The 57,671-nt window shown below is 36.8% G+C and carries 51 protein-coding genes, 3 tRNA genes, 3 pseudogenes and 1 other annotated feature (1 of these 58 running past the window's edge); of the genes and pseudogenes, 29 read left to right on the forward strand and 28 right to left on the reverse strand.

Going from position 1 to position 57,671, the window contains the following annotated elements; all coding sequences use genetic code 11:
* Positions 1-550 precede the first annotated feature (550 nt).
* Positions 551-1,800, forward strand: a pseudogene (locus O3670_RS06740) (ISL3 family transposase).
* 14 nt (positions 1,801-1,814) lie between these two features.
* On the opposite strand, the gene O3670_RS06745 reads toward O3670_RS06740, so the two are convergent.
* Positions 1,815-2,087 (reverse strand): hypothetical protein, encoded by a 273-nt coding sequence (locus O3670_RS06745; protein WP_371595921.1) that lies wholly within the window; start codon positions 2,085-2,087, stop codon positions 1,815-1,817.
* 1,084 nt (positions 2,088-3,171) lie between these two features.
* Here O3670_RS06745 and O3670_RS06750 point away from each other — a divergent pair.
* The 11 genes and pseudogenes from O3670_RS06750 to O3670_RS06800 all read left to right on the forward strand — a co-directional run bounded on the left by O3670_RS06750 (position 3,172) and on the right by O3670_RS06800 (position 13,354).
* Entirely contained in the window at positions 3,172-3,327 is a 156-nt protein-coding gene (locus tag O3670_RS06750; protein ID WP_014635174.1) for a hypothetical protein, read from the forward strand.
* Entirely contained in the window at positions 3,275-3,883 is a 609-nt protein-coding gene (locus O3670_RS06755) for a DeoR/GlpR family DNA-binding transcription regulator (RefSeq protein WP_037620461.1), read from the forward strand. The genes O3670_RS06750 and O3670_RS06755 overlap by 53 nt, the downstream gene beginning before the upstream one ends.
* A 29-nt stretch (positions 3,884-3,912) precedes the next feature.
* Positions 3,913-4,146 (forward strand): annotated as a pseudogene (locus tag O3670_RS06760) (PfkB family carbohydrate kinase); the annotation flags it as partial.
* Between the two features lie 21 nt (positions 4,147-4,167).
* Positions 4,168-5,205, forward strand: a complete 1,038-nt coding sequence (locus tag O3670_RS06765; RefSeq protein ID WP_371595922.1) for a sensor domain-containing diguanylate cyclase — start codon at positions 4,168-4,170, stop codon at positions 5,203-5,205.
* Between the two features lie 102 nt (positions 5,206-5,307).
* The gene (locus tag O3670_RS06770; protein WP_084915202.1) at positions 5,308-6,372 is read left to right on the forward strand and encodes a bifunctional glycosyltransferase family 2/GtrA family protein; all 1,065 of its coding nucleotides are present in this window, start codon (positions 5,308-5,310) and stop codon (positions 6,370-6,372) included.
* On the forward strand, positions 6,362-8,587 hold the full coding sequence (locus O3670_RS06775) for a glycosyltransferase family 2 protein (RefSeq protein WP_084915200.1): 2,226 nt from the start codon (positions 6,362-6,364) through the stop codon (positions 8,585-8,587). Before O3670_RS06770 ends, O3670_RS06775 begins: the two co-directional genes overlap by 11 nt.
* Positions 8,584-10,524: a hypothetical protein gene (locus O3670_RS06780; protein WP_021144738.1), complete on the forward strand. Its 1,941-nt coding sequence runs from the start codon at positions 8,584-8,586 to the stop codon at positions 10,522-10,524. The genes O3670_RS06775 and O3670_RS06780 overlap by 4 nt, the downstream gene beginning before the upstream one ends.
* A gap of 631 nt (positions 10,525-11,155) precedes the next feature.
* The gene (locus O3670_RS06785) at positions 11,156-11,776 is read left to right on the forward strand and encodes a hypothetical protein (protein WP_014635180.1); all 621 of its coding nucleotides are present in this window, start codon (positions 11,156-11,158) and stop codon (positions 11,774-11,776) included.
* Between the two features lie 32 nt (positions 11,777-11,808).
* The gene (locus O3670_RS06790) at positions 11,809-12,087 is read left to right on the forward strand and encodes a hypothetical protein (RefSeq protein ID WP_014635181.1); all 279 of its coding nucleotides are present in this window, start codon (positions 11,809-11,811) and stop codon (positions 12,085-12,087) included.
* A gap of 36 nt (positions 12,088-12,123) precedes the next feature.
* The gene (locus O3670_RS06795; RefSeq protein ID WP_371595923.1) at positions 12,124-12,879 is read left to right on the forward strand and encodes a hypothetical protein; all 756 of its coding nucleotides are present in this window, start codon (positions 12,124-12,126) and stop codon (positions 12,877-12,879) included.
* Positions 12,854-13,354 carry a hypothetical protein gene (locus O3670_RS06800; protein WP_014635183.1) on the forward strand — a complete coding sequence of 167 codons (501 nt, stop codon included), beginning with the start codon at positions 12,854-12,856 and terminating at the stop codon, positions 13,352-13,354. The genes O3670_RS06795 and O3670_RS06800 overlap by 26 nt, the downstream gene beginning before the upstream one ends.
* 235 nt (positions 13,355-13,589) lie before the next feature.
* Here O3670_RS06800 and O3670_RS06805 read toward each other — a convergent pair whose 3' ends face one another.
* Positions 13,590-14,198 (reverse strand): NUDIX hydrolase, encoded by a 609-nt coding sequence (locus O3670_RS06805; RefSeq protein ID WP_014635184.1) that lies wholly within the window; start codon positions 14,196-14,198, stop codon positions 13,590-13,592.
* 162 nt (positions 14,199-14,360) lie between these two features.
* On the opposite strand from O3670_RS06805, the gene O3670_RS06810 reads away from it, so the two are divergent.
* The 3 genes from O3670_RS06810 to O3670_RS06820 are packed head-to-tail and all read left to right on the forward strand — an operon-like array spanning position 14,361 to position 16,100.
* On the forward strand, positions 14,361-14,687 hold the full coding sequence (locus O3670_RS06810) for a PadR family transcriptional regulator (RefSeq protein ID WP_022496158.1): 327 nt from the start codon (positions 14,361-14,363) through the stop codon (positions 14,685-14,687).
* Positions 14,674-15,258: a DUF1700 domain-containing protein gene (locus tag O3670_RS06815; RefSeq protein ID WP_014635185.1), complete on the forward strand. Its 585-nt coding sequence runs from the start codon at positions 14,674-14,676 to the stop codon at positions 15,256-15,258. The genes O3670_RS06810 and O3670_RS06815 overlap by 14 nt, the downstream gene beginning before the upstream one ends.
* Positions 15,255-16,100 (forward strand): DUF4097 family beta strand repeat-containing protein, encoded by an 846-nt coding sequence (locus O3670_RS06820; RefSeq protein ID WP_080568076.1) that lies wholly within the window; start codon positions 15,255-15,257, stop codon positions 16,098-16,100. The genes O3670_RS06815 and O3670_RS06820 overlap by 4 nt, the downstream gene beginning before the upstream one ends.
* Before the next feature lie 37 nt (positions 16,101-16,137).
* On the opposite strand, the gene O3670_RS06825 is transcribed toward O3670_RS06820, so the two are convergent.
* Positions 16,138-18,507 (reverse strand): YhgE/Pip family protein, encoded by a 2,370-nt coding sequence (locus O3670_RS06825; RefSeq protein WP_371595924.1) that lies wholly within the window; start codon positions 18,505-18,507, stop codon positions 16,138-16,140.
* Positions 18,508-18,635: 128 nt separating this feature from the next.
* On the opposite strand from O3670_RS06825, the gene O3670_RS06830 reads away from it, so the two are divergent.
* Positions 18,636-19,175: a TetR/AcrR family transcriptional regulator gene (locus O3670_RS06830; protein WP_048790837.1), complete on the forward strand. Its 540-nt coding sequence runs from the start codon at positions 18,636-18,638 to the stop codon at positions 19,173-19,175.
* Between the two features lie 76 nt (positions 19,176-19,251).
* Here the strand turns inward: O3670_RS06830 and O3670_RS06835 are convergent, their stop codons facing one another.
* Positions 19,252-19,614, reverse strand: a complete 363-nt coding sequence (locus tag O3670_RS06835; RefSeq protein ID WP_021144746.1) for a DUF1304 domain-containing protein — start codon at positions 19,612-19,614, stop codon at positions 19,252-19,254.
* Positions 19,615-19,729: 115 nt separating this feature from the next.
* Between O3670_RS06835 and O3670_RS06840 the strand changes: the two genes are divergently transcribed.
* Positions 19,730-19,918 (forward strand): hypothetical protein, encoded by a 189-nt coding sequence (locus tag O3670_RS06840; RefSeq protein WP_002885644.1) that lies wholly within the window; start codon positions 19,730-19,732, stop codon positions 19,916-19,918.
* A 214-nt stretch (positions 19,919-20,132) separates the two neighbouring features.
* Here the strand turns inward: O3670_RS06840 and rpsD are convergent, their stop codons facing one another.
* The 18 genes and pseudogenes from rpsD to yfmF all read right to left on the reverse strand — a co-directional run bounded on the left by rpsD (position 20,133) and on the right by yfmF (position 39,184).
* Complete coding sequence (rpsD, locus tag O3670_RS06845) at positions 20,133-20,744, reverse strand: 30S ribosomal protein S4 (RefSeq protein ID WP_002885833.1); 612 nt, start codon at positions 20,742-20,744, stop codon at positions 20,133-20,135.
* A 198-nt stretch (positions 20,745-20,942) separates the two neighbouring features.
* Positions 20,943-21,245 carry a Veg family protein gene (locus O3670_RS06850; protein ID WP_002885699.1) on the reverse strand — a complete coding sequence of 101 codons (303 nt, stop codon included), beginning with the start codon at positions 21,243-21,245 and terminating at the stop codon, positions 20,943-20,945.
* Positions 21,246-21,274: 29 nt separating this feature from the next.
* Positions 21,275-22,636: a replicative DNA helicase gene (gene dnaB, locus O3670_RS06855; RefSeq protein ID WP_002892156.1), complete on the reverse strand. Its 1,362-nt coding sequence runs from the start codon at positions 22,634-22,636 to the stop codon at positions 21,275-21,277.
* A 43-nt stretch (positions 22,637-22,679) separates the two neighbouring features.
* Positions 22,680-23,138, reverse strand: a complete 459-nt coding sequence (gene rplI / locus O3670_RS06860) for a 50S ribosomal protein L9 (protein ID WP_002885729.1) — start codon at positions 23,136-23,138, stop codon at positions 22,680-22,682.
* A gap of 1 nt (position 23,139) precedes the next feature.
* Positions 23,140-25,104: a GGDEF domain-containing protein gene (locus O3670_RS06865; protein WP_371595925.1), complete on the reverse strand. Its 1,965-nt coding sequence runs from the start codon at positions 25,102-25,104 to the stop codon at positions 23,140-23,142.
* Between the two features lie 73 nt (positions 25,105-25,177).
* On the reverse strand, positions 25,178-27,079 hold the full coding sequence (mnmG, locus tag O3670_RS06870; RefSeq protein ID WP_371595926.1) for a tRNA uridine-5-carboxymethylaminomethyl(34) synthesis enzyme MnmG: 1,902 nt from the start codon (positions 27,077-27,079) through the stop codon (positions 25,178-25,180).
* 181 nt (positions 27,080-27,260) lie between these two features.
* Positions 27,261-27,872, reverse strand: coding sequence for a MarC family protein (locus O3670_RS06875; protein WP_021144748.1), 612 nt, complete (start codon positions 27,870-27,872; stop codon positions 27,261-27,263).
* A 19-nt stretch (positions 27,873-27,891) separates the two neighbouring features.
* Positions 27,892-29,013, reverse strand: a complete 1,122-nt coding sequence (mnmA, locus tag O3670_RS06880) for a tRNA 2-thiouridine(34) synthase MnmA (RefSeq protein WP_021144749.1) — start codon at positions 29,011-29,013, stop codon at positions 27,892-27,894.
* A gap of 144 nt (positions 29,014-29,157) precedes the next feature.
* Entirely contained in the window at positions 29,158-30,867 is a 1,710-nt protein-coding gene (locus tag O3670_RS06885) for a putative glycosyltransferase family protein (RefSeq protein WP_038676920.1), read from the reverse strand.
* Positions 30,868-30,974: 107 nt separating this feature from the next.
* Complete coding sequence (locus O3670_RS06890) at positions 30,975-31,670, reverse strand: transglycosylase SLT domain-containing protein (protein WP_371595927.1); 696 nt, start codon at positions 31,668-31,670, stop codon at positions 30,975-30,977.
* Between the two features lie 183 nt (positions 31,671-31,853).
* A complete protein-coding gene (gene apf / locus O3670_RS06895; RefSeq protein ID WP_002885621.1) occupies positions 31,854-32,435 on the reverse strand; it encodes an aggregation-promoting factor in 582 nt (193 codons plus the stop codon).
* A 300-nt stretch (positions 32,436-32,735) separates the two neighbouring features.
* Entirely contained in the window at positions 32,736-33,530 is a 795-nt protein-coding gene (locus tag O3670_RS06900; protein WP_270282337.1) for an energy-coupling factor transporter transmembrane component T family protein, read from the reverse strand.
* Positions 33,523-34,365, reverse strand: a complete 843-nt coding sequence (locus O3670_RS06905) for an energy-coupling factor transporter ATPase (protein ID WP_048676461.1) — start codon at positions 34,363-34,365, stop codon at positions 33,523-33,525. The genes O3670_RS06900 and O3670_RS06905 overlap by 8 nt, the downstream gene beginning before the upstream one ends.
* Positions 34,341-35,171, reverse strand: a complete 831-nt coding sequence (locus O3670_RS06910) for an energy-coupling factor ABC transporter ATP-binding protein (RefSeq protein ID WP_038676925.1) — start codon at positions 35,169-35,171, stop codon at positions 34,341-34,343. Before O3670_RS06910 ends, O3670_RS06905 begins: the two co-directional genes overlap by 25 nt.
* A 12-nt stretch (positions 35,172-35,183) precedes the next feature.
* Entirely contained in the window at positions 35,184-35,726 is a 543-nt protein-coding gene (gene pgsA, locus O3670_RS06915) for a CDP-diacylglycerol--glycerol-3-phosphate 3-phosphatidyltransferase (protein ID WP_002885640.1), read from the reverse strand.
* 12 nt (positions 35,727-35,738) lie between these two features.
* Positions 35,739-36,596, reverse strand: a pseudogene (locus tag O3670_RS06920) (helix-turn-helix domain-containing protein).
* Positions 36,597-36,654: 58 nt separating this feature from the next.
* Positions 36,655-37,932: an EF-P 5-aminopentanol modification-associated protein YfmH gene (gene yfmH / locus O3670_RS06925; protein ID WP_014635199.1), complete on the reverse strand. Its 1,278-nt coding sequence runs from the start codon at positions 37,930-37,932 to the stop codon at positions 36,655-36,657.
* A 1-nt stretch (position 37,933) separates the two neighbouring features.
* Complete coding sequence (gene yfmF / locus O3670_RS06930) at positions 37,934-39,184, reverse strand: EF-P 5-aminopentanol modification-associated protein YfmF (RefSeq protein ID WP_014635200.1); 1,251 nt, start codon at positions 39,182-39,184, stop codon at positions 37,934-37,936.
* A 77-nt stretch (positions 39,185-39,261) separates the two neighbouring features.
* On the opposite strand from yfmF, the gene yaaA reads away from it, so the two are divergent.
* Positions 39,262-39,639 (forward strand): S4 domain-containing protein YaaA, encoded by a 378-nt coding sequence (gene yaaA, locus O3670_RS06935; RefSeq protein WP_038676929.1) that lies wholly within the window; start codon positions 39,262-39,264, stop codon positions 39,637-39,639.
* 2 nt (positions 39,640-39,641) lie between these two features.
* A complete protein-coding gene (recF, locus tag O3670_RS06940; RefSeq protein ID WP_270282341.1) occupies positions 39,642-40,742 on the forward strand; it encodes a DNA replication/repair protein RecF in 1,101 nt (366 codons plus the stop codon).
* 181 nt (positions 40,743-40,923) lie between these two features.
* Here the strand turns inward: recF and guaB are convergent, their stop codons facing one another.
* Both guaB and trpS read right to left on the reverse strand, forming a co-directional pair.
* The gene (guaB, locus tag O3670_RS06945; RefSeq protein WP_013991341.1) at positions 40,924-42,405 is read right to left on the reverse strand and encodes an IMP dehydrogenase; all 1,482 of its coding nucleotides are present in this window, start codon (positions 42,403-42,405) and stop codon (positions 40,924-40,926) included.
* A gap of 178 nt (positions 42,406-42,583) precedes the next feature.
* On the reverse strand, positions 42,584-43,606 hold the full coding sequence (gene trpS, locus O3670_RS06950; RefSeq protein WP_002883969.1) for a tryptophan--tRNA ligase: 1,023 nt from the start codon (positions 43,604-43,606) through the stop codon (positions 42,584-42,586).
* A gap of 44 nt (positions 43,607-43,650) precedes the next feature.
* Positions 43,651-43,890: a binding site (T-box leader), on the reverse strand.
* 144 nt (positions 43,891-44,034) lie between these two features.
* Between trpS and O3670_RS06955 the strand changes: the two genes are divergently transcribed.
* The 3 genes from O3670_RS06955 (at position 44,035) to O3670_RS06965 (ending at position 49,240) form a co-directional block, all read left to right on the forward strand.
* A complete protein-coding gene (locus O3670_RS06955) occupies positions 44,035-44,907 on the forward strand; it encodes a YitT family protein (RefSeq protein ID WP_002883963.1) in 873 nt (290 codons plus the stop codon).
* Positions 44,908-44,973: 66 nt separating this feature from the next.
* Complete coding sequence (locus tag O3670_RS06960) at positions 44,974-46,596, forward strand: ABC-F family ATP-binding cassette domain-containing protein (protein ID WP_371595928.1); 1,623 nt, start codon at positions 44,974-44,976, stop codon at positions 46,594-46,596.
* 49 nt (positions 46,597-46,645) lie between these two features.
* Positions 46,646-49,240 (forward strand): YfhO family protein, encoded by a 2,595-nt coding sequence (locus O3670_RS06965; protein ID WP_371595929.1) that lies wholly within the window; start codon positions 46,646-46,648, stop codon positions 49,238-49,240.
* Between the two features lie 97 nt (positions 49,241-49,337).
* On the opposite strand, the gene O3670_RS06970 is transcribed toward O3670_RS06965, so the two are convergent.
* Both O3670_RS06970 and O3670_RS06975 read right to left on the reverse strand, forming a co-directional pair.
* A tRNA-Asn gene (locus tag O3670_RS06970) sits at positions 49,338-49,411 on the reverse strand.
* Positions 49,412-49,433: 22 nt separating this feature from the next.
* Positions 49,434-49,505: transfer RNA gene (locus O3670_RS06975), tRNA-Glu, on the reverse strand.
* A 186-nt stretch (positions 49,506-49,691) separates the two neighbouring features.
* Between O3670_RS06975 and O3670_RS06980 the strand changes: the two genes are divergently transcribed.
* Positions 49,692-49,765 (forward strand) — tRNA-Arg (locus O3670_RS06980).
* 24 nt (positions 49,766-49,789) lie between these two features.
* Here O3670_RS06980 and O3670_RS06985 read toward each other — a convergent pair.
* Entirely contained in the window at positions 49,790-50,473 is a 684-nt protein-coding gene (locus tag O3670_RS06985) for a YoaK family protein (RefSeq protein ID WP_270334866.1), read from the reverse strand.
* A 15-nt stretch (positions 50,474-50,488) separates the two neighbouring features.
* Positions 50,489-50,968 carry a 23S rRNA (pseudouridine(1915)-N(3))-methyltransferase RlmH gene (rlmH, locus tag O3670_RS06990; RefSeq protein ID WP_014632473.1) on the reverse strand — a complete coding sequence of 160 codons (480 nt, stop codon included), beginning with the start codon at positions 50,966-50,968 and terminating at the stop codon, positions 50,489-50,491.
* A 205-nt stretch (positions 50,969-51,173) separates the two neighbouring features.
* Between rlmH and O3670_RS06995 the strand changes: the two genes are divergently transcribed.
* The 6 genes from O3670_RS06995 to ychF all read left to right on the forward strand — a co-directional run.
* On the forward strand, positions 51,174-52,409 hold the full coding sequence (locus tag O3670_RS06995) for a S1C family serine protease (RefSeq protein ID WP_002883958.1): 1,236 nt from the start codon (positions 51,174-51,176) through the stop codon (positions 52,407-52,409).
* A gap of 66 nt (positions 52,410-52,475) precedes the next feature.
* Positions 52,476-53,243 carry a ParB/RepB/Spo0J family partition protein gene (locus tag O3670_RS07000; protein ID WP_270334870.1) on the forward strand — a complete coding sequence of 256 codons (768 nt, stop codon included), beginning with the start codon at positions 52,476-52,478 and terminating at the stop codon, positions 53,241-53,243.
* A gap of 238 nt (positions 53,244-53,481) precedes the next feature.
* Positions 53,482-54,846, forward strand: coding sequence for a chromosomal replication initiator protein DnaA (gene dnaA, locus O3670_RS07005; RefSeq protein ID WP_048676427.1), 1,365 nt, complete (start codon positions 53,482-53,484; stop codon positions 54,844-54,846).
* Positions 54,847-55,000: 154 nt separating this feature from the next.
* The gene (gene dnaN, locus O3670_RS07010; RefSeq protein ID WP_371595930.1) at positions 55,001-56,137 is read left to right on the forward strand and encodes a DNA polymerase III subunit beta; all 1,137 of its coding nucleotides are present in this window, start codon (positions 55,001-55,003) and stop codon (positions 56,135-56,137) included.
* Positions 56,138-56,188: 51 nt separating this feature from the next.
* Complete coding sequence (locus tag O3670_RS07015) at positions 56,189-56,380, forward strand: DUF951 domain-containing protein (RefSeq protein WP_037599384.1); 192 nt, start codon at positions 56,189-56,191, stop codon at positions 56,378-56,380.
* A gap of 209 nt (positions 56,381-56,589) precedes the next feature.
* Positions 56,590-57,671: the 5' portion of a redox-regulated ATPase YchF gene (gene ychF, locus O3670_RS07020; protein ID WP_073686056.1), read on the forward strand. Its footprint extends 34 nt past the window's final position; the window shows 1,082 of its 1,116 coding nt (coding positions 1-1,082); its start codon is at positions 56,590-56,592; its stop codon lies beyond the right edge, outside the window.

The raw sequence follows: 57,671 nt of genomic DNA on the forward strand, positions 1-57,671 counted from the left end.
TCAAGCGTTTTTTCTTTTTGTCAAAAGTAATATAATGCACTGTATTTCAATTTAAACTCTACCTTTTTCTCTACCTTTTTCTTAATTGATTTCTGTTCATAATGAGCCAAGTCAACTTAATCTTGATTAAATAATAGCAATATATCTTATCTAATACTTTTCCTGTAATTAATATACTCGGTTAATGTCATAATTGACAAATTTCCAGATTTATCTTCAACAATATATAAATCATTTAGACCTTCATTACTATTATTATCGAGAATACTTTTTGCTTCGATAATTTTTTCTATCGACTCTTGGAGTTCATATTCAGAAATATCGCATGGCACTTCTAAATATATTGTTCCTTTACCGGTATTAGATTTAATGGTCAGTTTAGCAGTTTTTTCATTTTGTTTAGCATCAAGTATAACTACATTCTTTTTTGGCTCTATAATTTCTGTAGTGGGTAAAACCCCTGTAGAGATTATAGAGCTTTTTCAATGTACACAAAAAGCCCCATAAGAACTATAATGAAAAGCGACCAAACCATCATTAGGAAGAACTCATGAGACTTATTAAGAATACCACAGAATTAATCGGAATTAAAGACCAAAATATCAAGATTTCACTTATTTTTGAAACTAACACTCATATCGAGATTCAAGCAAAACTTGATTACCCTGCACCATCATGTCCTCATTGCCATGGAAAGATGATCAAGTACGACTTTCAAAAGCCTTCTAAAATCCCTCTTCTCGAGCAAGCGGGAACTTCAACACTACTACGTCTGAAGAAACGTCGCTTCCAGTGTAAAAATTGTAGGAGAGTCACGGTAGCTAAGACATCAATCGTTGAGAAAAACTGCCAAATCTCCAATCTAGTCCGGCAAAAAGTTGCACAGCTCCTTACTGAAAAGGTGTCACTAACAGATATTGCCAGAAGACTTCGTGTGTCGACATCCACTGTCTATCGTAAGCTTGACCAGTTTACTTTCAAGGAGTATTATGACAAGCTCCCAGCTGTTATGTCTTGGGATGAGTTTGGGTTCAAGAAAGGTGAACTCTCTTTTGTGGCGCAAAACTATGAGACCAACAAACTCATAACCATCCTTGATAATCGCCGTCAAACCACTATTCGAAACCACTTTTTGAAGTACCCATTGAAAGTCCGACAACAGGTACAGTTTATCACGATGGATATGTCTGGAGCTTATATTCCACTGGCTCGCAAACTCTTCACTAACGCCAAAATTGTTCTTGATCGATTTCACATTATCCAGTACCTTGGACGTGCCTTTTTAAAGACAAGAATTGCGATTATGAACCAGTTCGATAAGAAGTCTCTACCCTATCGAGCCTTGAAAAATCACTGGCAACTCTTTCAAAAGGACAGCCGTAAGTTATCTTGTAAATCATTTCACTCAAAGACCTTTGGTCAAACCTTAAGTCCACATGAAGTCGTTAGGAAGACACTAGACTTTTCAGAAGAACTCGCTAATTATTATAACCTCTATCAGCTTTTGCTTTTTCACTTTCAGGAGAAGATGGGGGATGAGTTTTTTGAACTCATAGATGAGAATATAAGCAAGGTCAATCATTACTTCAAAACTGTCTTTAGGACCTTATTTAGACACAAACCATACATCAAAAACGCACTAGAAACACATTACTCAAATGCAAAATTGGAGGGGATCAATAAGCTTATCAAAGACATCAAACGTCTGGGCTTCGGTTTTAGAAACTTTATTAACTTTAGGAAGCGTGTTTTCATCACTCTGAACATACAAAAAGAGAAAACCTATCAGGTTCTCTCTAGATGTTAGCTTTTCGTCACCCACTACAGTTGACAAAGAGCCTCTTTTTTTTCATCTTAGAAATAATCTTAATAATATCTTTCAAAATATCTACACATAGAGCTATTTCAAGATCATTCAAAAAATCATTATTAATCAACATTTCAATAAAAGAATTGAACGAAGCTTGAATCTGATCCCCCTTAAGGAAAGCAATCTCAATGTCATCACTTTTAAATTGTTTTTGAATATCTAACTGTTCGTCAACTGTAAAAAGATCTGGAGCTTTAATTAGTATTCCCTTTGCCATAAATATCCCTCCTTGAATTAATTAATTAGGACTAATGTCTAATTATCAATATTAATACTCTATTCTTTTAGTAATAGCGCTCTAAAATCTGTAGTTTTGTTTAAACTATAGAAGCTAGAGTGCTTTTTATATTATTTTAAAAAAACAAAAGTACAGATTTTACTGTACATCAGAATTTTAATAAGAATTCTGATTTTTTTATGCAAATCCATTTAAAAGCCAAAGGGTGTTTAATTATTATTTATTAAAATATAGATAAATATCATTTGATTAGTATTTGTTAAGTAGGAGTGCTTAATTCAAACGACCTCATTATAATGCTTATCACATACATTAAAATAATAAAAAATTGAAAGAAGGTTGAAAAATAAAAATAACATGCTATAATTATAGCGTCTATATGAATAGGGAACATGGGTAGTAGTAACTCGAAGCCAACCTGTTTGTAATATTTTGACTCTTTTGGGGAGAGTTGAATGATTACTTGTTGGTACTTGGTGCTATGTGATATGGTATTGGGATAGGGTTATCATACCGATGTTTTGATTTGTAAGATGGGGATAGAGCGTAAGTAAAGGGGACGCTCTTTAAAATGGGGAGAAGTTTTTATGAAATATATGTAAATTAGCAATACTGCTGGATTCAAAAACACTTTTATTAGCAAAGCGTTTTTTCTCCTGCAGTTTTTTTATTTATTAAATAGTGTATTTTTAAATTCGGGGGAGAAGACTAGAAAATCTCAAAACAATTGATATCCTTGGATGATATGACTTAGTTTTCTTGTCTTACTTCTTGAATTTTATACGTAATGATAGTCTTTTTATTGAGACCTTTTTCTTTATCTACTTTACATCATTTGCAAAACAAGACCAATAGCGAGGGCATTCCCTTTAATGCTTTTGGAGAAAGGATAACTCATTTTCCTTTTTATTGGGGATAATAAAGTGATAATGTAGAGTCTTATTTGTCAATATTATATTGATTTCGTATAGGTCATAGGGGGGATCTTATGGGAAAATTAAATATTATGGTTGTCTTTGGGACAAGACCAGAGGCAATTAAGATGGCGCCGTTAATTCTTTAGTTGAAAAAACATCAAGAAACCATTAATACTATTACAGTAGTCACAGCTCAACACCGTCAAATGCTTGACCAGGTTTTGGAGACTTTTGAAATAGTTCCTGATTATGATTTGGATATCATGGGAAAAAAATCAATCACTTCAGGAAATTACTTCTAAAATTTTGGCTAATTTTGATCCAGTTGTTAAGAAAGAACAACCTGATTTGGTTTTAGTTCATGGTGATACTACAACAACTTTTGCTGCTGGATTGGTTGCATTTTACAATAAAGTAAGTATTGGTCACGTTGAGGCTGGGCTTAGAACTTATGACAAATATTCACCATATCCAGAGGAAATGAATCGTCAGGTGACGGTTGTGACTAATTCTATCCATCATGCTGTTAAGCTGGTAGATCTCGGTATTAGTACTAGGATTATTGGTGGTAAGGTTAAACATTCAACAGATGCCTCTATTGGAAGTACAGCTCTGGAACAAATCAGACAACTGAATTTTGATTGTGCTTTCATTGGTGCTAATGGAGTTGATGCCAATTATTTCACAATGCCAGATATGGAAGAGGCGGTCATTAAACGAACAGTGATAGCTAATGCGCAAAAAGCCTATGTTCTAGCTGATGCTTCTAAACTTGGTCAGGTTACCTATGCTAAGGTAGCCGAGGTTGAGAAAGTAACCATAATCACAAATGCTTCGGAAGAAGGGCTCCTTAAATAATTAAAAGAGAAAACGAGGGTTATTGAAGTATGATTTATACTGTGACGCTAAACCCATCAATCGACTTCATTGTTCGTATCGACAAGGTAGAGATTGGTGAAGTTAACCGTATAGAGAGTGATGATAAATTCGCTGGCGGTAAGGGTATTAATGTCAGCCGTATTCTACAACGTTTAGGAATTGACAATACTGCTACGGGCTTCATCGGTGGTTTTACAGGACGTTTTGTTACAGACAGTTTGGATGCTGAAGGTATTAAAACTACTTAGAATGGTGAAGCTGTAATGGTATTAGGAAAAGTAAGTGATTTTTTAATCAAGCATCAAAGATTGTTAACGTACTTAAGTATTTTTGCTGCGTTAATGTTATTAATGCGCTTAGTGTATGATGATGTTTTGATTGACCATGATAATCCCATCGTTTTAGCAATCTTTATAGGATTACTAGTTCTTTGGACCCTAGCATCTTACCTTAATCGAAGACAGCATATGCTATCCCACTTTATCTTACAGAGTTCGAAACTTATTAACGTCTATGCTGTAGACTTAGATTATCGTTTTATTGCGGTTAATAAGAATGATATTCGGCTCATGGAAGAAATCTTTTATTTCACTCCCAAAATTGGTGACTTTCCAATGAATTATCTTAATAGTGAAAATGCTGCGCGTTTAAAAGCAAATGTTGATCGTGCGAAAAAGGGTGAAACATTTATATTTATGGATACTATTAAGACAGGCGACAAAACGCTTTACTGGCAAAATATGTATTCTCCCATTTATAACAATCGCCAAAAAGTGATTGGTGTTTTTTGTTTTGTTCTTGATGTTACAGAGCAGAGACTTCATGAACTTGAAATACAGAGGATGGCATACGAAGATGTTTTAACACGGGTTCATAATCGACGATATATTGAGCTTGCTTTTGAGGAATGTCTGACACGTAAAGAAGAACAAATTACGGTTATTATATCTGATTTGGATAAATTCAAGGAAGCAAATGATACCTTTGGACATGCTACGGGAGATAAGATTCTAATTGAATTTGGTGATATTTTAACGAAGATAATGCCTGAAAGTGCTGTAATAGCAAGGTTAGGTGGAGATGAATTTGCGGTTTTACTCCCTGGAGTTTCTGAAAATCAAGCTGAATTTTTAATAAAACTTGTTCAAGCAGAAATGACTCTCAAAGATATGGGGATTACAGCATCTTTAGGTGCTTATACGGACTCTTATCAATCACATAAAAACTTCGTTGATTTTTTTGCAATAGCTGATAAGAAAATGTACGAAAATAAAAGTCAGAAAGGAAAATCAAATGTTTGACATTATTCTAGTCGATAACGGTAGTGGAGCTGATTTTGCACCGTTATTTGCAATAGCTGATAAGAAAATGTACGAAAATAAAAGTCAGAAAGGAGAACGTCGATGATGTTTCAAGATGTTGTTATTGTCATTCCTGCCTATGAACCTGATGACCGTTTGTTGGAACTTTTGAAAAATATTCGGGATAAGGAAAATCAAATGTTTGACATTATTCTAGTCGATGACGGTAGTGGAGCTGATTTTGCACCGTTATTTGCAATAGCGCAGAGTGACTATGCATGTCATTTGCAAAGACATGATGATAATAAAGGAAAAGGTCGTGCTTTAAAAACGGCTATTTCATATATTTTGGACAATTTTCCTAATGCCAAAGGAATTGTGACGATTGATTCTGATGGTCAACATACCTACGAAGACATGATGAAATGTTTGGCTGAATTTTTGCAACATCCTGATAGTTTGGTGCTGGGTGTTAGAACATTTGAAAAATCTGTTCCTTTACGTAGTAAATTTGGAAATTTATTGACAAGAGACGTCTTGGGGGCTATGACAGGTATGAACGTTTCTGATACGCAAACGGGGCTTCGTGTGATTCCTATGTCATGGTTGCCAAAACTCTTAACCGTGGAGGGTGAACGGTATGAATTTGAGATGAATATGTTACTTGAGGCAAAAGAGGACAATATTCTGATTTGTGAAGTTGGCATTGCAACGATTTATTTGGATGAAAATCAGTCGTCGCATTTTGATGCGATTCGTGACTCGATTAGAATTTACAAGGTTTTCTTCAAGTACATTTTTTCAGCATTGTTTTCCTTCTTGGTTGATATTGTTGCTTTTACGATTTTAATTTCTTTGTTTAATGGATTGAGTTTTAGTGCGGTGACGTTAGCTTCGATTTTAGCGCGTGCGATATCATCTGTTGTTAATTTCACCTTGAATCATAAGGTGGTCTTTAAACGAGGTCAATCAAATAGTGCGATAAAATACTTCACTTTGGTGGTAGTACAGATTGTTTTGTCAAGTTTATTGGTAACAGTTCTAGGAAATGCCTTGACGACGCTGCCAATTTCATTGGTGAAGATTTTAGTTGACGGTACACTTTTCTTTGTCAGTTATTTTGTGCAAAAACATTTGATTTTTAGTGGAGGTGAGAATGAAGACTAGTAAGAGGATACTCTATTTCGTTGCATTTGTAACGACTGCCTTTTATTTAACTTGGCGTTTGGTGGCGACTATTCCGTGGCATGATTCATGGTTTGCGCTGATCTTTGGGATTTTATTGTGGGGAAGTGAGGTAGTTTCAGCCATTACAGGCTACATTCTCATTTGGAATAAGCAAAAGGACTTTGAGCTTAAAAAGCCTGAGATTGCTAAGGAGCGTTACCCAGATGTGGATGTTTTGATTGCAACGCATAATGAGGATCCAGAGTTGCTTTATAAGACGATTAATGCCTGTACTTTTATGGAATATCCTGATAAGTCTAAGGTGCATATCTACGTCTGTGATGATACCAATCGTCTAGAAGTTGCCAAATTGGCTGATGAGCTTGGTGTTGGTTATTTTGGTTTGGCGGATAATAAAGATGCCAAATCAGGAAACTACAATAATGCTTTACGTCAGACGTCATCACCTTTGGTGGCGACATTTGATGCGGATATGATTCCTTATCGTGAATTCCTGTTGGAAACTGTGCCTTATTTTGTTGAACAAGTTGAGGCTTATGAAAATGGTGACGATTATGATAAGTCAAAAGTTGGTTTGATTCAAACGCCACAAAGTTTTTACAATGCTGATATTTTCCAATTTAACTTGTTTTCAGAATCAACCTTACCAAACGAACAAGATTTCTTTTCCAAAGAAATTAATGTTTGCAATAATTCGCACGGTGCAGCGGTTTATACGGGGTCTAATACGGTTATTTTCCGCAAGGCGATTGAAGATGTTGGTGGTTTTCCGACAGATACCATTACGGAGGATTTCGAGCTAGGTGTTCGGATGAATGCGGCTGGTTATGTAAATTATTCGACGAAAAGTCCAATGGCTAGCGGGTTAACGCCAACAGATTTGAAGAGTGTCATCAAACAGCGCGCGCGCTGGGGACGTGGCGTTATTCGCAGTAGCTACAATATGAATATCTTCTTTAATCCCAAATTGACAAAGGGGCAAAGAATTGTTTATATTAATGGCTATCTTTATTGGTGGTCTTTCTTTAGACGGTTATTGTATATCTTGGCACCGATTTTATATACGGTTTTCCATGTGCGTGTGGTGGTGTCAAATATCTGGCTACTGTTCCTATTCTGGTTGCCAAGTTACGCATTGACACACTTGTCAATGCGAGAAGTCTCAAAACAATACCGAACACAGGTTTGGGGAGAAATTGTGGAAACGATTTTTGCTCCGTATTTGTTTATTCCCATGATGTTGGAGTCCTTTGGCATTAGCGAAAAAAAATTTAAGGTGACACGTAAGGGAAATGATACGTCGTGGACGTTGTACCTTTATGCGCTTCCTTATCTTGTTTTATGGGGATTAGCCGTTTATGGGTTGGTGACTTTTAACTATGGAAAATTTGGTTCAGAGCTTTTTTATGGAAGTATTATCAGTTTTTGGTTGATTTATCATATCATCAATTTGACCTTTGCGATTTTCTGTGCGCTTGGTCGTCCGATTTATCGCTCAAGTGAGCGTTTTACTGTTGATGAAGCTATGGTTATTGAGGTTGATGATGATTCTTACCAAGTGAGAGTCTGTGATATTTCAGAAACGGGGATTTCATTCTATACGGATTTACCATTGTATTTGCCGAAAGAAAAAGAACTGACGCTTAATTTGCAATCACGTGATTACCATGCGAGGGTAAAAGGTCATGTTGTTCGTGTTTTTGCGATTGATAATGGTTGGCGCTACGGCGTTCAATTTTCAGAAATTCCTGAAGCTGATAAGCGCGAATTTTATCAGTACATTTATGACCGCATTAATCACAATCTTCCGAAGGAAAAAGACCCTTGGATGACAACATGGGATGATTTATTTGAGAACTTTAGTCAACGTTTCCAAAATAATGAACGTCCTGTTTCAGCCTATGACCAAGTAGCTTTTCCGAAAGTTCGTGTTAATGAAGAGGTTCAGGTTGCTGGAAAAAAATGCCAGCTTAGAAAGACAGATTATTATTACATGACATTTTCTGGAAAATTGACAAATCCTAAAAAAGAACCGAATGTCGCATTTACCTACAAAGATTTGCCAATTCAGTTGACTTTTGTGTCCTATGATATTGATAGAGACGAATCGCTTTATAGAGTTACCAATTTAGCGGATTTGGATAGCTTACCTGCTTTTAAAGCCTTAGCAAATGAATGGAGAGGGAGAGTATGATTAGTATTGCTAGATTACTGTTGTTCTTTGTGATTACCATGGGGTACAATGCCTTTTTCCGTAATACTGTGAAGATGAATCGCAGTCTGACATGGGTGTTTACATTTTCAGTCATTACATTGGTATTGTACCTTGGTAGTTTGTTAGGCTTTATGTTGCAGACCGTGTATGCCATTTCTGTTTTGGGCTGTCTTTTGAGTCTTTATTATCTTTGGGCGGTATGGAAAAAGAAATATCGCTTTAGGAGACTTGATTATATTGCGCTTGGAATGATGGCTTATTTGCTTTTGTTTGGAATAACGCTCTGGCATTCACCGCTTTTACATTATGATAATTTTACGCATTGGGCAACGATTGTAAAATTTTTCCATATCAATAATGCTTTGCCAACACAGCAGGATACGATTATTAGTTATTATACCTATCCTGTTGGAAGTTCACTTTTCATTTATTTTTTCACGACTATCGTAGGCTTTTCAGAAGGTAGTATGTTGGTCGGGCAATTCTTCTTGATTGCTTCCAGTCTTTATGCCATGTTTGCGGCACTTCGTGATGATCGACGTGTCTTAATGGTTAGCATGATTTTTGCTTCGTTTGCTGTTTTTAATACGTTCAACGTTGCTATTCGATTAAATAATTTGCTGGTTGATTTTCTGCTTCCGGCCTTGGCCTTGGCAGCCATAGCAGGTTGTTTTGTCTATCGTAATCGTTTCTGGTTTTTGTCGCTAAATACGGCGGTAATTCTTGGATTATTAAGTATCGTCAAAGTAAGTGGACTTTTCTTTGTCGCTCTCGTTTTAGTAGTTTATGTGGTTTGTATTGTGCGTTTACTTGTTCGTAAAAGAGCACGTTTAAAAGCACTAGTGCTGCTCATAATGACCTTGCTAGTCAGCTGTCTTCCTTTTGTTATTTGGCAAAAGCATGTGACGGATAATTTCCCAAATGCCTCAAGTGCCAAGCATGCGGTGTCCATGTCAGAACTTGGTCAGGTATTGACTGGAAATCTGTCAGGCGACCCACAAAAAATTATCACTCTTTTTGTCAAATCGGTGTTTACGTTTGACAGTTTGGCAAGCAATGGAATTTTGATAATCAATCTGATTATGCTGATTGCCTTTATTGTGATTGGCATTCGTTTGAAATATAAGAAATTTGTCTTGTTGACTTGGGGATTTGTTGATATTTCGATTGTGACTTACTATATTGGCATTTTACTCATGTATCTGACAGCAATGCCGACTGATGAAGCGTTAGAATTAGCAGGATTTGAGCGCTATGCTTCGAGCATCGTTATCTTTGCTTTTGGTTGTTTGACCATGGCTTTAGCATGGGTAATGGACAAGTGTCTGTATGAAAAAATCATTAGTAAACGTAATGCTAGGTCTTACAAGAGCTTATTTAATAAACACTTGTACCAATACGCGAGCCTTGTTTTGACAGTTTATGCCATTGGAATGTTCTTGTCAGAAAATAATAGCATTGTTTACAATAACAATCAGGAAACAAACGAGGTCGTAAAAGAAATTCATCAGTTTACTGGAAGTCAGAGTAATTCGTCAACGGATAGAATTTTGGTTGTAACAGCAGATAAGGAGAATGTAGATAATTATTTTGTCCAATATGCTAGTCGTTATTATCTGTGGGATGTCAATGTTGATGCCAGAGAAAATTTTGTGACGGCTGACCAAGAATTTTTAGATTTAATGGCATCATACAGCGACAGCGCAACAAGTTATTACCTCGGCAATGAAAATATCGATACTAGAGATGGTTCCAATTTAACAGACGATGACTTTATTGCACTCTTAAAAACGTATGACGAAGTCTTGATTTTAGATGACCATTATACGTTTAATGCCTTGACGAAAAAACTATTTGGTCGGACATATTCCCCAGGATTGTATAAAGTATCAGATATTCTTGCTGGAAAAGGGTAAGTTTTCTAGCTTTATCAAGCATAAGTCTTGATATTTCAAATAAAATATTCTATTATAACAAAAAATATGTAGAAGGAGGCGGAGTTTGTGACTTCGCCTCTTGTAGTGCTCAAAAGACTTTCTTGAACATTGGAGAGGAAGCTAAGATAAGTCCGTTTGAATTATCTGCTCTACTCATCACACAAAGCGAGGTCCTTAAAAGATACAATCCACGTTCCACACACTCAACACTAGCATAGAAAAATCTCATATCTACAAAAGCAATATCAGATTTTGGTTCTCGTGAACAATCAAAATAGCCCTTTATCTATCTCTTTTATAGTTGTTTTCCCAATATTCCCTTTCACCTTTTCCTATGCCTTCTGGTAGTTGCTTCAAACATTGTCCATACTTTGATATTTAACAATTTCAGTTATTTCAGCCAAAGAAAGTCGATGGGATGCTCTGCTAAAGTCCGTATCGAAGTAATCAACCTCTTCTATTTCAACTAAAATCTCATAATTTTGACCAAGATAATATTTAATTTCAGACGGTACTAACTTCTCTGATTCTTACTGAAGTAAAATAATTGAATTAAAAACCATGAAAATAAGATTTTCATGGTTTTTCTATTACTCAAAGAGGATCTCCTATGACAAAAATAGAAACATTTAGATGGCGTATGTGGCATGTTTATCTCCTTATTTTTATAACCATTCTACTTACAGGTACATTCGTTCGCTATGGTTATAGACTTCAAGCCGATTATTCTTTAGACGATAGACTTTACGACTATACTAACAAAAAAGTTACTGTAACATCCTTTCAAAACGTCAAAATTGGAAACTTTAACGTTTTAGGTGTTAAGTTTGGAAATGAAAAAGCACTGGAGAGAAGTCAATTAGCCGTCGGTCGCACCTATCTAGCCTTCCAAGAATCTAGGTATAAAGCATCTAAACACAAGAAGGACTCTAAAAATTATGATATTATCCACTATTATCAGCTTGGTAAAGATACTGGAAAAGGATACACTATTAATGTACTAGACCTTGCTAAGAAACTAGGATATGATGATCCCGGTTCCATGGATAATACCATGTTCTCCGATGGTAGGAATGAGTTTGTGAAATTTTCATCCTATGACAACGAAAAAGTATTCTATGTCAATTTACGCACCCATAAGGCAACAAAACCAAACCAGCAAAAGTCAGTCAATACTACGAATTTGCTAAACCTTACCGCTATCTCCTTTCAAAGGATAATTTTTCTATAGGTCATAAAGAGGATCCCCTCATTATCAACTCCATGCCCCTTATCTGGACCAAAGAAAGAAATTTTGCTGATTACAAAGATCAAGACAATAACGAATACAGTGACCAATCGCTCAAAAAAAGATTCAGCCTAATTATCGTAACAACTGATTCACTTAATTTGGATGATGCCATTAAACTCCAAAAGGAGTTAACACCAAATAAGGAGGGTATCTATTGGTATTTTACAAGTACTGATACAACGACTGGACACCTCGAGGAAGTTAAAAGTCAAAAAGATTACAACCTACTAGTTAAGGAGAGTCATAACTAATATGGTAAAAATAACTTCAAATACCTTAAAATTACTATGCCCTTGATTTTATTATTGACCATGATTGCTATCTTTTTCTATTACAATGCTCAAGAAAATATTAGAGGTTTTTATAAAACTCGTGGATTTCAAGGAAAGGTGCAGATAACTGGTATCGGATGGGCAGATAAAATTACTTATCGTATGAATAAAGAAGATGAGGTTAAACATTACCTGATTTTCCATATTGATTATCAAGAGACCATTAATAACAAAAAAGAACATGTAAATACTCAACTTCCTCTCCATATTCAAGATTTACTCTATCTTTACATTGCCAGCCCAACAGAAAGCGACTCAGATTTTAATCGCCAAAATAGTGAATATAAGATTTTACCTGATGAAAGAGAATATGGGGACGACTTTATTAAAAAGTCTATTAAAATCAACCCTAGAAATCAAAAATTTATCAATGATATCTCTAAAGCTCTAAGATCCGAGAAAGATTTAAAAAATATTATTGTTCAGATAGAACCTGTACCATACACGACGCTCTATACTTATGAGAGGGGACATTCTAAAGCGCTAGGTGGCTATTATGATTTTTCACTTAAAGATGCTCTACGAAACAAACAACTTACTGTCCAATTGAGTTTTCCTTCTGGTTCCACGACTAAAGAAATTGACTTACATTCTCAATTAGAACAGGTACTTAAAAACTCTGAACTACCAGATGGATGGTATATCTTAAATCAAAATAACGACTTTCCAAAAGAGGTACATATTGATGACAATCAAATTAGAATTAACTGAAGAAAGAACTCAGAGAGAATTATCTGAGGAAGAATGGGCTTTCCCTATTTGGAGATGGGCGGCTTTCTCATTATTTGACACCCTAATCCTAGTTAGTCCCTTGACAAGAGAATTGATTTATCCTGGGGGAAGTGATTCTCGGTTTTACCTAGGTAAATCATTGGGTAACTTGATGCTAGATGATACACAACGCTTCATCTTTATTATTATCATTCTAACTCTTTTGCTACCTGCTTTTGCCTTAATCATAGAAAGCCTATTATTTTCAAAAGGATATCCTCTACTTTCAATAATATGTAGCTGTCTAATTTTTGTTAGTGCAACAGTCCTATTTGTCTACAGTCTCAGTATTGTCCCAGATTTTTGGAGCTTTACTATTTATAGTTATATGCTTTACCTTCTCTTCAACATAGGTAACTCCCTCAGAAAAATCAATAGAATCATCAATCTTAGGCAGAATAACACCAAAGCATAACAGCCTCTATCTACATAATACTCCCCTTTTAGTATAGGAATGACACAAATGAAACAAAAAAATCTTGTCTACTCTGAAGTTGACCACCTAGCTAAAAGCTTCCATATTAATTTTGAAAATCATTTTAGGAATACTCTAGACCCCTGTCTCAGAAATAAATTTCACTCCTTTTGTAGCAAATAAACAATTTAATTAATAGTAAAAAAATCAACATATTACCGTTGATCTTTTATTTTTACTCTAAATCTTTCAGAATATCTGTAAATCTGTGTGTAAACATAGCTGTCATCCCCCATATATTTTCTGTCAAGTTTCTGTAAAAAGGAATATGACGTTCACTATATCCAAAATTGTATTTTTCTCTGTTTTTTACCAAGAAAAATGGGAAATCTTTCGCATCACTCAAGGTAGAAATCACTTTATAATAAATCGGATTCTCTGTCAACAACGTGTCAACATAGATTGTAAACAACCGTTTCACCTCTTCATTTGGATGAATATCCTCCCAATTTTCTATATTTATCTTTCCAACAAAGCAATGGATGGTTCTCCCCTGATGAATCAGATAATCAATCTCTCCCCAAATGTCAATTTGATCAGGAAATAAGTTTAATTCCTCACAAGTTTCTCGTATAGCAGCTTCTTGAAAAGTCTCACCTTCTTCGACACGGCCACCAGGAAAAGAAACCTCACCTGGTTGAGAAATATGCTCACTTCGTACTTGGTAAAGGATTTGATACTTATCAGTTTTTACATCATATATCAAGGGTAAAAGCACTGCATAGCGTCCTTTCTCCCCTAGTGGCTTTGGCTCGTAATGAGCTAGTTTATCTTTAATAGTCATAAGAACTCCTTGACTTCATATTATCATAAAAAATAAGTTATCCCTATTATATAAATTTTTTATATATAAAATATTGACATATCTTTCTAAAAGAGATACACTCAATGTGTAAAATAATTATATATAATTTTTATACATATCCTAAAAGCAAAGGAGCACATTATGTATTTTCCAACATCGTCAATCCTGATAGAGTTCCTAATACTAGCTATTATAGATAGAGAAGACTCTTATGGCTATGAAATTAGTCAAACCATTAAGCTTGTGGCTAATATCAAGGAGTCAACACTTTATCCTATTCTAAAAAAGCTTGAAAAAGCAGGCTATATGACCACTTATAGCCAAGCGTATCAAGGGCGTAAACGTAAATATTACAGTATTACCCAAGAGGGAAAAAATCAACTTCAATTTCTTAATGAAGAATGGTTAACCTATAAAGAAACTCTGGATGGTATTGTAGAAGGGAGATTAAGACATGACAAGGACTGAATATATAGCCAAATTAACAAAATATCTACGAAAATTACCACAAAAGGACTATGAAGAGGCTCTCGAATATTTCATGGAATATTTTGAAGAGGCTGGACCTGAAAATGAAGCTCAGGTTATTGCAGAATTGGGTACACCTAAGGAAGCAGCACATGAAGTCATTAGTCGTCTTCTAGACGAAAAGATTATTGAGGAAAAGAGTAGCTTACGTAATAAAACAACTATCCTCTGGATTGCGATTCTAGCTGTTTTAGCCAGTCCAGTCGCCTTACCAATTCTACTATTCTTCCTAGCTATGCTATTAACACTTCTTGTGGTTATTTTTGCAGTTATAGTGACTGCCTTAGCTCTTACTTTTGCCTTACTCATTAGTGGTATTTACACTTTCTTTACAAGCTTCTCTCTCTTAAATGTTTCACTAGCTTCAACACTGTTTGGAGTGGGTCTAGGTCTATTGATGTTTGGAGGAGCACTCTTACTGCTTTTGATTTCATTTGAAATCTGTAAACTTATTGTAAAGCTAATTACCCTATTGATTAAATGGCTCATCAAGAAAGGAAGAAAATCATGAAAACTTGGAAAAAGATTGTCCTCGGAGTGTCTCTTATCTCTCTATTTTTAGGAGGAGGATTAGTAGCTTGGGGTTATAGCCAAGGTGGCTTAACAGATTTACAAAATAAAACTATAAGTGAGCAAGATTATGTCAAGAAAGAAGTTAAGGACTTCAATAAAATTGATATTAAAAGTAGTAGCTACAATGTGCTTATAAAAAATGGTGAAGTTGACAAAGCAACGCTTTCTTACTACCAAAAAACAAAAAATCCAATTGACACATCTGTAAAGGATGGTCAATTGACTATCAATGATAACAACTCTGAATTAGATTCGACTTCTAACAAACATATTAACTTTTTCGGATTAAAAGATTTAGTAAGGCTTTCTACTCTCAACAAGGAAGTCAGAAATAAAACCATTGTCATTACACTCCCTAAAAAACAAACGATTGATTTTTTAAAGGTTGATTTAGCAACTGGAAATCTAGATTTAAGTAATAGCACCATCAAACAAGCAGACATCAATCTAAATGTAGGGGACCTAACTTTTACTAAAATGATTGTCAGCAACCTAAAAGCTAATCTTGATGTTGGTAGTGTTGATAGTGATCATACACTTTTTACTAACTCAGATTTATCTATTGCAATGGGAGATTACTCTGGAGATAACCTGATTTTCAATGGTCACAATAAACTTGATGTTACATCCGGTGATATTGAAATAGTTCTTAAAGATTACACGCTCAATGTTCAAGCCGATAGTCATTCAGGAGAGGTGGACATCACAAATAACCTTAAGATTTCAAAGGATAACACACTAACTATTACCTCAGACCTCGGTGATATAACTGTTGAATAACATAAAAAGCCAGCTCACATTAGAGCCGGCCTTTAGTTTATTCATTTTCAGACTTTGGTCTATAAATAATAATACCTACAACTACAAAAATAAGTAAGAAAATGAATAACATACGTACTTGATCTGAGATCTGTCCTGTCATTGAAATAGTTTGACGAAGACCTGATACGGAGTAGGACATTGGTAAGAATGGTTGGACGACCTTAAAGAACTTAGGACTAAGTTCAATTGGATAAGTTCCTGCACTAGAACCTAGCTGCAAAAGGAGCATAATCATAGAAGCAAATGCACCATATCTATCATCCCAACCCACAAGAGCTGTAACGAGCGCCATTAAAGTCCATGCTGCAAGGAGAATCATACCAAATGTAGCTAATGGATGATTTGGTTCAACTCCCACAAATCGAATGGCAATATAAAGGGCAATTGCAGCCATAGTCGTAATGATACCATTGATAAAGAACTTATTCTTAGCCCAATCAAAACGGCTCGTAAAGTTTCTTCCTGTCAAGCTCTTAGCAAAGATAACATTAGTTGAAAGAGCGACAACCATAAGAGAAACAGAAATCATATATGGAGCCATCCCCACACCATTAGTGTCAACCTTATCCTTATCAGTTTTCTTCTCTTTAAGCGGAGCACTAACCATTTTTGCATTGTCTGAGTTTACAGAAACAAGAGATAGTTGCTGATTAGCCTTATTTAATGAATCAGACAATGTGGAAAGGTTAGTTGACAAACTTGTCAACCCATTTGTTAAGGTATTTCCTCCAGTTGCTAATTGTTGAGCTCCTGTATTGAGAGCATTTGTACCACTCTGAAGAGTAGCAAAACCAGTCATTAAACTACTACTGTTAGCATCTAGAGTTTGAGCACCACTGGCAATCGTTGACACAGCACCAGTATAAGTTGACAAACCATTTGAAAGTGCGCTTGCACCTGTTGCTAGAGTACTTTGAGCGGTTGACACACCTGATGCCACTTGAGTTGCTCCTGGTGATAATTGATTGACAAGTACTGAATTGACATTAGCAATATTAGCTTGCATTGATGATACCGTTGATGAAGCTACAGGGAGAAGAGCATTCGCCGAACTTGCAATGCCTGAAATAGACGTTTGTAGAGAAGCCAAACTACTTGAATCGCCGCTACTAGTTGTTGTCGTACCTGTCAAGCTAGATAAAGCAGTTGACATACTTGACACATCAGATGCAATAGTTGAAGCATAACTACTAGCTGTAGATCCTACATTACTAATTGCAGATGTAATCTCTGCTTGTTGATCTGCCGTCAAGCTTTGATAAGCAGCTGTTCCTTGTACCGCAGCCAAATCATTTGCTTTATCAGTTGCACTAGCTGTAGCTATAGAGCTAGCTGCAGAAGAAATATTTGAAAGATAAGTCGCTATTGAACTTGTATCTACTGATGTTGTTGATGTTCCACTTGGTAATGATGTGTTACTTACCGCTGTATTAAGATTTTGAATTGCTGTATTTAAATCAGTTAAATTAGTTGATAGGGTTGACAACTGTGCTTGCTGTTCTTCAGATAAACTTGTTGCTGTAGCCATTTGACTGAGCGCTGTTGACAACGAATCTGCACCTGTAACTAAGGTATTCATGGCCTCTGCTCCTGATACAAATTGACCTGCAGCAGAATTAACAGCCTCAGAGTTCGCATTTAACTGTGACAAAGCGCCTGACAAAGTTGACACACCTGAAGTATAGGCAGACGCGCCTGAACTCAAGGTATCAACACCTGTAGCCAATGTTTGTGTAGATCCAGCAAGAGTTCCTAAGCCATTTGATAAGGTCTGACTCCCAGACTGAAGTGCGCCTGCACCTGCATATAATTGACTAGCCCCATTCGCTGCAGTTCCCATACCACCCTGAAGTTGAGACATACTCCTAAAGACAGCTCCAACATAAGTTGATGTAATATTTTTAGAAACAGTATCCTTCAACTTAGACATGGCAGAATCGCTCATTTTTGAAGAAACGAAGCTATGTCCTGCTGTTGTTTGATAAGAAATTTCCAGTTTCTTGGGATCATTTGTCAAAAGACTTGCTGCATTACTTGAGAGGTTTTCTGGAAAAGTGATTACCATATAGTAATCACCATCCTCAATCCCTTTTTGGGCTTCATTTTCAGTCACAAAGTGATAGTCTAGATTTTTGTTTTTAGACATATTGTCTACCATATCATGACCAATATTCAGAGTCTTATTCTGGAAACTAGCACTCTTATCTTTGTTCACTACTGCCACTGGTAAGTGTTTGACATTACCATAAGGATTCCACATAGAAGACAAAAAGATTAGATTATATAAAGCAGGTATCAATGAGACACCAATAATAGTTATCCAGAGCTTTGGACTTTTAAGAAGAGCCTTTAATTCTGCTAACATATTTCTCCTTTTTAGACATTGTGTTTATTTTTATGATATAATCAATTATAAACTCATTTACCTGAAAATCAATGTTAAACAATCGCTTTTTGGACACATAGTCTAAAAGTGTATAAAAGGAGATTTGTATGTCAAAAGATCAAAGACGCGCGCAAACAAAAAAAGCTCTTTTAGATGCTTTAGTAATATGTCTTGAAGACCAAGATTTCAATGATATTACTACCATTCGTCTGGTTCAAACAGCAGGGATTAGCCGTTCGAGTTTTTATACCCACTACAAAGATAAGTATGAAATGATTGATAGTTATCAGAAAGAGCTTTTCCACAAGCTAGAGTATATCTTCGATAAATATGAAGGAAAGAAAGAGGGAGCCTTTCTCGAAATCTTTGAATTTCTCACTCGTGAAAAGCTCCTATCAGCTCTATTGTCTACCAATGGATCAAAAGAAATTCAAGATTTTCTGATACATAAACTTCAGCGTATGATAGCTGAGGACTTCATTGATCCCACTGCTGAAGAAAGAGCTCTCAAAGGATTCGAGAAAGACTATGCCAGTATTTATTTTGCGCATGCTATTTTTGGCGCTGGTCAAGCCTGGATAAATAAAGGAAAAAAAGAATCACCTCAAGAAATGACAGACTTTCTTCTACGATTTATTCCACAATAAAATAACTTCAAAAGCATAAAAAAGCTGCAAACCATTTCAATAGTTAAAGCAGCTTTTTTCTTTTACAATAAAATCCTTAAAATAAGGAAATGATAAGTGAAAGCAAGGTCAAAATTACGGGTCCGCCTTGCGTTAAAATAATTTTCTTATTGGCAGTTATAGCACCATAAATAGCAGCAAAGAAAACATTGAGTACAAAAACAGTTACAAGTAGCTGACTATTTGTAAAAATTCCATACAAGAGGAATACAGCAATCAAACCATTGTAAATCCCTTGATTTTTAAATAAGTTTGTAACAGAATCACGTTGAAGTTCTTCTTTGCTCATATTGAAAACACGACTAGTCGTGTCTGAATGTGTCGCAAAAGTTTCCAAATACATGATATAGAGATGCTCCAAAGCAACAATCCCAGCTAAAATTAGTGTAATAATAGACATAGTAGCCTCCTTCTTAAGTAACTTTGACAGTATATCAAAAGTAAACCTTTAAAACAACATGCATGCTTCATACAATTCGAAATATGGTAAAATAAAGAATGAAAGAGAGGTTCTTATGACAAAGACAGAAGTAATCCAACGTCTCCAAAAAGATCTGGGAATTCCCAGATTTCAGGCTTATATAGAGGATAAAGATTACTCCGAAGAGGAGTACGACCAACTAAAAAAAGATTTTGAAGCCTATTTCACTAACTACGTTTCAAATGTTTCAGCAGATTTTGAAGGCGGATTGGATAATAAATAATTTATACCTCAAAATCATCTATCATCATATTACGAATCCCCAGTCACTTGTACTAGACTAGGGACTTTTTTTATTAGAAAACAAAAAAGCCGTCTCATTCTATGAGATGGCCATGGAATCAATCTAGCAAATATCTAAGCAAACCCAGAAATCAACGATTTAAGATAAACAAAAAGCCCATAACAACGGGCTTTTTGCAAAATGAATCTTAAAATTAAAGCATTTTGTTGTAGAATTCAACGACAAGTGCTTCGTTGATTTCTGGGTTGATTTCATCACGTTCTGGAAGACGTGTCAATGAACCTTCAAGTTTTTCAGCATCGAATGATACAAATGCTGGACGTCCGATAGTAGCTTCTACTGCTTCAAGGATAGCAGGAACTTTAGCTGATTTTTCACGAACTGAGATTACTTGACCAACTTCAACGCGGTATGATGGGATATCAACACGTTTACCGTCAACAAGGATGTGACCGTGGTTTACGAATTGACGTGCTTGACGACGAGTAGTTGCAAGACCGAGACGGTAAACAACGTTGTCAAGACGACGTTCCAAAAGAACCATAAAGTTGAAACCAAGTGTTCCACCTTTAACTTTAGTAGCTTGTACGAACAAGTTACGGAATTGTTTTTCACCCAAACCGTATGAGAAACGAAGTTTTTGTTTCTCAGCCAATTGCAAACCGTACTCTGAAAGTTTTGAACGGTTGTTTGGACCGTGTTGACCTGGTACGTAGTTACGACGTGCCAATTCTTTACCTGTGCCTGTAAGTGAGAAACCAAGGCGACGTGATTGTTTCCATGATGGACCTGTATAACGTGACATTAATAATGTCCTCCTATAAAAAAATATTTTTAGGAAATAACGTTTTAGATAAACCTGATTCGTTCAGAAAGACTTCGCCCAAACAGCAAAGGTTACTTTTCTAGCCGACTTCCTGTTGACGAGCTTCATTTTATCCTGCTATTATTTCACATACTTTAGTATTTTACCACGAAAAAAAGCCCAAGTAAAGGCTTTTTCTTATTTATTTTCGATTTCAGCTTGTTCCTCAGGACTCAAATAACGAATGAGAGTCTTCTCAGTCAAAATATCTGAATAAGTGTAAGATTCAACATAACTATTATTAATAGCTCCTGCTTGAGAACTGAAGTCTTGATATTCAACAATAAACAATGATGGATAAACTTCTGTCAATCGACCAATTTTATTCTTTTCACGTTTACGTCCATTCTCTAGGGTCAATTCTACTAGCTGACCTTCATGTGACTTAATAGCTTCCTTGATGTTTTTCATCTTAGCAACATCTGCAAATGCATCACTCATATGTATGTATATCTCCTTAAATCTGAAAATTATGATTCCTCAAACTGAGCAATCGATGAAAATTTATTGTATTCTTTTTGGAATAGTAACTTGACTGTTCCACGCGCACCAGCACGGTTTTTTTCTAGGATAACTTCGATGGTATTATCTTCAATCGCATTCTCTGGTTCTTCACCTTCTTTTCGGTAGTAATCATCACGATATAAGAAGGCTACAATATCGGCATCCTGCTCGATAGATCCTGACTCACGAATATCAGACAAGACTGGACGTTTATCCTGACGTTGTTCAACCCCACGAGATAACTGACTCAAGGCAATTACAGGAACTTTAAGCTCCTTGGCCAGAATTTTTAACTGTCTTGAAATATCTGAAACCTCTTGTTGGCGATTTTCTGGTCGCGTCCCTGTAATCAACTGCAAATAGTCGATCACAATAAGACCGAGACCACCCTCTACTTCTTGTGACAATTTACGGGACCGTGCACGAATCTCAGTAATCTTTATACCCGGGGTATCATCTATATAAATAGGTGCCTCAGCCAATGCCCCTTGAGCAATCATCACATTATTCCAATCTTGCTCTGTCAATTGACCTGTACGTAAAGCATGGGAATCAATCATCCCTTCAGCTGCCAACATACGATCAACCAAGCTTTCTGCCCCCATCTCTAGTGAAAAGACTGCAACAGCTTTATTTTGCTTGGTGCCAACATTCTGAGCAATGTTCAACACAAAGGCCGTTTTACCAACTGCGGGACGAGCTGCTAAAATAATTAATTGATCAGGGTGTAAACCTGTTGTAATCTTGTCAAGGTCACGGAAACCTGTTGGTAACCCAGTAACATCTGATGTTTGCTGTGAACGCATCTCCAAAGTATTAAAATTGACATCAAGAACTTCAGATATTTTGCGGAAACCACTACGATTACTATGCTCTGAAACATCAACCAAGGCTTTCTCAGCATTCGCAATAATTTCATCAGATTCCGTTGCGCCCTCATATGCTTGGTTGACAGTCTCTGTCAACCTATTTATAATACGTCGAAGCATGGCTTTCTCAGCCACAATCTTAGCATAGTACTCAGCATTTGCGGATGTTGGGACACTATTGACCAAATCTACAAGATAAGAAATACCCCCTATATTTTGGAGGTCATCTTGGTCATCTAAAATGGTACGTACTGTCGTGGCATCAATGGCATCATTTCGATCCGACAGCGTTACCATTGCTTTAAAAATGACACGATGGGAATACTTGTAAAAGTCGTCTGCTTCGATAAATTCTCGAACTGTAATCAACTTTTCCGGGTTAATGAGAATAGCCCCTAGAACAGACTGTTCCGCTACTAAATCATGAGGTTGCACTCGTAATTCTTGAGCTTCTGCCACAATTATTCCCTCCTTTACAAGATTTACTTATAGTGTCAACGAATTACTCAGCACTATTTTTGATGTTAAGTTTAATTTGTGCACTCACTTCTTTATGAAGCTTTACAGGAACCTCAATTAGACCAATCGCACGAATAGGATGTTCAAGTTCAATATGGCGTTTATCAACTTTAATACCAAATTGTTTTTGAAGTCCTTCTGCAATCTTTTTGGCTGTAATTGAACCAAAAGTACGTCCGTCTGGTCCGACCTTCTCAGTAAATTGAAGACGATTTTCTTCTTTTTCAAGTTGCTCTTTAACTTGCTTCGCTTCAGCCAACAACTCTGCTGCATGTTTTTCTTCAGATTTTTGCTTACCTTTCAACTCACCGATAGCTTGGTTTGTCGCTTCCTTGGCAAGATTCTTTTTAATCAAGAAGTTTTGAGCGTAACCTGATGGTACTTCTTTAATTTCGCCTTTTTTACCTTTACCTTTAACGTCTTGTAAGAAAATAACTTTCATTTTAGTCCTCCTTGGGAGCCAATTCTCCCATAATAGTTTCAATCAATTTATTTTTTGCTTGAGCAACACTACAGTCTCGCAATTGGCAGGCCGCTAAGTTGAAATGGCCTCCACCACCCATTTTCTCCATAATACGTTGTACATTAATCGTTTTATGGCTTCGAGCAGATATATTCACAGTAGAATCACTGGTCCTAGCGACAACAAAAGTTGCTTCGATACCTGCCATGGCAAGCATCGTATCTGCTGCCTTAGAAATCACAACATTATTATAACATTTAGGATTATCACCTGAGGCAACAATGATATCATCTGTAATACGTTCACCTGCTAGAATTAGCTCATTGATACGTCGATACTCTTCAAAATCAGTGGCAGAAATCGTTTGGATTTCTCCACTATCACTTCCTAAACTACGCAGATAAGAGGCGACATCAAAGGTTCGACTAGTCACACGAGTTGAGAAATTTTTAGTATCCAACATGATACCTGCCATAAGGATAGAGGCTTGGATTTTACTTAAACGTTCTGGGGCACCTTGGAATTGCAATAACTCCGTAACCAATTCACAGGCTGAGCTCGCCCCACTTTCAATAAAGGTCAAAACAGCATTTTCAGGAAAATCATCATCTCGACGGTGATGGTCTACAACAATAACTTCATTAAATCGATCATAAAAATCCTTAGATAAGGTTAAATTGATTTTAGAATGGTCAACCATAATTAACAACGAATGTTGGTTGACTAACTCTTCGGCCTCTGAAAGTGTAATAAGAGGTGACTGACCATCTTCTTTTAGCCGTTCGACTGCACGCTCAATATCTGCATTCATAGCCGTATCATCGTAAACAGCATAGCTTTTTCGAACAATTTGACTGGCAAAATGAGCCATACCGACCGTTGCCCCTAGAGCATCCATATCGAGATTCTTATGTCCGACAACAAACACTTTTTCGACTGTTTTCAACTTATCAGAGATTGCAGTCATCATAGCCCTTGTTCTTGTACGAGAACGTTTTACTGTTGAAACAGAACCTCCTCCAAAATAAAGAAGTTCCTTGTGATCATCGTTTTCCTTGACAACAGCTTGATCTCCACCGCGAACTAGTGCGATATTCAGATTCTGCAAGGCAACCTGACCGATTTGATCATGCTTAAGCGTACCAAATGAAATTCCCATGCTCAAAGTCAGTGGTAAACCACGCTCCTGAGCCTGCTGACGGAAATCATCCAAGACAGAAAACTTTTGATCCATGAATTCTGTCAAAACACTGTAGTTGGTGAAGAAGTAAAAACGATCACCTTCAATACGTCGATAATGAATATGCTTGGCCTTAGCAAACTCAGAAATAAACCCTGCCACGAATGTGTTGATTTTTGAAACATCGGCATCGGGTAAACTTCCCGTCACATCGTCGTAGTTATCAACTGAAATAATCCCGATAACAGGACGAGTCATATTTGGATCAGCATTTTCATCTTGATCATAAACATTGTCAATAAAATATGTCAACTTATTGTCAAAATCCACAAAAGCGGCATATTTATTGTCACCAACGGTTATCACATTCGAAAGTGAACCCTTTCGTTTCTGGGAAATAAAATCCGCAATCAACTGCTTATTGAAATTTCCATTTTCATCCGAAAGTACTAGCTTCGCATAGGGGTTGAACCATTCAATATGATCGTTCTCATCAAAAGTAATAACCCCAACAGGCATCTTTCCGAGAAGGGTCTTCAAAGAATCTTCAACATCCTGATTCAGTTCATCTAATTGCTCTATTTCTAAGGACTCATATGTTGTCTTTTGGTAATGCAATAAGGCAACAACTACTACCATAATAATAAAAAGCGCAAAAATGAGTGCAGACTCCGATTTTAGTACGCGAACAAAAATAGTAGCAATTCCAAAAAGAATTAGCCCAATCATTACAAGATGAATCGTTGCAAAGTGAAATCTTTTCATATAAAACCTCTTAATCTAACAATTATAACATAAAAAAGCCTTAATTAAAAGGCTTTTAAACGTGTTAGCACCGTTAGTCTACTTTCCTGCGGGCCTTATTATTACCTTCAAGATAAACCATCAGAATTGAGATATCTGCTGGGTTGACCCCTGAAATACGACTCGCTTGACCAATGGTCTCAGGATTGATTTTCTTAAATTTTTGACGAGCTTCGGTAGCGATGGAATCAATAGCATCCCAATCAATATTTTTTGGAATCCTCTTTTCTTCCATACGCTTCATCTTAGCTACTTGATCCAAAGCTTTATTAATATAACCTTCATACTTGATTTCGATCTCAAGCAACTCTATAATCTTCGCGTCCAAATCTTCTACAGCTGGACCTACAAACTGAGTAGCTGTGGCGTAATCAATCTCTGGTCTACGCATAAACTCTTTAGCTGTCATGGCATCTGTCAATGGCTTAAAGCCTAGAGCTTGAATTTTTTCATTCGTTTCTTTAATAGGTTTTAATTTTTCTTTTGACAAACGTGTCAACTCGCTGTCAAACTGATTTTTCTTAATTTCAAAGATACGCCAACGTTCATCGTCAACCAAACCAACTTCTCGACCAATAGGTGTCAAGCGCATGTCAGCATTATCATGACGTAATATGAGACGATACTCTGCGCGTGATGTCAATAAACGATATGGCTCCAAAGTTCCTTTCGTGACAAGATCGTCAATCATTACACCAATATAGGCATCACTACGTTTGAGAATAAGTTCAGGTTTACCTTGAACTTTAAGAGCCGCATTGATACCAGCAACTAGACCTTGACCTGCTGCCTCCTCGTATCCAGAAGTTCCGTTGGTCTGTCCTGCTGTAAAGAGACCTGAAATCAACTTCGTTTCAAGTGTTGCACGTAGTTGATGAGGGAGCACGATATCATATTCAATCGCATAACCAGTTCGCATCATCTCTGCCTTTTCGAGACCTTTAATTGAGTGAATCAACTCTTTTTGAACATCTTCTGGCAGACTAGTTGACAGGCCTTGCACATAGACTTCCTCAGTCTCTCTTCCTTCAGGTTCAAGGAAAAGTTGATGGCGATTCTTATCGGCAAATCGGACAATTTTATCTTCGATTGATGGACAATAACGAGGTCCCACCCCCTTGACAATACCTGAAAACATTGGGGCACGGTGTAAATTGTTATTGATAATATCGTGGCTCTCTTGATTCGTATAAGTTAGCCAACAAGGAATTTGATCCTGAAGATAATCTTCATCCTTCGACAAGAATGAAAAATGATTCGGCTTTTCGTCACCTGGTTGAATTTCAGTTTCTTCATAATTAATTGATGATGCCTTGACACGAGGAGGGGTACCTGTTTTAAATCTTCCTATTTCAAGGCCAAGATCCCTCAAGTTATCTGCCAATGTAACAGATGCAAGACTATTATTAGGACCTGAAGAATATTTGAGCTCACCTAGGATAATTTCACCACGCAAAGCTGTTCCTGTTGTGACAACAACCGCTTTAGCTCCATATTTTTGATTTGTGGCTGTTCTGACACCAACTACCTTACCATCTTCAACAAGAATTTCATCAACCATGGACTGACGGAGAGTCAGGTTTTCCTGACGCTCAACTGTATGCTTCATTGTCATAGCATACAAGGCTTTATCGGCTTGTGCACGTAAAGCTCTGACAGCAGGTCCCTTACCGGTATTCAACATTTTCATCTGAATATAAGTTTTATCAATATTTTTACCCATCTCTCCACCAAGGGCATCAATCTCACGGACAACAATTCCCTTGGCCGATCCCCCAATGGAAGGATTACATGGCATAAAAGCCAGCATCTCTAGGTTAATAGTCGCTAATAAAACCTTACATCCCATGCGGGCTGCAGCTAAGCTAGCTTCCACACCAGCGTGACCAGCACCAACAACAATTACATCAAAATTTTCATCAAACTCGTAAGACATTTTTTAGATTTATGCAGTGATTTACAATCAACTGCCCATCCTTTCTTTGTTTTTTTCCTACAAAAATAGCCAAAACTCCAGAAAACTGTACGCAAAAACGCACAATTCTCATGAGCTTTGACCATCATGACTATTGTTAAAGTTATTTTATCAAATCAAATCGTTTTGTCAATGAAAATCACTATTTAATCAAGGTCTGCACACTGACGATAATCATCTGTATACCTATTGAGAATAGTAAAAGTCCCATCATTTTCGTGATAATTTTCATCAAATTTTCTCCCAAGAAGCCTGCAATTTGTTTTGCACTTCTTAACAGGAGATAAGTGATGACACATAGTAGAGCAAAAGCAACTACGGTTATCAGTTGATTCTGCAAACCTCCATTAGCCAGACTTAAAGCAGTTGTAATTGTACCTGGTCCCGCAAAAAGTGGCATTGCAAGAGGAGAAATAGCAATAGACATTGGATCTGAATTTACTGCTTGCTGCTCCATTCCTTTATAGCTGGGTGAATGATTACCATTAATCATATGATAACCGATAACGGCCACTAATATTCCACCAGCAATTCTGAAAGAAACAATTGTAATTCCAAATACTTTAAAAATGAAATCTCCTGAAAAGATAAAAACAGTTATAATAACAAAGGCAATCAAAAGACTCCTAAAAGCAATTTTTCGTGAAATTTTTTGACTATCATCTGCTACTAAAGCCATGTAAGCAGGAAGATTTGAAATTGGGTTCATTATAGCGAAAAATGCCATAAATGCATAAAAAAATTGAGAACTCATCGTTTTTACTTAACTCCAGTTAGATATACTGACAAACTTTTCCGTCTTTATACGCTTGGTCAATAATACCGCCGCCCAAACATTCCTGACCATCATAGAAAACAACGGCTTGACCTGGTGTAATAGCACGCTGAGGTTCAGCAAAAATCACCTCTGCTTTATCACCTTTAACCTTTACAGTAACTTTACTATCAGGTTGACGATAACGGAATTTTGCTGTACATTCCATTTCAAATTCTTCTGGCATATCTCGAGTAAAGTGAATCATTGAAGCGTCAAGAGAAGTTGACATCAAGGACTCATGGTGGAAACCTTGACCCACGTAAAGAATATTTTTAGAAAGATCTTTTCCTACTACAAACCAAGGAGCATTATCTCCACCTTTTTGGCCACCAATACCCATACCACCACGTTGACCAATGGTATAATACATGAGTCCATTGTGTTCACCCATATCACGACCATCGACAGTCATCATACGACCTTTTTGAGCTGGTAAGTATTGACTAAGAAACTCTTTAAAGTTTTTCTCACCAATAAAACATATTCCTGTTGAATCTTTTTTATTGGCTGTTGCAAGACCTGCACGTTCAGCAATCTCACGAACTTCTGGTTTTTGTAGATGTCCTAAAGGAAACATCGTTTTCTGCAACTGCTCTTGCGAAAGTTGACTAAGGAAGTAGGTTTGATCTTTATTGTTATCTGCACCACGCAACATATGGAAAATGCCATCTTCATCGCGAACAACTTGAGCGTAATGTCCTGTAGCCACATAATCCGCTCCCAATGTCATCGCATAATCTAAGAAAGCCTTAAACTTGATTTCCTTATTACACATAACGTCTGGATTAGGGGTACGGCCTGCACGGTACTCTGCTAAGAAATACTCAAATACACGATCCCAGTACTCTTTTTCAAAGTTGACAGAGTAATAGGGGATACCAATCTGATCAGCTACTGCTGCTACATCTTTATAATCTTCGGTTGCTGTACACACACCAAATTCATCTGTGTCATCCCAGTTTTTCATGAAAACACCGATTACATCATAACCTTGCTCTTTTAAAAGTAAGGCTGTTACTGATGAATCAACGCCACCACTCATACCGACAACAACACGTGTTTTTGAATTATCAGTCATAGATAACTCCTCCCATCAAATAAAAATTAACATAGACTTGAAGGGTCTAGTTATTCAAATATCGATTTGAAGGTCGATTTTGAAGCGTAAAAGCACGCAAGCTTAATTATATCATGATTAAAGAATAATGCAAAAAGGTTACCACTAGGCAACCTTTTTGATACTTATTTTTGTGTAAAGCCACTGTAAACCTATTACTACCAAGACTATTATTGGAATCAATAACGCTACAAATAGCCATCCTGGCTCCTTATAACTTAATAAAAGTTTATTTTGTCCTTCTTGTGAGGAAACGGTCGGTGTACCAATCGTTGACAAGTCATAGTCATCCTTGTCTAGTTCTTTACCATTTAGTGTCAAGATAGAATCTTTATAGACAACTATCGGTAGATTCAGTTCCTCCCCTTCAGCAGCCTGCCAAGTTAATACAAGATAACCATCTTCGAGTAGCTTTTCTGCCTTCTGATTCGTAACGATATTTTCGTAATAAAGATCATAAGTGTTCTGCTTACCTATTGTCCCATAAATAGGTACGTAATCTGGTGTGGGTTTGACAACTAAATTTAAAAACTGTGACAAGTCACTGTCATTCATGGTAAGACTTATCGTCTGATAATCTCCTTCAACGTAAGTATGTTTAACAATGGAAATAAGTTCACCATCTTGTGCCGCCGTTTTTACACGATCGGTAGTATCCATCATGTTCTGAATAAGACCAACACCCGCAAAGGCAAAGAGTAAAACAGCAATACTTTTTCGCCAGTTTACAAATCGCGTGACCGTTAACCCCGTAATTGCTAAAAGTAAAATAGTGGCAGGAACAAAGAATCTAAATGGAAATTGAATCAGTTCAGCAAATGTATTTCCATTTTCTACTAGATACTGCCACGGAAAAAGACCTGTCGACAAGAAGAAGAAGACAAAATAAATAAAATGTAGTATTTTTTTCCATCTAGCAAATTTCTTCCAATTCAAAACAGCGTAAAGAAACTGTAAAATGAGTAACACCATTAAAGAAATTGGAGTATATAGCCAGTATCTTGCTGTTCCATCTATCCCATTCTTACCTATTTCTCTATTTATAAATGGATCTAAGAGATGATTAGTCCCTCTCAAATATAGGAGTACTAACCAGACATTGACAGTCAGTAAGAGGAACAAAATGACTGCTATAAGGACTTGTACGAAGGTTTCCTTTTTCTTAGCAATAGGAGACTTTACAAAAGTGTAAAGATAAAAAGGAAGATACATCATCACTAGTATCAAAGCACTGAGTACGTGAACCTGAAAAATCAATGCCATAGACAAGGCAAGTCTAATTGGTTCTACTTTTTGATAAAAGACATAGTGAATTGCCGGAATAAAACAAAAAGGTAGTAATGCTGCTCCCCAACTAGAGAAACCCTGACGCATCGTCCAGTATTGGATAGAGAATGTTGTCGCATAGAGTAAACCTAGTGACAAGGCAATGTTTGTCTTAACTTTACACTGCTTGAGCAAGGCATACATTGAGGACTCAGCTAGTATATGTAGTAATACCCTTGACACAATCTGATAACGAAACCAAGTGCGACTTATTAAAATAAGCCCTCCTTGTAAATAGGCAAAAAAAGGACCGTAAAGAGCATTGACAATGCGGCCTGACTGTTGGAATCCATATAAAGATAAAAAGTAAGAAAAGTTACCATTTTTTAGTTGCATAGCAGCTTCATAGAACCTGTTATAGTGAAAGATGGAATCTGAACCTAAAATGACTTTTCTTGTAAATAGTTGTGGTGTAACCAATAACACAGCAAAAGCTATAATAATAAGAGAAACCCACAACTTTTCTCTTAATTTAAAAATTTGTTTCATTGCTATACCTTTCATTCCTATTATAACAAAAAGCTCTATAAAACATATTACCTACATCCAAATTAAAAAGCTGAGAGTATGCTCCCAACTTCTATTAATATTTAATATTAGTAATTCCAAGCTGACAAACCTTGTGCGTTATAGGCATTCAAGGCTGATTGAATTTGATCCTCAACTGTTGCAGTAGAGCCCCATCCAGGCATTGTTTGAAAAAGACCTGATGCACCTGAACCATTTGCTGCAGTATGATCACCATTTGACTCACGCGCAATAATTGACTCCCAAGTTGACTGAGGAACACCAGTAGCTGCTGCCATCTGTGCCGCTGCATAAGAACCAACTTCTCCTGCAGTGTTACCATTTGAGAGAACAATTGACCCGCTACCAGTTGCAGCAACCGAAGGAGCTGTTCCAGTATTTTGAGTCGACGTAGTATCAGTATTCGTTGAAACAGCGCTTGTAGTAGTATCTAACTGAGACTTTTCAGCTGCTTCTACCGATTCTCCTGTTGTTTCTGACTGAGGCTTACTTTCTTCAACCTTTTCTTTGTTAGCTTTATTCTCTTTGCTTGAGCTAATTTCTGTTGATTTAACTAAATCTGCTGTCGATTCTGACGTTGTTGATGCTGTTGAAGGTGCTGGGGTAACAGAATCTGAAAATGCATTAACCAACCCTTTATTAATTAGTGTAGAAAGTGATACTGCCAAAATGACAATAAAACTTGTTACAATTGCTACTGGTACCGCCAATGATTTCTTCGCTGCTAATTTGATACGGCGTCCCTTATAACTTTTTTTTAACATAAATCCCTCCTAGTTAATTCTAGTTACATTCATCATAACTTAGTAATATTACTGCCGATTATTTGTATTATGTCTAATGTTACAATGATTTATCATTTTAATAAAAAAATGCCAAGAATCTGGCATTTTCCCCTTATTTGTATGAGGTTTGACTAGTTTTCCTCATAAGGCAGTAATAATGATTTAGTACCAACCATTAGCATTCCAGAAAGCAAGAGCTGCTGTCCATGAACCATAACGGCTTGCTACATAATTATCCGCTACCTTTTCTTGATTTTCAGGAGACAAGTCTCCGTTCAAATATGATGATGCTAATTGGTAACGTCCATAATATTGCCCATTTTGAGCTGTATAGCTACCGCTTGACTCACGTTGTGCGATTTCTTCTTTGGCAGCTGCCTCTGAAGAAGAAAGATTTGTATTGGTTGCTTGAGTATCTTCACTTTGTGTAGACTCTGTTGATTGTGTTGATTCAGCAGCTGCTTCTGTTGTAGCTGTTGTAGCTGAAGGTTCTGTAGTCTCTTCAGTTGTTTCATTAATTGTTAAGTTTTGACCAATAGAAATCTTATTGGCGTCTTGAATACCGTTTTTTGAAACGATTTCATCTACGGTCGTACCATTTTTCTTAGCAATAGCTGAAAGTGTATCGCCTTTTTGAACTGTGTAAGTTTCTGCATTAGCTAAAGCTGTTGCCCCAAGTGTTGCTACTGTAACAAGTCCAAAAAGACCTAATTTTTTAGTGTTAGATGTATTCTTTTTTTGCATGATGATGCTCCTTTATCTATTTATAGTCCAATCCATATTAGTCAAAGATTTTAAGTTATTTTATTGTTTATGACTAATAGGTAAATCAACTGGCTTACTCTATATAGGGATTTCTCAATCCAGATTAAGCTGAAGAACTATAACCATGTATCTATGATACCTTGGAAATATAACATCCCCTTGTTAGGGATATTAAAAATATTACAAGTAGGTTGGGATTAGACGAAAAAAGAACGCCTACGTGGGCGTCCATCTATAACTTCTAGGTCTTAAGACCTAGTTTTTATTTATCTCAACGAGTTAACTCTTAAGATAAAAAAGCATTAATCCTAAAGCTAAAATAGCAATAATTGATAAGGTATCTCGACCATTCCATGAAAGTCGACGATATTTTGTTCGTCCTTCACCACCTTGATAGCCTCGTGCTTCCATAGCAATCGCCAGAGCATCTGCTCGTTTAAAGCTTGATGCAAACAAAGGAATTAAAATAGGTATTATTGACCGTACCTTTTGAATAATACTTCCTTCACCAAAGTCAACACCACGCGCCTTTTGAGCATTCATAATACGAGTCGTATCATCCATCAAAGTTGGTACAAAACGTAGACTCAAAGATAGCATTAAACCAATTTCATGTGCTGGCACTCTGAAAACAGTAAGAGGTTTTAAAAGTGATTCAACTGCATCAGATAAACTTAAAGGTGTTGTCGTTAGAGTAAGTAGGGTGGAAAAACTAATAATGAGGATAAATCTAAGGAATATCATCCAACCTTGATTTAAACCGACTTCCGTAATCTTTAAAAAGCCGATAGACCAAAGCACACTCCCTTTTGTATTGAAGAAAACTTGAAATAGGGTAGAAAATAAAATAATCCAAATCATTGGTTTGATTCCACCTAAAAAGAAACCAAGTTTTATTTTAGACAAGAAAACCAAGAAAAGTGTAAATAAAGTTATTACAGCATAAGTTAAAGGATTATTAGCCCAAAAGATAATAACAATATAAATCAACATGGCTAATAATTTACTTCTAGGATCTAATCGGTGTATAAAAGAGTCCCCAACAATATAACGTCCAATAATTAACTTATCCATGCGACACCACCTCTACGAATTCCTCGATTGTAATAGGGAGACTTTCAAATTGATAACCTTTTTCTTGTAGCTGTAGCGCAAACTCTGTGATTTTAGGAACACCTAACTGCTTTTCTTTAAGAAAAGTAACCTTTTGAAAAACATCTTTAGGAGCTCCTGACAACACTAGTTGCCCTTTTTCCATAACATTCACAGCTGTCGCATAATCGGCAACATCATCCATCAAGTGGGTTACTAAAACAATCGTCATTCCAGAAAGATGTAACTCCTTAAAGAGAGACATCAATTCCTTCCGGCCCTGTGGATCTAGACCGGCAGTTGGTTCATCCAGCACTAGAATATCTGGTTGCATAGCTAGAATCCCTGCGATGGCAACACGTCGCATTTGTCCCCCTGATAAATCAAAAGGATTCTGTCCATGAAACTCTTCCGGGAGTCCAACTAATTTTAGACTTTCAATAGCACGTTGTTCTGCTTCTTCCTTAGAAACTCCGAAATTTTGAGGTCCAAAGGCAACATCTTCTAAAACAGTTTCTGCAAATAACTGACTTTCTGGAAATTGGAAAACTAAACCTACCTTCTTACGAACTGGTTTTATGTCCTTATTCTTTGATTGACTGGTTATGATCGTATCATCAACTTGAACCTGACCACTAGTGGGTAAATAAAGGCCATTCAAGAGCTGCATAATAGTAGATTTACCACTTCCTGTATGTCCAATAAAGGCCGTATATGAACCATCTTTTATCGTCGTCGTCATATCAAAAAGGGCACGCCCCTCAAAAGGAGTACCCGCTTGATAGATATAACTTACATTTTTGAGAGAAATTCCCATAGTTGTTCTACCAATTCCTTTTCTGTCAGATAGTCTTCACAATCTATCAGACCTTTATTTCTTAGCTTTTGAGTTAATAATGCACTAAAAGGGATATCTAAACCTAAGTCAACTAACTCTGAGCCTCTACTAAATAGTTCACGAGGACTTGAAACAGACTCCACTTTACCTTTTTTCAAAACCAAAACACGGTCACTCAAAGCGACCTCATCGAGATCATGAGTAATTGATAAAACAGTCATTCCGTATTCTTTACGAATAGCTTTAATAGATTGAATCAATTCCTGGCGACCTTCCGGGTCAAGCATGCTAGTTGCCTCATCCAAAATCAAAATAGATGGTCTCATAGCTACAATACCTGCGATAGCCACACGTTGTTTTTGGCCTCCAGATAATCTAGCTGGCTCTCTATCCTTAAATTCTGACATTCCCACAAATTCCAGAGCCTCTTGAACTCTTGAAGCCATTTCTTCATAGGGAACACCTTTATTTTCAAGACCAAAAGCAACATCATCTTCAACAGTTGCCCCAACAAATTGATTATCTGGATTTTGAAAGACCATACCAATCTTATCACGGATATCCCAGACATTGTCTTCTGTTAATTCTTGACCATCAACAATAATCTGCCCAGACTCTGCCACTAATAGTCCGTCAATAAGACGTGCTGTCGTGGATTTTCCAGAACCATTATGCCCTACAATGGATAACCATTCCCCACGTTTCACGTGAAACGATACATCATCAAGAATATAGGATGGTTGATCTTGATGATATTTAAACTTTAAATTTTTTATTTCAATCATTGATTTATCGTACTACTTGAAAGTATCCTTAAATAAGAAACCTGCACCTTTGAAATAATCATAGCCTGAGTAAATTGTAAAGAACAAAGCAATATAAAGCATAATTGTTCCTACAAAATGCAGATGACACAATAATAGAATGATAGATAACATCTGAGTCACTGTCTTAATCTTACCAGGCATAGCTGCAGCGAGAACTGTACCACCATTCTCCACTAATAAAAGACGAAGACCTGTGACTGCAAGCTCACGACAGATAATAACTGAAACCACCCAAGCTGGCGCTTGATTAATACCGACTAACATAATAAATGCTGACATCACTAGCATCTTATCTGCCAATGGATCTGCAAATTTCCCAAAATTAGTAACAACATGCCATTTTCGTGCCAAATAGCCATCTAAATAATCTGTAATACTGGCAATAGCGAAGACAACCGCAGCAGCAATATGCATGACATTACTTGACGCAAGTGATGTCATCAGTAAAAAGATAGGAATCAAAACAATTCTAGCAAGTGTCAATAAATTAGGTAAATTTTCTTTTTTAAACATTTCTTCTCGATTCTATTGGATTCTTAATGTGAGGTAGCTAGGTGTATTTTTATCTAATTGAGATAAATCAAGTGACTCCCCATTTACCTTTAGAGTTACTTTTGAAGATTGAGCAATAATAATTTAAGTTGGTTTAGTTTTATCAGAAAAATCTAAAGAGTATTTTGAGTTTTTCGTTTTTGAAAGGAGGTAACTCTCTGAAGTATCTGAGTTATCTACTGAAAACCATGTGTCATCGCTATCTTTTGATAACTCCACATCTAAAACTACTGAAGAATTTACATTGGAGAAATCAACCATTAGTTGATTGCCTTGGGTTGTCGTTGTAACATTTGCCCCCGAAACGGTAACCTCAGAAATGCTTCGTGACGATTTAGCCCTACTAGCCGTTGACAGATGATTAACTGTAGAGATAGTATTTGGTTTTATCACCTGAGGTTGATTAGAAAGATGTCTAATAATAATATAACCTACTGAGCAGATGATAAGTAACGAAACCGCACTAAGCATTAGTAAAGGTAGATAGTTAGACTTTCTTTTTTCTTCACGTTTATGCTTTAAAAAGCGTGACATAGGAGCTTTAGCAGCTAAGGCATCTTCCTTACGTTCAACTGGTTTCTTCTCTTTTTTTAGTTTTTGCTCATTCTGTCTCTGCTCCTCAAACAGACGTTTTCCATCTAAACCAACCGAAGTGGCATACTTTTCAAGCGCCTCTTGCTGAATGTCCTCTGGCAAAGCTTTAAGTTGATCCATTTCCATAGCCAGAAGAAACTGGGCTTCGACTCCAGAAATTTTTTCTACATCATACAAACTTAACTCTTTCTTTATACGCGCTGCACGTAATTGCTCACCTAGAGAGTGTAACTTCATTTTTCCCCTTTCTAATATTCTTCTTTGTTTTCGTGTCTCTATTATAGCAAATAATCACTTATTTAGGGAAGACAACAAAATCGGTAATCTCCATATTTGAGAGATAGTGATTCAAAAAATCCTTCAACTCCTTGGAAGTAATGCTCATCAGTTCCTGACCAAAATCAAAGTATGTTTTATCATTCTCAAAATAAGCTAAATATTGGCTTCCTAAATTCTGGATATTGTCTAGACTACGTAAAAATTCACCATACAAAGCTTTCTTTTGTAGATCCAATGCTTCTTCCGTCAACAATCGTTTTTTATCTGCCGATGTCATCACTTGACGAATTAAACTTGACATACGGATAGGCTCTGCAGTGTCCATAGTCATAATGACAAATGAATATCGATTAGATACCTCGTATTCAATTGACACAGACTCGTCTATTTTTCCTTCAGCATACCAATTTTGATAATAAGGAGACGTCCAGCCAAACAGTAAATTGAACAATAACTGTACCAGTATATTTTCTCTCATACGATTATCAGTAAAAGGAACACTCTTAAAACCAATGGCTAGTTTTGAGATGAATATCTCCATTTGAAGACTATCTAATTTTTGGATATCTGACTCAATGGGGTGCTTTTCTTTCTCGACTATTCTCTCAGGTGGTGTAAACTTACTTTGTTTTTCGTTGACAAAGTTGTAAATTTTTTCAACATCAAATTCGCCCACTAAGACGAGATGACAGTTTGCTGGCCTGTAAAAGCAATCAAAATTATCTTTCAAGTCCTTTACAGTGATTTCTTCAATGCTATCAACACTTCCAGCAATGTCTTGACCTAATATAGTATTGGGATACAAACTTTGTAAACAACCTAGATAAACTCTGTAGTCAGGATCATCCTGATACATATTTATTTCTTGTTCAATAATTCTTTTTTCATGATTGACAGCATCTTCAGAACTTGTAAAGCTCGATGTAAACTTTAATAAAAGCTCTAAAGACTCCTCAAAGTGGTCAAGGGTAGAAAAATAATATGTTGTCTTCTCCAATGTTGTAAAAGCATTGACATCAGCTCCAAGCTTGACAAAATCCAATGTCACATCCCTTCCCTGCTCATCCTCAAATAGCTTGTGTTCAAGAAAATGAGCAATACCTGCAGGGTAAGATTGTAACTCACCATCAATATAGAAGTGATTATCTAGCGCCCCAAAATTTGTTGACAAAAAGGCGGCTTTTTCTACAAATCCTTTTTTCTTAATGATTGATAAAGACATACCACTATCTAAAATTGCTGAATAAACTTCTTCATCAATTTTTTGATAATAACGTTTCTTCAAAGCAGCCATTCTAAGACACTCCTTCTAAAAAGAACAAACTCTGTAGCTTAACTTGACGCGCTACACGGCAAACATCTTTTTTAGTAACCTTCTCAATCTCATCTAACCAATTCTCCAATGAAAGACTTTTATCGCCAAAAATCACCTTATTAAAACGTTGTTCCACTAATGTTAAGGCATGATCTTCAGAGAGTAGGGCATTCATTCGTATGATTTTTTTGGTTTGATTCAGGAGAGAACTTGAAAAACGTCCTAATTTAATGTAATTCAATTCTCTACTAATTCCTCGCATAGCCTGATTTCTATTAGATTTTTCAATTCCAGCGTAAACTTCCAGTAAACCTGTAAAGATATCAAATTGACTGCTAATTGAATAAGCCAAACCTTCCTTTTCTCGAAGTGTTGTAAACAAGGCTGAATGGGCAAATTCACCAAACATGGCATTGAATACAATTAAAGCAAAGTAATCTTTATCTCCATATTGACACGGAAATTGGTACCCTAGCTGTAAAATAGATTGACTACTCTGTCTAGGTTCTATCTTTTCTTTCACAACATTGACATAGGGTTGACTATAGCTAAACTGTAAATCAACTTGACGTCCCTCCAAAGGAAAACGATGTAACGCTTGGAGTACTTGATAATCATCAAATTCTCCAACCATAAAGATATCAATACGATCTCTTGTCAACATGCTTTGAAATTCTTGATAAGCTGTAAACGAGGTTTCTGCTTCAACAAGTTCTACTTGACCATATTTGGGAACTTTCAAGCCCTCGTTCACAAAATAAAGCTCTCTTCCCTTAACTTCACTGTAATAGTAATTATTCTCTGTGTCAACATCCAGGTAGGTCATTAAATTTTGTTTTTCTATGTCAAATACTTTATTTTGGTATTGAGCTACTCTTGACAGCGGCTTGTAAAGACACTCTTTCAAAAATCCTAGCACTTCCCAAAATAATCCTTCATTCGTAGGGATAAAAGCATCTTTCAGATATGTCAACTCGATATCAACGCTATGTGTCAATCCTTTAGTTGACACTCTAGTTGACAACTGTGTTCCATAAAGAGAAGCTAGTCTCTCTTTAAAAGACTGTACTGTTGGATACGTCTGATTGGCTGTAGCCAACATTTGTGAAACTAGGGCTCGTTTAGCAATTGTTTGTTTATTCAAAGAACCTGTCATTCGAAAAACAATACGATTAGTTTTATATTTTTGTGTTGGAATGAAGTGTACATAGACACCATCAGCAATTTTCATTGATAACCTCTAAAAAGTTTATGCTTCCAATTATACCATTTTTATGCTATCTTATCTCAAGAGAAAGTTGAGGTACTATGGAATATAAATTATTTGATGAATACATCACACTGCAGGCACTTTTAAAAGAATTAAGTATCATTCATAGTGGCGGAGCTATAAAAGGTTTCTTGGCTAATAATACCGTTTTATTCAACGGTGAGGATGAAAAACGTCGTGGAAAAAAACTTCGTTATGGAGATGTTATTACCATTCCGTCTGAGGAACTTGAAATAACGATTGTAGCTCCAACGACAAATGAAATTGAAGAACATCAAAAAGAAGTCGCTGAAAAAGCACGTGTTGCTGCCATTGTTAAAAAAATGAATCAGGATAATAAAAAGAAACAAAAAGCACATCCGTCAAAAGAAAGCAATAAAACTAAACGACAACCCGTTCGTTTCCCAGGAACCTAACTATGTGGCTCGAAAAAATTGATATTCAACACTTTAGAAATTATACTGAAGCCTCTGTGAGCTTCTCACCTCATCTCAATATTTTTCTTGGTCGCAATGCCCAAGGAAAAACAAATATTCTTGAGGCCATCTATTTTCTAGCATTGACACGTAGTCATCGGACCCGTTCAGATAAAGAACTGATTCAATTTCAACAAAATACTCTCAAACTGAACGGCATCGTGTATCGTCATAGTGGGAAGCTACCTCTGGAAATCAGTTTATCTAATAAAGGACGCATAACAAAGGTTAACCACCTCAAACAAGCTAAATTATCCGATTATATCGGTCACATGACTGTGGTGCTATTTGCTCCTGAGGATTTACAACTTGTAAAAGGATCTCCAAGCCTGAGACGTAAATTTATAGATATTGATTTAGGACAGATTAAGCCTGTTTATCTCTCAGACTTATCAAGTTATAATCATGTACTCAAACAACGTAATGCCTATCTCAAATCTACAGACAATGTAGACATTAATTTCCTCTCAGTGTTAGATGAACAGCTTTCCGATTTTGGAGCACGAGTTATCGAACATAGACTAGAATTTATCAAGCAATTAGAGGAGGAGGCAGATAGACATCATAGTAACCTCTCAAATCAGATAGAGCGCCTTAAAATCTCCTACGAATCTAATATCCCACTGGAAAATAACAAAGTTATTCGCGAATCATTTTTAACCACGTTAAAGCAAAATCACAAAAGAGATATCTTCAAAAAGAACACTGGTGTTGGTCCACATAGGGATGATTTGACATTTTACATCAATGACATGAACGCATCTTTCGGTAGTCAGGGGCAGCAACGTAGCCTCATTCTTTCTTTAAAAATGGCTGAGATTGCTCTGATAAAAAAAGTAACAGGTGAATTTCCTATTCTTCTCCTCGATGATGTCATGAGTGAGCTTGACAACCACCGTCAACTTAAACTGTTAGAAAGTATTGACGAAGAGGTTCAAACCTTCATGACGACAACTTCACTTGATCATCTGAGTAACCTACCACCTGATTTAAAGACCTTCTTAGTTAAGAATGGTAATATTTATGAAAAACAAGTCGATTAAATGACTTGTTTTTCTATTTTTGGGTAATTGACAGATGTGACAAGTATCGCCTAACAAGTTGTAAATTCTTTCAACCTAAATCCTTTATTAACAACTATACTCACGTAAATACGTTGTAAACTTATTGTAAATATCTCTGTAAACAAAAAGTACTTATCTGAGATAAGTACTTTTATGTTTATTAATGAGCTGAGTAGTTAGGCGCCTCGTTGGTAATTTGAACATCATGAGGGTGACTTTCAATAAGTCCTGCACCTGACATTTCAACAAACTGAGCTTTATCATGTAAAGCCTGGATGTCTTCTGCACCTGTATAACCCATACCTGCACGGATACCGCCAATCAATTGGAATACAATATCAGCAGCAGAACCTTTATAAGCTACACGGCCTTCAATTCCTTCTGGAACAAGTTTATTCGCTTCATTAACTGCACCTTGGAAGTAACGATCGCTTGATCCCTTCTTCATCGCTGCAATTGATCCCATACCACGGTATGATTTATATTTACGACCTTGGAAAATCTCAGTTTCACCTGGTGCTTCATCAGTACCAGCAAACATAGAACCAAGCATTACAGCATTACCACCTGCTGCAAGAGCTTTTACAATATCACCTGAGTATTTGATACCACCATCAGCAATGATTGTTTTTCCGTATTCACGCGCAACACTTGCAGCATCGTAAATAGCAGTGACTTGAGGAACACCTACACCCGCAACCACACGTGTTGTACAAATAGAACCTGGTCCGATACCTACTTTAACGACATCGACACCTGCTTCATAAAGTGCACGCGCACCTTCAGCTGTTGCAATATTTCCTGCAATCAAAGTACGATCTGGGAAGTGGGCACGAATTTCAGCAATTTTACGAAGAACACCTGCTGAATGACCATGTGCAGTATCAATGACAATAGCATCTGCGCCTGCTTCAAAGAGAGCTTCTGCACGTTCAAAGGTATCAGAAGTAACCCCTACAGCACCTGCTACCAAAAGACGACCGAACTCATCCTTAGCTGCATTAGGAAACTCGATAACTTTTTCGATATCCTTAATAGTAATGAGTCCTGACAAACGACCTTCTTCATCAACTAGAGGTAGCTTTTCAATACGATGCTCATGGAGAATACTTTCAGCTGTTTCAAGATCTGTTCCAACTGGAGCAGTGACCAATTTTTCAGAAGTCATGTGTTCTGAAATTGGAGTATCGTAATTAGAGATAAAACGCATGTCACGGTTTGTGATAATACCAACCAATTTACGATTTTCAAGTGTCTCAACAATTGGAACCCCTGAAATACGGTAACGTTGCATCAACTCTTCAGCTTCAGCAACTTTATTTTCAGGCGTTAAGAAGAATGGATCAATAATGACACCATTTTCAGAGCGTTTTACTTTTCGAACTTCTTCAGCTTGTTCCGCAATAGACATATTTTTGTGAATGACACCCAAACCACCTGCACGAGCAATTGAGATAGCCATCTTACTATCTGTGACCGTATCCATGGCTGCAGTGATAATTGGGATATTTAATGTCAAATTTTTAGCCAATTTCGTCTTCAAGTTGACGTTGTTTGGTAGAACATGACTTTCCGCAGGAATAAGCAATACGTCATCAAAAGTGTAACCTTTTTTCAAGAATTTAGTGTCCCAATTTGACATTATAATCGTCCTCTTTTCTCAAAGTTTGGAGGTACAGAAACCCCAGTCTATTTTTTAATTGATAATATCATATCATGCTAAAATGATTTGTCAACAGATTTCGCATAAGATTCTAAGAAAACCTTTTTCCAAATAAAAATAGGGCTCCAGATTATCTTGAGTCCCTACTTTTTATTTCTTAGAAATAATTAATTCCCATTGCTTCTTTTACTTCTGCCAATGTTTGTCCAGCAACTTCACGCGCTGCTTGACTACCTTTTTCAAGCATACGGAAAACTTCTCCCATATCCTTGGCATATTCTAAACGGCGTTCACGAATTGGAGCTAACTCACGTTCTAAGATTTCTAGAAGATAACGTTTCGTCTTCACATCTCCTAAACCGCCTCGTTGATAATGTTCTTTCATTTCAGCAATTGTAGTAGCATCCTCTTCGCGACCAAAGATATCAAGATAATGGAAAACCATGTTACCTTCAATTTGGCCTGGATCTTCCACACGAATATGATTTGGATCCGTATACATGCTCATGACTTTTTTACGAACAGTGTCCTCATCATCTGAAAGGAAGATACCATTACCCAAGGATTTAGACATCTTAGCATTACCATCTAGACCTGGAAGGCGTCCTGCAGCTTCATTTTCAGGGTAGATTCCCTCTGGCTCAACCAAAATATCACAATTATAAGTATGATTGAAGCTACGTGCAATTTCACGTGTCTGCTCAATCATTGGCTTTTGGTCATTACCTACAGGAACATAATTTGCTTTAAAGGCCGTGATATCAGCTGCCTGAGAAATTGGATAAACTAGAAATCCTGTTGGAATCGATTCTCCGAAACCTTTTTGAGCAATTTCCGTCTTAACCGTTGGGTTACGCTCTAAACGTGCCAATGAAACTAGGTTCATGTAATACATAGTCAACTCAGCCAACTCAGGAATCTGACTTTGAATGAAAATAGTTGACTTCGCTGGATCCAAACCTACAGAGAGATAATCTAAAGCAACATTCCCAATTGATTCTTTGATGATCTCTGACTCTTTTGCGTGATCCGTAAGAGCTTGCTGATCAGCCAAGAAGACAAACATGTTATATTTATCTTCGTTTTGTAAAAGGACACGATTTTTTAAACTACCAACATAGTGTCCTAGATGAAGTTTCCCTGTTGGACGGTCTCCCGTCAAAATAATAGGTTTCGTCATATAATTACCTCTCTAATACAAAAAAATCCCCACGCAAAAACATGCGTGAGGGCGTTAATCACTTTTGATACGCGGTACCACCTCAGTTGATAACTCATTCTGCAGCTATCATCTCAAACCTTCTCAACAAAGAAGTTGCACGATAAGGGGTGCCAAACCTAACGTTTATGTGTTCACGTTAATTGTCAATTCTCTTCAGCCCATTCATTCCACCTTCATACTGGTTTTCAGCAACCACCAGCTCTCTATAAAAAAGGATAGAATTACTCTTCTGATGACTATTATTCTACATTGTTTTATCTATTTTTGTCAAGATTATGTTTCTAGTTTCACGTGAAACACAACCTCAGATACAACCAAAATAGTCATTACTTGACGGAAACTTAAAAAGACTTGATAATAAGAATATCATTTCTAGGAGATATTATATGAAACGTCGAATAATAGACATACTTTTAGTTACACTCGGTTCTTTTATTGCTGCGGTTGGCTATAACTCACTTTTAGTTAAGAATAATATTGCTTCAGGTGGTGTCGGAGGGCTAGCCATTAGTTTAAACGCCCTTTTTGGTTGGAATAATGCTAACTTCGTCTTAGCAACAACCATCCCTTTGTTAATTTTATGTTGGTTCTTTCTTGGCCGCGAAGTTCTCCTAAAAACCTTCTATGGGTCTCTTGTCTTCCCAACTTTTATTAAATTAACTGAGGGCTTGCCTACACTCACCAAACAACCTTTGTTGGCTGCTATTTTTGGTGGGATTGTATTAGGGCTAGGACTAGGAATAGTCTTCTATGGAAATTCCTCAACTGGAGGAACTGGAATTATCACACAAATTCTCAACAAATATACGCCACTCCCACTAGGAATGGTACTACTTATTGTCGATGGGATCATTGTCGCAATCAGTGCTATTGCCTTTCCTCCTGATACTGTTATGTATTCCATTCTCTCACTTGGAGTTGTTTCTCTTACAATTGATAAAATGATGGTCGGACTCAATTCATCACGAAATCTTCTAATCATTTCGCAAAATAGTGAACAAATCCTAAACTACATCACTAGAGTGGCTGATCGAGGAGCAACAAAAATCCCAGTTCTTGGTGGACATACCGGACATGCACAAAATATGATTATGACCACCTTGTCAACTCATGAGGTTCCAAAAGTCCAAGAAGAAATCCAAAAAATAGATGAAACTGCCTTTATCGTCATTGTTCCTGCTTCTACAGTTATGGGACGTGGATTTAGCCTCCAAAAAGATTACCAAAGAGTTCCAAATGACTTTATTAATCCCTTGTAAAATCAATTGAAATAAAGTCTAATTTCTCGTAAAATAGTAGTTAAGAATAAAAATAAAGGATATTATATGCTTACTGTATCAGATGTATCGCTTCGTTTTAGCGATCGTAAACTTTTTGATGATGTTAACATTGCCTTCACGCCAGGTAATACTTATGGTCTTATCGGTGCTAATGGTGCTGGTAAATCTACTTTTTTGAAAATTTTAGCTGGTGATATCGAACCAACAACAGGACACATCTCTCTTGGTCCTGATGAACGTCTTTCTGTCCTTCGTCAGAACCACTTTGACTATGAAGAAGAACGCGTTATCGATGTTGTTATCATGGGTAATGAGCGCCTCTACGATATCATGAAAGAAAAAGATGCCATCTACATGAAAGAAGATTTTTCAGATGAAGATGGTGTCCGTGCTGCTGAACTAGAAGGACTCTTTGCTGAATTAGGTGGTTGGGAAGCTGAAAGCGAAGCCTCACAATTGCTTCAGAATCTAAATATCCCAGAAGACCTTCACTATCAAAACATGAGTGAATTGGCTAATGGTGACAAGGTCAAGGTTCTCCTTGCAAAAGCACTCTTTGGTAAACCAGATGTACTTCTTCTTGACGAACCTACCAATGGTCTTGATATCCAGTCAATCTCTTGGCTTGAAGATTTCTTGATTGATTTTGAAAATACGGTCATTGTCGTATCCCATGACCGTCACTTCTTGAATAAGGTGTGTACGCATATGGCCGACCTTGACTTTGGTAAAATCAAACTCTATGTCGGTAACTATGACTTCTGGAAACAATCTTCAGAATTGGCTGCACGCTTGCAGGCTGACCGTAATGCAAAAGCAGAAGAAAAAATCAAAGAACTTCAAGAATTCGTTGCACGTTTCTCTGCCAACGCTTCAAAATCTAAACAAGCGACTTCTCGTAAGAAAATGCTTGATAAAATTGAACTAGAAGAAATCGTCCCATCAAGTCGTAAATACCCATTCATCAATTTTAAAGCAGAGCGTGAAATCGGCAATGACCTTCTAACAGTTGAAAATCTCACTGTTAAGATGGATGGTGAGACTATTCTTGATAACATTAGTTTCATCTTGCGACCAGGAGATAAGACTGCCATCATCGGTCAAAACGATATTCAAACAACTGCATTAATTCGTGCTCTTGCCGATGATATTGACTACGAAGGTACAATCAAATGGGGTGTTACTACTAGCCGCTCTTACCTTCCAAAAGATAATTCTAAAGACTTTGCATCCGGTGAATCAATTCTCGAATGGCTCCGTCAATTTGCCGAAAAAGGGGAAGATGATGATACCTTCTTGCGTGGATTCCTTGGACGTATGCTCTTCTCAGGAGATGAGGTTAATAAATCTGTTAGTGTTCTCTCAGGGGGAGAAAAGGTACGTGTCATGCTTTCTAAGCTCATGCTTTTGAAATCTAACGTCCTTCTTCTAGATGATCCTACTAATCACTTGGATTTGGAATCAATCTCAAGTCTGAATGATGGCGTCCGTGACTTCAAAGAGTCTGTTATCTTTGCCAGTCATGACCATGAATTTATCCAAACAATAGCGAACCACATCGTAGTCGTTTCTAAAAATGGGGTTATTGACCGTATTGATGAAACTTATGATGAATTCCTTGAAAATGAAGAAGTGCAAGCTAAAGTCAAAGCACTATGGGCTGATTAAACTATAAAAAGATGCAGGTTGGGATATCCCAACCTGTCTTAGTATCATTATGACAAATAAAAAATACCATACGACTTTATTATTTTATCTGGCTGCCTTTTTCTTGCCAGTACTAATCATGATAGGTGTTCTGTATAGCCAAAAAATCTATCCTGGTAGTGAGCGGACTATTTTAACAAGTGATGGTTTTCATCAGTATGTGATTTTTGCAACTGGACTTAGGAATATACTTCATGGAGATGGAAGCCTCTTTTACACCTTTACAAGTGGGCTAGGTCTTAATTTCTATGCTCTAACAAGCTATTACTTAGGTTCCTTCTTGTCTCCACTTTACTATTTCTTTACTGTCAACCAAATGGCCGATGCTTTTTATTATATAACACTGCTTAAGTTTGGTCTTATTGGGCTCTCAGGAGCTTTTAGCTTTAAGCGTCTCTTTACAAAAGTGTCAAGAAGTTTCATCCTATGTCTTTCTACAGGATTTGCTTTGATGAGCTTTGCTACCAGTCAGTTAGAAATTAACACCTGGCTAGATGCCTTTATTCTAGCACCTCTAATCATATTAGGTTTACACCTCTTACTAAGATTCAATAGACGGGGCTTATACTTTTTTAGTCTAACCTGCCTTTTTATCCAAAACTACTATTTTGGATATATGATGGCTATTTTCCTAACCCTTTACACCATAGTACAATTGATAACTATCAAGGGGTGGAAGAGTAAGATTCTTCATTTCATAGACTTTGGAATTGTCTCTATACTAGCTGGTTTAAGTAGTGCTGTCATGCTGCTGCCAACGCTACTTGACTTGACAACACATGGTGAAAAATTTACAGGTGCGTCAAGTTTGTTGACAGAGTCTACCTATTATTTTGACTTCTTTGCGAAAAATCTCGTTGGAGTTTATGATACTACTAAATTCGGATCAATCCCTATGATTTATGTGGGAATCTTACCTTTGATTCTTTTTCTACTTTTCTTTATTAGTAGGGAAATCAAGCTATCATTACGTCTAGGTTACCTCTTATTAGTAGCTTTCTTTATCGCTAGCTTCTACTTACAACCTCTTGATTTGTTTTGGCAAGGTATGCACACGCCTAACATGTTTCTCCATCGCTATTCTTGGCTCCTATCTCTCCTAACTGTTCTTTTAGCAGGAGAAACACTCAACCGAATTAGAAAGTTTTCTTTTAAAAGGCTCCTCCTATCTTTCTTAGGATTGAGTACCGCTTACTTACTAACTTGGATTTTCCAATCTCACTATAGCTTCATTGAATCAGTCTCCTGGCTATTAAGCCTAGCATTTCTTCTAGCCTATGCCATTCTATTTATTAGCTATTTTAGACAGCAAATTCCTGGGAGTGTTTTTCGCTGTTTCACCTTCTTATTCTGCATTTTTGAGCTTGCATTAAGTACTTACTATGTTGTTGGAGCTCTGGGAAATGAGTGGGTATTCCCAACTCGTGAAGGCTACCTACGAAATATGTCTGCCATTACAAAACTAGTTTCAGATACTAAGCAAGCGAATAAGACTTTTTACCGTACTGAAAGGTTAGAGGCTCAAACTGGTAACGACAGTATGAAATTTAACTATAATGGTATTTCTCAGTTTTCATCCATTCGAAATACTGCTTCAAGCTCAACACTCGATAGGTTAGGCTTCAAATCTGAAGGGACTAATTTAAACCTACGTTACCAAAATAACACCATTATCGCTGATAGTCTCTTCGGAATAAAATATAATTTATCCAACTTTGACCTTAATAAGTATGGTTTTAATCACGTAACTTCTGAAAAAACAATGGGGCTTTATCAAAATAATAATGCAAGCCAGCTTGCTATCTTAACTGATGGCATTTACAAGAATATTGACTTCACTGTCAATACGCTTGACAATCAAACTAACTTGCTAAACGCTCTATCTGGACTTAACTTAACCTATTTTAAACGAGCTCCATCTCAACTTTTTGATCAAGATGCTAAGTCTTTGAATCAGCGCGTTGCTAAAAACGTTAGTAACTCGAATAAAGATTTTGTAACAATCACCTATCGAGTCATCGCTCCACCACATAGTCAACTCTATGTTAGTGTTCCTAATATTTCTTGGTCCGATGACAATAACCACTCTCTGTCAATTACTGTAAATGGTGTGACAAGGAATCAAGTTACTGACAATACCTTCGATTTCTTCGATCTTGGCTACTTTGAAACAGAATCAATGGTTACCATCAAACTTAGTTTTCCTGGCAATAAAGCAATATCCTTTGATAATCCTAGTTTTTATGCCCTTGATACTCAAAACTATCAGATAGCTATGGATACTATTAATGAACGTGATAGTAAGGTTACGACGTCAAATAATAAAGTGTTCGTTGATTATAGTAGTAAAACGAATGCCTCACTATTCTTCACCATTCCATACGATAAGGGGTGGACAGCGACCATAAACCATAAAAAAGTTAAGATTCAACGAGCCCAAAAGGGGTTCATGAAAGTTGATGTCCCTAGTGGGAAAGGTGAAGTTGTTCTAACCTTCATTCCCTATGGTCTTAAGACAGGTTTAGTGATTAGTCTATTGGCAAGTATCATATTTGGTTGCTACGCTTATTTCATCAGAAAAATAACAGTTATTCAAAAACGCTAATCATCTTAAATTAAATAGGTCTGGAACAATTGTTCCAGACCTTATTTATCTTTGGGTACAAAAAAACTCAAGCTATACAACTTGAGGTGTCTTATCACTCCGCCAGTAGGACTCGAACCTACGACATCATGATTAACAGTCATGCGCTACTACCAACTGAGCTATGGCGGATAAAACTGCTAAGTAGCAAAAATAGTCCGTACGGGATTCGAACCCGTGTTACCGCCGTGAAAAGGCGGTGTCTTAACCCCTTGACCAACGGACCAAGTTCTGAGATTTTTATCTCGTTAACACTCTTATTATTATATCAGAGTATTCGATTTTGTCTATACTTTTTTTCAAAAAAAATATTAAATTTTGCTAAATTTATTCGAATTTTACGTTAGTTTTTATCTTGCTTTTACAAAGTATTGACATGTTGCTATATATTTTGTAAACTAATAGAGTTATTGGTCCCATAGCTCAGCTGGATAGAGCATTCGCCTTCTAAGCGAACGGTCGCAGGTTCGAATCCTGCTGGGATCAGATAAAAAACGCAATCTAGAATCTCTAGTTGCGTTTTTCTTTTGCCTCGATAAATAGGAAATAATTTAAAACAAGCAAGGGAAGCAAAATCGTATATAGGCTGTATTCATGTAAATATTGAGCAAACCAAGTTGAGGCTGCAACTCCTACCATAAATGTAAAGATGATAATAGTAGTGTAAGAAGCTTGTTTAAGGACTTTGGGATCCCCCTCGTCAATAGCCCTGGCAACGGTTAAAGAGGTATTCGTAATATTACCAGTCATCATGAAGGAAGCATAATTTACCCCTCTGACGCGTTTAAAAATCCCTACCTGAAGAGAGGCAAAAAATGCCAAGCCCGCAATCGTAATAGTAGAATCAACGTAAGGTGTAATGATGGCGAGAATAGTCATCAAGAGAAAGGCAAGTCTAATCGCTTGCAAATGCCATCCCCATTTATGGTTAATGAGCCACTTCTTAACAAAAAAAACAAAAAACTGACCTAAAACAAAGAAAAAAATAGGTATCACATAGCTGAAAGCTCTTGCAATATGCCCCTCAACAAGGTGAATAACCAAATAAAGGAGATTACCTGTCTGGATACTTGCAAATCTTCCGTCTTGAGTATTGTAAGTATAGGCATCAATGAAGCCCCCTATATAACTCACTAGAGTTGCTACCCGTAATCCTTCAAAAACACGATAGGAGCGTTTTTTCATTCTGAACATGTCTGTTTCCTTCTTCTACTTATGGTAAGGACTTCCCTGCTGAATCATGAATGCGCGATAAATTTGTTCTACTAATACAAGGCGCATAAGCTGATGAGGGAACGTTAAGAGACCAAAACTCATCAATTGATTAGCCCTCTTTTTCACTGTAGGAGAAAGTCCTAAACTTCCCCCTATAATAAAGGTAATATCTGAATAGCCTCTAAGGGTCGCCTGCTCTAACTCTTTAGCAAATTGTTCTGAGGGAAATTGTTTTCCTTCAATAGCTAAGGCAATGACATAATCACGATCACCTACTTTAGCCAAGATACGCTGTCCCTCTTTGTCTAGGATAGCTTTATTTTCAGCTTCGCTTGCATTATCTGGCGTCTTTTCATCCGTTAATTCTATAGACTCAAATTTTGTAAAGCGTCCTAGTCGTTTGACATACTCCGCAATGCCATCTTTCAAATATTTTTCTTTCAATTTTCCAACGGTAATCAATTTAACTTTCATAGGCTTATTATAGCACATATCCACAATCTTTTAACACTTTATCCACACCTCTTTCCTGTTAAGAATCTTTAGTTATCCCTATAAAATAGCTTCTTATCTACACTTTTTGAAACTTATCCACAGACTGTTGATAACTGTTTTTTAAAATCACTTTATGATATAATTAAGCTTACTTTGATATGTTTATCAAAAAGGAGGACTAAACGTGAAAAAATTTAACTGGAAAAAAATAGTAGCGCCAATTGCAATGCTTGTTATTGGCTTACTAGGTGGTTTACTAGGTGCCTTTATCCTACTAACAGCAGCAGGGGTATCTTTTACCAATTCAACAGATACAGGTGTTAAAACAGCTAAGACCGTATACAATAATACAACAGATACAACTAAAGCTGTTAAGAAAGTACAAAATGCCGTTGTTTCTGTCATCAATTACCAAGAAGGGTCATCTTCAGATTCTCTAAATGAACTTTATGGCCGTATCTTTGGTGGAGATGATAGTTCTGATTCTAGCCAAGACAAATCAAAAGATTCTGATGGGTTGCAAGTCGCTGGTGAAGGTTCCGGTGTTATCTATAAAAAGGATGGTAAAGAGGCTTATATCGTAACCAACAACCACGTTGTCGATGGCGCTAAAAAACTTGAAATCATGCTTTCAGATGGATCAAAAATTACTGGTGAACTCGTTGGTAAAGATACTTACTCTGACCTAGCAGTTGTCAAAGTTTCTTCAGATAAAATTAAAACCGTAGCAGAATTTGCAGACTCAAACTCTCTCACAGTCGGCGAGAAGGCAATTGCTATCGGTAGCCCACTTGGTACCGAATATGCCAACTCAGTAACAGAGGGTATCGTTTCTAGCCTTAGCCGTACTGTAACTATGCAAAACGACAATGGTGAAACTGTTTCAACAAATGCTATCCAAACAGATGCTGCCATTAACCCTGGTAACTCAGGTGGTGCCTTAGTCAATATCGAAGGACAAGTTATCGGTATTAACTCAAGTAAAATTTCATCAACGTCAGCAGTCGCTGGTAGCGCCGTTGAAGGTATGGGATTTGCCATTCCATCAAACGATGTTGTCGAGATTATCAATCAATTGGAAAAAGACGGTAAAGTTACACGACCAGCCCTAGGAATCTCAATGGCCGATCTTAATAGCCTTTCTAGCAGTGCAACTTCTAAATTAGATTTACCAGATGATGTGAAATCTGGAGTGGTAGTCGGCAGCGTTCAAAAAGGTATGCCAGCTGACGGTAAACTTCAAGAAAATGATGTTATTACTGAAATTGACGGTAAGGAAATCAGCTCAAAAACTGATATTCAAACCAATCTTTACAGCCATAGTATCGGAGATACAATCAAGGTAACCTTCTATCGTGGTAAAGAGAAGAAAACTGAAGAACTTAAATTAACAAAATCTACAGAAGACTTGTCTGACTAATTCATTGACAAATCTGTCAAAAGACCTTTACAATAATGTAAAGGTCTTTTTTTGGAAAGGAATAACATGCAAGAACAACTCAAAGCTTTACCTATTAGTGACATCTATCCCAATCCTTTTCAACCTCGTATAGAGTTCTCTGATGAAGAATTAGCGGAGCTAAGCCAATCGATTGCAGAAAATGGACTGATACAGCCAATCATTGTCCGAAAATCGGATATTATTGGTTATGAACTAATTGCTGGGGAAAGACGTTTACGTGCCTGTAAATGTCTAGGAATGACAGAAATCCCTGCAGTTGTAAAGAAAGTTACAGATCAAGAAAGCCGTAAACAAGCTATTATTGAAAATTTACAACGATCGAATCTCAATCCCATTGAAGAAGCAAAGGCCTATCGTAGTTTAATTAATGAGCTAGCTTATAATCACGAGGAACTGGCGAAAGCTATGGGAAAATCCAGACCCTATATCAGTAACTCTCTCAGACTCCTCCAACTTCCCCAAGAGATACAGACGAGTATCGAAAATGGCAAATTGAGTCAAGGACATGCTAGAGCACTTTTAGCTATTGAGGATACAAAAAAGCAATTAACTATCTATCATCAGGTCCTTACTGAAAAATGGTCCGTTCGTACTCTGGAAAAAAGACTTCAAGAACTTCCAAAAAAACAAAAATCAAAAAAAGATATTCATATAAAAGATAAAGAAAAAGAACTTGAAAAATCACTTGGTCTCCCTGTTACTCTTCGTTATCACAAAAACCACTCTGGATCTATTCAGATCCACTTTTCGACAGAAGAAGATTTTAACAGAATTATCAACAAGCTTATTTGACCTGTGAATTGAGTAGCAAAAAGAAACAAACTTATCCACATCATAAAACGGTGGCCCTCCCTTTATTTAAGAGGGTTTCTTTTTTTATTCACAACTTGTGGATAACTCTTGTGCACAATGTTAATTGTCTTTTTTTGCTTGTGGACAACTCAAGGAACTTTTATCTCCGGACCTGTGGAAAACTTTTTTGTTTTATGATAGAATCAGAGAACAAGAATAAAGAAGGAGAATTGATGGAATGACCGAAAAAGAGCATTTTTTTTGGAATAAGCTCTTAGAGCTGGCCAAAGAGGAACTAACACAAGCCACTTTTGATTATTATGTCCTGGATACCAAGCTCATCAAAGTTCAAAATAACGTTGCTACAATTCTGCTTGAAGAAGTCAAAAAGCTATTCTGGGAAAAGAATATGCAATCTTTCATTTTGATGGCTGGTTTTGAAGCCTATAATAGTGAAATCAAAGTTGAGTACGTCTTTGACGAAGCACTCTTAAACGAGGCAAATTCAACTGTAACAAACAATGACTTTGGCAATAAAAAGGAACAGCAAACACCTGCTCTTCCTACATTGGACTCTGACTTAAATAGTAAGTACACCTTTGATAATTTTATTCAGGGGGATGAAAACCGTTGGTCAGTTGCTGCATCTTTAGCTGTAGCTGATTCACCAGGAGCTACGTATAACCCTCTATTTATTTATGGAGGACCTGGTCTCGGAAAAACTCACTTACTCAATGCCATTGGTAACAAGGTCTTACATGATAATCCTCAAGCACGTATCAAATACATTACTGCAGAGAATTTCATTAATGAATTTGTTGTCCATATCCGTTTAGATAAAATGGATGAACTAAAACTTAAATACCGTCATCTGGACGTTCTCTTAATTGATGATATTCAATCTTTGGCTAAAAAATCAACGCAAGCCACTCAAGAGGAATTTTTCAATACTTTCAATGTCCTTCACAATAATAATAAACAAATTGTCCTGACCAGCGACCGTAATCCAGATCAATTGAACGAAATGGAAGAGCGTCTTGTCACGCGCTTCAAATGGGGGTTAACCGTCAATATCACACCACCTGACTTTGAAACGCGAGTGGCCATTCTTACTAATAAGATTATGGACTATGATTATCATTTTCCTCCTGAAACAATTGAGTATTTAGCTGGCCAATTTGATTCAAATGTCCGTGACTTAGAAGGAGCCTTAAAAGATATTAGCTTAGTTGCCAATGTTCGCCAGTTAGATACTATCACAGTTGAAGTAGCTGCTGAAGCCATTCGCGCACGTAAAATGGATGGTCCTAAGTTAACTCTTATTCCGATTGAGGATATCCAAACTGAGGTAGGAAAATTTTATAATGTCACTGTAAAAGAGATCAAGGCAACTAAACGAACACAAAATATTGTCTTGGCACGTCAGGTAGCCATGTATCTTGCGCGTGAAATGACTGATAACTCTCTTCCGAAAATTGGAAAAGAATTTGGAGGAAGAGACCACTCAACTGTCTTACATGCATACAATAAAATCAAAAATATGATTGCTCAAGATGACAGTTTACGCATTGAAATTGATAGCATCAAAAACAAGATAAAATGATACTTGTGGATAACTATTAAAAATTATCCAAACTTTTCCACAGGCTGTGCACAAGTTTAAAGCCTTGATAAAACTATGTTTTGTAGACTTATGCACAGTGTCCACAAGACCTACTACTACTACTAAAATAATACTACTAAAATAAAGGAGCATCATGATTCAATTTGCGATTAATAAAGCTTATTTCTTACAAGCACTTCATACAACTCGCCGTGCTATTTCTTCTAAAAATGCTATCCCAATTCTATCAACGATTAAAATCGAAGTTACAAGTGATGGTATCTATTTGACAGGATCAAATGGGCAAATCTCAATTGAAAATAGTATCTCAGTTTCAGAAGAAAATGCAGGCCTCTTAATTACACAGTCAGGTAGTATCCTTTTGGAAGCAAACTTTTTCATTAATGTTGTCTCAAGCTTGCCTGATGTTACCCTTACTTTTGAAGAAATCGAACAATACCAAGTTTTACTGAAGAGTGGTAAATCAGAAATTACCTTAAAAGGGAAAGATGTTGAACAATATCCCCGTATTCAGGAAGTTGATAGCTTGACGCCATTACTAATGGACACAAAAGTGTTAAAATCTATCATTGCTGAAACTTCATTCGCAGCAAGCACACAAGAAAGTCGTCCAATTTTAACCGGTGTTCACTTCGTTCTTTCAAATCATAAAGATCTCAAAGCTGTAGCAACTGACTCTCACCGTATGAGCCAACGCCAACTTGTTTTGGAGCATTCTGCAGATAACTTTGATGTTGTAATCCCAAGTCGCTCACTTAAAGAATTATCGGCAGTCTTTAGCGATGATATTGAAAACTTAGAGGTTTTCTTCTCAGCAAATCAAATTCTATTCCGTAGTGAAACAATTTCTTTCTATACACGTCTACTTGAAGGAAATTATCCAGACACGAATCGTCTCTTGTCTGATTCATTTGAAACAGAAGTTGTTTTTGAGACTGCTAGCCTTCGTTCTGCTATGGAACGTTCATATTTGATTTCTAATGCTAGTCAAAGTGGTACCGTTAAACTCGAAATCATTAATGGTAGTGTCAGTGCCCATGTTAATTCGCCAGAAGTCGGAAAGGTGAATGAGGACATTGACGTGCAAGATGTTTCAGGTAGAGATTTGGTCATTAGTTTCAATCCAACCTACCTAATAGATGCTTTGAAAGCTCTTAAGAGTGAGACTGTCCGTGTACGTTTCATTTCACCAGTACGTCCATTTACATTGACGCCAGCAGATGACAGTGAGAATTTTATTCAATTGATTACACCTGTAAGAACAAACTAAAATCGAAAAAGTTATCCACTGTGGATAACTTTTTTACTAGAAAGGGAATTTATGTACCAAATTGGAAGTTTAGTTGAAATGAAAAAACCACATGCTTGTACTATCAAAGCAACAGGAAAAAAAGCTAATGAATGGGAAGTAATACGTCTTGGAGCTGACATTAAGATTCGTTGTACGAATTGTGATCATGTGGTCATGATGAGTCGTCATGATTTCGAGAAGAAACTTAAGAAGGTTTTGTAACAGGTGTTGGAGAGACTATATAACAAGAGTTTTATGTTAAGAAAATTACTTCACTAGCAATATAAAGACTTTCTAAAGTCCCTAATCATCTTCTTTATAGCATTCTTTGCCTTGCTTTCCTTTTTATGATTCTCAAAGGGAAGTTGCCTATTTTTAACAATTTTTGTGTTATAATTAACTGAATTACTTTTTTATGGAGAAATAAATTAATGGCTTTAACAGCAGGTATCGTCGGTTTGCCAAACGTTGGTAAATCAACTCTTTTCAATGCAATTACAAAAGCGGGTGCGGAAGCTGCTAACTATCCTTTCGCGACAATTGATCCAAACGTAGGTATGGTTGAGGTACCAGATGAGCGTTTGACGAAACTGACTGAACTTATTACCCCTAAAAAGACAGTTCCAACTACATTTGAGTTCACAGATATTGCGGGTATCGTAAAAGGAGCATCAAAGGGTGAAGGTCTTGGAAATAAGTTCTTGGCGAACATTCGTGAAGTAGATGCGATTGTCCATGTGGTTCGTTCTTTCGATGATGAAAACGTTATGCGTGAACAAGGGCGTGAGGATGCCTTTGTAGATCCGATGGCTGATATTGATACAATCAATCTAGAATTGATTTTGGCTGACCTTGAATCAATTAACAAACGTTATGCGCGTGTCGAAAAAATTGCGCGTACACAAAAAGATAAATATTCTGTAGCAGAGTTTAACATTCTTCAAAAGATTAAACCCGTTCTAGAAGATGGTAAGTCTGCACGTACGATTGATTTTACTGAGGAAGAGCAAAAAATTGTTAAGGGACTCTTCCTCTTGACAACAAAACCAGTACTTTATGTGGCTAATGTTGATGAAGACCAAGTCGCAAATCCTGATGATATTGATTATGTCAAACAAATTCGCGAGTTTGCAGCGACTGAAAATGCAGAAGTAGTTGTTATCTCAGCACGTGTTGAGGAAGAAATTTCTGAATTGGATGATGAAGATAAGGAGATGTTCCTAGAAGACCTTGGTTTGACAGAATCAGGAGTTGATAAACTGACACGCGCAGCCTATCACTTGCTTGGTCTTGGAACTTACTTCACTGCTGGTGAAAAAGAGGTGCGTGCTTGGACCTTTAAACGCGGTATCAAGGCACCACAGGCAGCCGGAATTATCCACTCTGACTTCGAGAAAGGCTTTATCCGTGCCGTAACCATGTCTTACGATGATCTCATTAAATATGGTTCTGAGAAAGCTGTTAAGGAAGCTGGTCGCCTTCGTGAAGAAGGAAAAGAATATGTTGTCCAAGA

The sequence above is a fragment of the Streptococcus sp. 27098_8_74 genome (assembly GCF_041431705.1).
In the GTDB taxonomy this organism is placed as follows: domain Bacteria; phylum Bacillota; class Bacilli; order Lactobacillales; family Streptococcaceae; genus Streptococcus; species Streptococcus salivarius_E.

Coding starts and splice junctions, on each gene's coding strand:
- O3670_RS06745 (WP_371595921.1), bottom strand. CDS start 2,087: ATGGCAAAGGGAATACTAATTAAAGCTCCAGATCTTTTTACAGTTGAC.
- O3670_RS06755 (WP_037620461.1), top strand. CDS start 3,275: ATGATTTGGATATCATGGGAAAAAAATCAATCACTTCAGGAAATTACT.
- O3670_RS06765 (WP_371595922.1), top strand. CDS start 4,168: ATGGTATTAGGAAAAGTAAGTGATTTTTTAATCAAGCATCAAAGATTG.
- O3670_RS06770 (WP_084915202.1), top strand. CDS start 5,308: ATGATGTTTCAAGATGTTGTTATTGTCATTCCTGCCTATGAACCTGAT.
- O3670_RS06775 (WP_084915200.1), top strand. CDS start 6,362: ATGAAGACTAGTAAGAGGATACTCTATTTCGTTGCATTTGTAACGACT.
- O3670_RS06780 (WP_021144738.1), top strand. CDS start 8,584: ATGATTAGTATTGCTAGATTACTGTTGTTCTTTGTGATTACCATGGGG.
- O3670_RS06785 (WP_014635180.1), top strand. CDS start 11,156: ATGACAAAAATAGAAACATTTAGATGGCGTATGTGGCATGTTTATCTC.
- O3670_RS06790 (WP_014635181.1), top strand. CDS start 11,809: ATGCCCCTTATCTGGACCAAAGAAAGAAATTTTGCTGATTACAAAGAT.
- O3670_RS06795 (WP_371595923.1), top strand. CDS start 12,124: ATGCCCTTGATTTTATTATTGACCATGATTGCTATCTTTTTCTATTAC.
- O3670_RS06800 (WP_014635183.1), top strand. CDS start 12,854: ATGACAATCAAATTAGAATTAACTGAAGAAAGAACTCAGAGAGAATTA.
- O3670_RS06805 (WP_014635184.1), bottom strand. CDS start 14,198: ATGACTATTAAAGATAAACTAGCTCATTACGAGCCAAAGCCACTAGGG.
- O3670_RS06810 (WP_022496158.1), top strand. CDS start 14,361: ATGTATTTTCCAACATCGTCAATCCTGATAGAGTTCCTAATACTAGCT.
- O3670_RS06815 (WP_014635185.1), top strand. CDS start 14,674: ATGACAAGGACTGAATATATAGCCAAATTAACAAAATATCTACGAAAA.
- O3670_RS06820 (WP_080568076.1), top strand. CDS start 15,255: ATGAAAACTTGGAAAAAGATTGTCCTCGGAGTGTCTCTTATCTCTCTA.
- O3670_RS06825 (WP_371595924.1), bottom strand. CDS start 18,507: ATGTTAGCAGAATTAAAGGCTCTTCTTAAAAGTCCAAAGCTCTGGATA.
- O3670_RS06830 (WP_048790837.1), top strand. CDS start 18,636: ATGTCAAAAGATCAAAGACGCGCGCAAACAAAAAAAGCTCTTTTAGAT.
- O3670_RS06835 (WP_021144746.1), bottom strand. CDS start 19,614: ATGTCTATTATTACACTAATTTTAGCTGGGATTGTTGCTTTGGAGCAT.
- O3670_RS06840 (WP_002885644.1), top strand. CDS start 19,730: ATGACAAAGACAGAAGTAATCCAACGTCTCCAAAAAGATCTGGGAATT.
- rpsD (WP_002885833.1), bottom strand. CDS start 20,744: ATGTCACGTTATACAGGTCCATCATGGAAACAATCACGTCGCCTTGGT.
- O3670_RS06850 (WP_002885699.1), bottom strand. CDS start 21,245: ATGAGTGATGCATTTGCAGATGTTGCTAAGATGAAAAACATCAAGGAA.
- rplI (WP_002885729.1), bottom strand. CDS start 23,138: ATGAAAGTTATTTTCTTACAAGACGTTAAAGGTAAAGGTAAAAAAGGC.
- O3670_RS06865 (WP_371595925.1), bottom strand. CDS start 25,104: ATGAAAAGATTTCACTTTGCAACGATTCATCTTGTAATGATTGGGCTA.
- mnmG (WP_371595926.1), bottom strand. CDS start 27,079: ATGTCTTACGAGTTTGATGAAAATTTTGATGTAATTGTTGTTGGTGCT.
- O3670_RS06875 (WP_021144748.1), bottom strand. CDS start 27,872: ATGAGTTCTCAATTTTTTTATGCATTTATGGCATTTTTCGCTATAATG.
- mnmA (WP_021144749.1), bottom strand. CDS start 29,013: ATGACTGATAATTCAAAAACACGTGTTGTTGTCGGTATGAGTGGTGGC.
- O3670_RS06885 (WP_038676920.1), bottom strand. CDS start 30,867: ATGAAACAAATTTTTAAATTAAGAGAAAAGTTGTGGGTTTCTCTTATT.
- O3670_RS06890 (WP_371595927.1), bottom strand. CDS start 31,670: ATGTTAAAAAAAAGTTATAAGGGACGCCGTATCAAATTAGCAGCGAAG.
- apf (WP_002885621.1), bottom strand. CDS start 32,435: ATGCAAAAAAAGAATACATCTAACACTAAAAAATTAGGTCTTTTTGGA.
- O3670_RS06900 (WP_270282337.1), bottom strand. CDS start 33,530: ATGGATAAGTTAATTATTGGACGTTATATTGTTGGGGACTCTTTTATA.
- O3670_RS06905 (WP_048676461.1), bottom strand. CDS start 34,365: ATGGGAATTTCTCTCAAAAATGTAAGTTATATCTATCAAGCGGGTACT.
- O3670_RS06910 (WP_038676925.1), bottom strand. CDS start 35,171: ATGATTGAAATAAAAAATTTAAAGTTTAAATATCATCAAGATCAACCA.
- pgsA (WP_002885640.1), bottom strand. CDS start 35,726: ATGTTTAAAAAAGAAAATTTACCTAATTTATTGACACTTGCTAGAATT.
- yfmH (WP_014635199.1), bottom strand. CDS start 37,932: ATGGCTGCTTTGAAGAAACGTTATTATCAAAAAATTGATGAAGAAGTT.
- yfmF (WP_014635200.1), bottom strand. CDS start 39,184: ATGAAAATTGCTGATGGTGTCTATGTACACTTCATTCCAACACAAAAA.
- yaaA (WP_038676929.1), top strand. CDS start 39,262: ATGGAATATAAATTATTTGATGAATACATCACACTGCAGGCACTTTTA.
- recF (WP_270282341.1), top strand. CDS start 39,642: ATGTGGCTCGAAAAAATTGATATTCAACACTTTAGAAATTATACTGAA.
- guaB (WP_013991341.1), bottom strand. CDS start 42,405: ATGTCAAATTGGGACACTAAATTCTTGAAAAAAGGTTACACTTTTGAT.
- trpS (WP_002883969.1), bottom strand. CDS start 43,606: ATGACGAAACCTATTATTTTGACGGGAGACCGTCCAACAGGGAAACTT.
- O3670_RS06955 (WP_002883963.1), top strand. CDS start 44,035: ATGAAACGTCGAATAATAGACATACTTTTAGTTACACTCGGTTCTTTT.
- O3670_RS06960 (WP_371595928.1), top strand. CDS start 44,974: ATGCTTACTGTATCAGATGTATCGCTTCGTTTTAGCGATCGTAAACTT.
- O3670_RS06965 (WP_371595929.1), top strand. CDS start 46,646: ATGACAAATAAAAAATACCATACGACTTTATTATTTTATCTGGCTGCC.
- O3670_RS06985 (WP_270334866.1), bottom strand. CDS start 50,473: ATGTTCAGAATGAAAAAACGCTCCTATCGTGTTTTTGAAGGATTACGG.
- rlmH (WP_014632473.1), bottom strand. CDS start 50,968: ATGAAAGTTAAATTGATTACCGTTGGAAAATTGAAAGAAAAATATTTG.
- O3670_RS07000 (WP_270334870.1), top strand. CDS start 52,476: ATGCAAGAACAACTCAAAGCTTTACCTATTAGTGACATCTATCCCAAT.
- dnaA (WP_048676427.1), top strand. CDS start 53,482: ATGACCGAAAAAGAGCATTTTTTTTGGAATAAGCTCTTAGAGCTGGCC.
- dnaN (WP_371595930.1), top strand. CDS start 55,001: ATGATTCAATTTGCGATTAATAAAGCTTATTTCTTACAAGCACTTCAT.
- O3670_RS07015 (WP_037599384.1), top strand. CDS start 56,189: ATGTACCAAATTGGAAGTTTAGTTGAAATGAAAAAACCACATGCTTGT.